Consider the following 53,807-nt stretch of genomic DNA (forward strand, 5'->3'; position numbering starts at 1 on the left):
AAGGTCTGCGCTTCGCGATCCGCGAAGGTGGCCGTACCGTCGGCGCCGGCGTCGTCGCCAAGGTCCTGGAGTAATCGACATGGTTGCCCCCAAGATCCGTATCAAACTGCGTGGCTTCGACCACAAGGCGCTGGACCAGTCCGCCAGCAAGATCGTGGACACCGTGCGCCGCACCGGCGCCGACGTGAGCGGCCCCGTGCCCCTCCCCACCCGCATCCGCCGCTTCTGCGTCCTGCGTTCCCCCTTCGTGAACAAGGACAGCCGCGAGCACTTCGAGATCCGCACCCACAACCGTCTGGTGGACATCATGAACCCCACCAAGAAGACGATTGACAGCCTCATGACCCTCGACCTGCCCACCGGTGTGGACATCGAGATCAAGACGGTGGGAGGCCGCGCATGAAGGGCATCCTCGGCACCAAGATCGGCATGACCCAGATCTGGAAGGGCGACCGCGCCATTCCCGTGACCGTCGTGCTGGCCGGCCCCTGCCCCGTCGTGCAGCGCAAGACCGCGCAGACCGACGGCTACGAGGCCGTGCAGATCGGCTACGCGCCCAAGCGCGAGAAGAGCGTCAACAAGCCCGAAGCCGGTCACTTCAAGAAGGCCGGGGTCAGCCCCGTGCGCTTCCTGCGTGAATTCCGCGACTTCAACCCCGAAGGCGACACCGTCAGCATCGACATCTTCGCCGAAGGCGAGAAGATCGACGCGACCGGCACCAGCAAGGGTAAAGGCTTCCAGGGCGTCATGAAGCGCTGGAACTTCAAGGGCGGCCCCGCCAGCCACGGTTCCAAGAAGTGGCACCGCCGCCCCGGCTCGATCGGCCAGCGCAAGACGCCCGGCCGCGTGTACAAAGGCAAGCGCATGGCCGGCCACATGGGCATGGACCGCATCACCGTCCAGAACCTGGAAGTGGTCGAAATCCGCGCTGACGAGAACATCATCCTGGTCAAGGGTGCAATCCCCGGCGCCAACGGTGGCCTCGTCGTCCTGCGTCAGGCCGCCAAGGGAGGCAAGTAAGACATGGCGCAGATCAACGTCATCGGCAAGAACGGGGGCCGCACCATCGACCTCGACCTGCCGGAAGTGAACAGCGGCGTCCTGCACGACGTCGTCACCTGGCAGCTCGCCAGCCGCCGCCGCGGCACGGCCAGCACCAAGACCCGTGCCGAAGTCAGCAAGACCGGCAAGAAGATGTACGGCCAGAAAGGCACCGGTAACGCCCGTCACGGCGACCGCAGCGTCCCCAACTTCGTGGGCGGCGGCGTGGCCTTCGGTCCCAAACCCCGCAACTACGGGTACACCCTGCCCCGCAAGGTCCGCCAGCTGGGCCTCGCCATGGCCCTGGCCGCCCGCCAGGAGACCGGCAAGCTGATCGCCGTCGACGGTTACGACCAGGACGGCAAAACCAAGAACTTCGTCGCCTGGGCCAAAGAGAACGGCATGGACGGCAGCGAGCGCGTGCTCATCGTCACCGATGACGCCGCGACCCGCCAGGCCGCCCGCAACGTCGCCTGGGCCACCGTGCTGCCCGTCGCCGGCCTGAACGCCTACGACATCCTGCGCCACGAGCGCCTGGTGATCGACGCGGTCGTGCTCGAGCCCGCGCAGGAAGGGGAAGAGGCATGAGCCACTACGACATCATCCAGGCCCCCGTGATCAGCGAGAAAGCCTACGCTGGTATGGAACGCGGCGTGTACTCCTTCTGGGTCAGCCCCAAGGCCACCAAGACCGAGATCAAGGGCGCCATCCAGAAAGCCTTCGGCGTGACCGTGATCGGCATCAGCACCATGAACGTCCCCGGCAAGCGCAAGCGCGTCGGCCGCTTCATGGGCCACCGCGCCGACCGCAAGAAGGCCATCGTGCGCCTCGCCGACGGTCAGACCATCGCCGCCCTTGAAGGCCAGGCCTAAGGAGAGATTGAACATGGCCGTCAAGAAATACCGTCCCTACACCCCCAGCCGTCGCCACATGACGACTGCGGACTTCAGCGGACTGACCAAAAAGCGCCCCGAAAAGGCGCTCACCGAGGCGCTCCCCAAGACCGGTGGCCGTAACAACCGCGGCCGCATCACCAGCCGCTTCATCGGCGGCGGTCACAAGCGCCTGTACCGCATCATCGACTTCAAGCGCCGCGACAAGGCCGGCGTGCCCGCCAAGGTCGCCGCGATCGAGTACGATCCCAACCGCAGCGCCCGCATCGCCCTGCTGAACTACGTCGACGGCGAGAAGCGCTACGTGCTCGCACCCGAAGGACTGCAGGTCGGCGCCATGGTGAACTCCGGCCCCGAAGCCGAACCCAAGCTCGGCAACGCGCTGCCCCTGCGTTTCGTGCCCGTCGGTGCCGTCGTGCACAGCGTGGAACTGATCCCCGGCAAGGGCGCCCAGCTCGCCCGCAGCGCCGGGACCAGCATCCAGGTGCAGGGCAAGGAAGGCGACTACGTCATCCTGCGGCTGCCCAGCGGCGAACTCCGCCGCGTGCACAGCGAGTGCTACGCCACCATCGGTGCCGTCGGCAACGCCGAGCACAAGAACATCAACATCGGTAAGGCCGGTCGCAGCCGCTGGCTCGGGCGCAAGCCCCACCAGCGTGGTAGCGCCATGAACCCCGTGGATCACCCCCACGGCGGTGGTGAAGGCCGTACCGGCGCGGGCCGCGTGCCCGTCAGCCCCTGGGGCCAGCCCGCCAAGGGCCTCAAGACCCGCAAGAAGCGCAAGAACAGCGACCGCTTCATCATCACCCGCCGCGGCGGGAAGTAAGGGAGGGTAGGACATGCCCCGTAGCCTCAAGAAAGGCCCGTTCGTGGATGACCACCTCCTGAAGAAGGTCGACGTCCAGAACGAAAAGAAGGACAAGCGCGTCATCAAGACCTGGAGCCGCCGCTCCACCATCGTTCCCGAAATGATCGGTCACACCATTGCCGTGCACAACGGCAAGCAGCACGTGCCCGTCTTCGTGAACGAGCAGATGATCGGCCACAAGCTCGGCGAGTTCAGCCCCACCCGCAGCTACCGCGGCCACGGCGCTGACAAGAACGCCAAGGGGAGCAAGAAGAAATGACCGCTCCTGAATTCCGCAACAAGAAGCAGCGCAAGCAGCAGCAGAAGCTGCGCACGCCCGGTAAGGCCATCGCCAAGTACGTCCGCATCAGCCCCCGCAAGGTGCGCCTGGTCGTCGACGTGATCCGTGGCAAGAGCGTCCGTGACGCCGAAGACCTGCTGCGCTTCATCCCCCGCGCCGCCAGCGAACCCGTCGCGAAAGTCCTGAACAGCGCCAAGCACAACGCGCTGCACAACGACAACATGCTCGAGGACCGTCTGGTCATCACCGCCGCGTACGTGGACGCCGGCCCGACCCTCAAGCGCCTGATCCCCCGCGCCCGTGGCAGCGCGAACATCATCAAGAAGCGCACCAGCCACATCACCATCGTCGTGGGCGAGAAGGGGAACAAGTAATGGGTAACAAGATCAACCCGAACGGCTTCCGCCTGGGCATCACCCGCACGTGGAACAGCCGCTGGTACGCCGGTAAGAAGCAGTACGCCGGTCTGCTGAAAGAAGACGAGAAGATCCGCAAGCTCGTCGGCAAGAAGCTGAACGCCGCCGGCATCGCGCGCATCGAGATCGAGCGCGCCGGCCAGCAGGTCAACGTGATTATCAGCGCCGCGAAACCCGGCATCGTGATCGGCAAGGGTGGGGAGTCCATCAAGGAACTCCGCCAGGACATCGAGCGCCTCGTGTCCGCCGGGACCGTGGCCGTGAACGTCGCCGAGATCCCCAACCCCAACATCAGCGCGCCCCTGGTCGCCCTGCGCATCGCCGAGCAGATCGAACGCCGCTTCGCGTTCCGCCGCGCCATGAAGCAGGCCGCCCAGCGCGTGATGGAGAGCGGCGCCCGCGGCGTCAAGATCATCCTGTCCGGCCGCCTCGGTGGCGCCGAGCAGGCCCGCACCGAGATGGTCCGCGAAGGCCGCGTGCCCCTGCACACCCTGCGCGCCGACATCGACTACGGCACCGCCCGCGCCGAGACCACCTACGGCTCGCTGGGCATCAAGGTCATGGTCTTCACCGGTGAAGTCATCGGCGGCAAGACCGAAAGCTACGCCCGCCCCCAGCGCCGCAACGACGAGCGCCGCCGTGAAGACGGTGACCGCCCCAACCGCCGCCGCCCCGCTGCGCGGCGCCGCCCCGGAGGTGAGTGATGCTTCTTCCCAAGCGCACCAAGTTCCGTAAACAGCACCGCGGCCGGATGACCGGTGACGCCAAGGGCGGCGACTACGTCGCGTTCGGCGACTTCGGCCTGATCGCCCTGGAACCCGCGTGGATCAAGAGCAACCAGATCGAGGCGTGCCGCATCGTGATGAGCCGCCACTTCCGCCGCGGCGGTAAGATCTACATCCGCATCTTCCCCGACAAGCCCGTGACCAAGAAGCCTGCCGAAACCCGAATGGGTAAAGGTAAAGGCGCCGTGGAGTACTGGGTCAGTGTCGTCAAGCCCGGCCGCGTGATGTTCGAAGTGTCCGGCGTGACCGAAGAGCAGGCCAAGGAAGCCTTCCGCCTGGCCGGTCACAAGCTGCCCATCCAGACCAAGATGGTGAAGCGCGAGGTCTACGATGAAGCTCAGTGATATGCGTAACCTGCAGGCCGCCGATTTCGCCAAGGAAATCGACAGCCGCAAGAAGGAACTGATGGAGCTGCGCTTCCAGGCGGCCGTGGGCAACCTCGCCCAGCCCCACCGCGTCAAGCAGCTCCGCCGTGAAGTGGCTCAGCTCAACACCATCCTGAGCGAGCGCAGCAAAGGGGAGCAGGCATGAAGAAGACCTTTACCGGCGTCGTCGTCAGCGACAAGGCCGACAAGACCGTCAGCGTGAAGGTCGAACGCAAGTTCGCCCACCCCCTGTACGGCAAGGTCGTCACCCGCAGCCACAAGTACGCTGCGCACGACGAGAACAACGAGTACAAGATCGGTGACCGCGTCGAGATCATCGCCGTGCGTCCCATCAGCAAGACCAAGACCTGGAAGGTCACCAAGCTGATCGAGCGCCCCCGCGGCATCGAGACCACCGCCGTGGAAACCGAGGGGGGTAAAGCATGATCATGCCCCAGTCCCGCCTCGACGTGGCGGACAACAGCGGCGCCCGCGAGATCATGTGCATCCGCGTGCTCAACAGCGGCATCGGCGGCAAGGGCCTCACCACCGGCGGCGGCGGCAACAAGCGCTACGCCCACGTGGGTGACATCATCGTCGCCTCCGTCAAGGACGCCGCCCCCCGCGGCACCGTCAAAGCCGGCGACGTCGTCAAGGCCGTGGTCGTGCGTACGTCACACGCCATCAAGCGTGCCGACGGCAGCACCATCCGCTTCGACAAGAACGCCGCCGTCATCATCAACAACCAGGGCGAGCCTCGCGGCACCCGCGTCTTCGGGCCGGTCGCCCGTGAACTCCGCGACCGCCGCTTCATGAAGATCGTGTCCCTGGCCCCGGAGGTGCTGTAATGCCCCGTCCCAGCGCTGGTAGCCACCACAACGACAAGCTGCACATCAAGAAGGGTGACACCGTCATCGTCCTGAGCGGCAAGCACAAGGGCAAGACCGGCAAGGTCCTCCTCGCCCTGCCCCGCGACCAGAAGGTCGTCGTGGAAGGCGTGAACCTCGTCACCAAGAACGTCAAGCCCAGCCCCGCCAACCCCCAGGGCGGCCAGGAACAGCGCGAGCTGGCCCTGCACGCCAGCAAGGTGTCCATCGTGGACCCCGAAACCGGCAAGGCGACCCGCATCCGCAAGACCATCGTGGACGGCAAGAAAGTTCGCGTGGCCGTCGCGAGCGGCAAGAACATCGACTGACCACTCCGGGCCGCCGCCCACACACGTGACATTGCGGCGGCCTGAGCGGCGCTCTCTGAAAAACTGGGAGACCGCTCGAAGGAACCCACCATGCAGCAACTGAAAACCAAGTACAACGAGCAGGTCCGCCCTGCCATGATGCAGCAGTTCGGCTACTCCAGCGTGATGGCCGTGCCCCGCATCGAGAAGATCGTCGTCAACGAAGGCCTCGGCAGCGCCAAGGAAGACAGCAAGGCGATCGACAAGGCCGCCAAGGAACTGGCGCTGATCACCCTGCAGAAGCCCATCGTCACCAAGGCGAAAAAGAGCATCAGCAACTTCAAGCTGCGCCAGGGCATGCCCGTGGGCATCAAGGTCACGCTGCGCGGCGAGCGCATGTTCGTGTTCCTCGAAAAGCTGATCAACATCGGCCTGCCCCGCATCCGTGACTTCAAGGGCGTGAACCCTAACGCCTTCGACGGCCGCGGCAACTACAACCTGGGCATCAAAGAACAGCTGATCTTCCCCGAAATCACCTACGACATGGTCGACAAGGTGCGCGGCATGGACATCACCATCGTGACCACCGCGAAGACGGACGAAGAAGCCCGCGCGCTCCTGCAAGCCATGGGCCTGCCCTTCCGCAAATAAGGACGGATGAACAATGGCTAACACTTCCAAAGTCGTCAAAGCTGCGCGCGGCCACAAGTTCGCCGTGCAGAACTACAACCGCTGCAGCCGCTGCGGTCGCGCCCGCGGGTACTACCGCTTCTTCGGCCTGTGCCGCATCTGCATCCGCGAGATGGCGCACAAGGGCGAACTGCCCGGCGTGAAGAAAGCCAGCTGGTAATCAGCTGACACCCCTCAAGGCCTCCCCACCCGGGAGGTCTTTTGCCTTGGTCCGCATGACTGCCCAGAAGTGTACGCCCCGACGTGTGAACCTCGACTTGTGGAGGCCGCGCAGAACTGATACACTCCCAAGTTGCCGTGCCTTGAAAGAGGAACGGACGCAGTGCCCCCCGGATACGAACCTGTCGCCTTGAGAGGTCATCGTCCGGTGGTGGTGAAGACCCAACAGAAGAGACGCGCCACCTTGTGGCCCCCGCTTCCACTTGGGGAGAATCGCGCCCGACCGCCAGCTTGCCTGGGGCCGGGCCACCTGCCGGGAGCAGGCCCCCACGCGGGGAACCAGCCCGGATCAACACCAGCCCATGGAGGCTACATGTTGAGTGATCCCATCGCCGATATGCTCACGCGCATCCGCAACGCGACGCGCACCCACAAGGAGACCGTGGACGTCCCGGCCTCCAAGTTCAAGGAGCAACTCGCCAAGCTGCTCGTGGCCGAAGGCTACGTTGCCAGCTACGAGCGCCTGCTGCCCGAAGGCCAGAAGTTCGACGTGCTGCGCCTGACCCTGAAGTACGGCGCCAAGCGCGAGCAGGTCATCAAGCACATCGAGCGCATCAGCCGCCCCGGCCGCCGCGCGTACGTGAGCGCCGAGAACCTGCCCCGCGTCCAGCGCGGCCTGGGCCTCGCCGTGGTGTCCACGAGCAAGGGCCTGCTGGCCGACCGCGACGCGCGCAAGCAGGGCGTCGGCGGCGAAGTCATCTGCGTCCTCTGGTAATCCCCACAGGGATTCCCGGCGCGCGAGCATCTCACCTGACCCCTCGGCCCCCACAGCGGGCAGGCCGAATTTAAGGAAGAAGGAGGACAGACCATGTCCCGAATTGGCAAACAGCCCATCGCCGTCCCGAACGGCGTGACCACCAGCACCCAGGACGGCGTGTTCAAGGTCAAGGGCCCCAAAGGCGAACTGACCGTTCCCTACAACACCGAACTGACCATCAAGCAGGACGGCGACCAGCTGCTCGTCGAGCGTCCCAGCGACGCGCAGCGCCACCGCGCCCTGCACGGCCTGACCCGCACCCTCGTGGCGAACGCCGTCAAGGGCGTCAGCGACGGCTACACCATCAACCTGGAGCTCAAGGGCGTCGGTTTCCGCGCCAAGCTCGCCGGGAAGGCCCTGGAACTGACCATCGGTTACAGCCACCCCGTCGTGATCGAGCCCCCGGCCGGTGTCAGCTTCGCCGTGCCCGAACCCACCAAGATCGACGTGAGCGGCATCGACAAGCAGCTCGTCGGTCAGGTGGCCGCGAACGTCCGTAAAGTCCGCAAACCCGACGCCTACCACGGCAAGGGTGTTCGCTTCGCTGGTGAGAAGATCAGCCTCAAGGCCGGTAAGGCTGGCGCCACCGGCGGGAAAGGGAAGAAATAATGGCTGCCCAGACGACCGTGCGCCGCAAGCTCCGCGCCCGCCGCAAAGTGCGGCAGGCCGCCGGAGATCGCCTGCGCCTCAGCGTGTACCGCTCCAGCAAGCACATCTACGCCCAGATCATCGACGACAGCAAAGGCGTCACCGTGGCTGCCGCCAGCAGCGCCGCTGTCAAGACGGGCACCAAGACCGACACCGCCACCGCTGTGGGCAAGGCCCTCGCGGAAGCCGCTCTGGCCAAGGGCGTCAAGAAGGTTGTCTTTGACCGTGGTCAGTACCGCTACCACGGACGCGTGAAAGCGCTCGCCGACGCGGCGCGGGAGGGTGGCCTTGACTTCTAACCGACGTAACGACCGTATGGACCGCGAAAGCAGCGAATTCGAAGAGAAGATGCTGTTCGTCAACCGTACGAGCAAGACCTACCAGGGCGGCCGCCGCTTCCGCTTCGCTGCACTCGTGATCCTCGGCGACCGTAACGGCCGCGTGGGCATGGGCATCGGCAAGGCGAAAGAAGTGCCCGTGGCCATCGAGAAGGCCAAGAGCATCGCCCGCAAGAACATGATCATGGTGCCCGTCGAGAACGGCACCATCCCCCACGACATCGTGGGTGTGAACAGCACCAGCCGCGTGCTGCTCAAGCCCGCAGGCCCCGGTACCGGCGTGATCGCGGGCACCGTGCCCCGCAGCATCGCCGAACTGGCCGGCATCACCAACCTGCTGTCCAAGGAACTCGGCAGCCGCAACAAGGTCAACGTGGCGTACGCCGTGTTCGACGGCCTGAAGAACCTCCGCACCGCCAAGCAGGTCCGTGCCCTGCGCGGCGAGGTGCAGCCCACCGGAGGCGCCCAGTGAAAATCACCCTGAAGCGCAGCGTCATCGGTCGCCCTGGCTACCAGGTGAAGACCGTTCACGCGCTCGGCCTGAAGAAGATCGGCCAGACCCGCGAGGTCAGTGACACCCCCGCCGTCCGCGGTATGGTGAACACCGTCAAGCACCTGCTGGAGGTGCAAGAATGAAACTCCACGAACTCAAGCCCAACGCCGGCAGCCGCAAGAACCGCAAGCGCGTCGGTCGCGGCCCCGGTGGCACCGACAAGACCGCCGGTCGCGGTCACAAGGGCCAGAAGAGCCGCAGCGGCGCTGGCAAGGGTAGCTTCTTCGAAGGTGGCCGCAGCCGCCTGATCGCCCGCCTGCCCAAGCGCGGCTTCAACAACGTCGGCGTGACGTTCGAAGTCGTGAACCTGGCGCAGCTGGCGAACATCGAGGACGCCACCATCGACCGCAACGTGCTGGAACTCGCGGGCCTCGTGCGCCGCAAGAACCGCCCCGTGAAACTGCTCGGCAGCGGCGAGATCGCCCGCGCCGTGACCATTCACGTGGACGCCGCCAGCGAAGGCGCCGTGAAGGCCGTGGAAGCGGCCGGCGGCAAAGTCATCCTGCCCGAAGCGAACGAAGCCGAGAAGGCGGAGTAAATGCTTCGCGCCTTCCGCGACGCATTCCGGATTCCGGATCTTCAGCGGAAGATTGTCTTCACCCTGCTGCTCCTCGCCGTGTACCGGCTGGGGAGCAGCATTCCCACACCAGGGGTCAACAGCGCCGCGCTGAGCAACGCGACCAGCGGCGGTCTGTTCGGCCTGATCAGCATGATCTCGGGAGGCAATCTTTCGCAGTTCTCGATCTTCGCGCTCGGCGTGCTGCCGTACATCACGGCCAGTATCGTCATCCAGCTGCTGACCACCACCCTGCCGCCTTTGGAGAAACTTTCCAAGGAAGGCGAGGAAGGTCGCAAGAAGATCAACCAGTACACCCGTTACGCCGCCGTGGCGCTGGGCACCTTCCAGGCCGGGTTCTTCGCGGCGTTCATCAACAGCAACCCCAGTTACCTGGCGGTCGGCTGGGAGCCGGGCCTGTTCACCATTCTGGTGATGGTCCTGACCCAGGTGGCGGGCATCGCCTTCACCATGTGGATCGGCGAGCGCATCACGGAAGTAGGCGTCGGCAACGGCATCAGCCTGATCATCACCAGTGGCATCATCGCCATGTACCCCCGCGAGATCGGTCTCACGGCGCAGCTGATCAGAAGTGATCCCGACGCGCCCTGGCTGCTGCGTCTCGTGGCGTTCGTGGCCGTGATTCTCGTGACCATCGCCGGGATCGTGTACGTGTACCAGGCCGAGCGCCGCGTCCCCGTCACGTACGCCCGCGCGCGTGGCGGCGCGGCCGGTCAGGCCCGCAGCGCCGGTCAGGCCACCTGGCTGCCCATCAAGGTGAACCAGGCGGGCGTGATCCCCGTGATCTTCGCGTCGGCCATGCTGATCATTCCCAACCTGATCCAGCAGGGTACCGCGACCCGCGCGCCGGGCGTGAGCAGCTGGATCGCCACGTACCTGACGTTCGGGCAGCCGCTGTACATCGCGCTGGAAGCCCTGCTGATCTTCGGCTTCACGTACCTGTACAACAGCGTGCAGTTCGATCCGAAGCGCATCGCGGAGCAGCTGCGCGAGGCCGGGGGCTTCATTCCCGGCGTTCGCCCCGGCACGCCCACCGCGGAGTTCCTGGGCACCATTAGCAGCCGCCTGAGCCTGTGGGGCGCGATCTTCCTGGTGATCCTGACCGTCATGCCGCAGCTGGTGCAGCGCTGGACCGGCATCACGACCTTCCAGTTCAGTGGCACCGGCCTGCTGATCATCGTGGGCGTGGCGCTCGAAACCCTCAAGCAGCTTGAAGCGCAGCTGACGGTCCGCCGCTACGACGGATTCATCAGCAAGGGCCGCATCCGCGGCCGCATGAACCGCGACAGCTGAACCCAGCCTTGACGCGCGCCGCCCTCCCAGCCGGGGGCGGCGCGTTTCCTGTTCCCAGGGTGGGGACAGCCGTGTTCTGATCAGGACCGCGCGAATCTGACCTTCAGCCACTATGCTGAGGGGTGAACGGAGGACAACAGTGACTCAACCCAAACACAACGTCGTCATCTTCCTCGGGCCTCCCGGCGCGGGCAAAGGCACCCAGGCGGAACGACTGGCGCAGGACAAGGACCTCGTCAAGATCAGCACCGGCGATATCCTGCGCGACCACGTGGCGCGCGGCACCGAACTGGGCCAGCAGGTCAAGCCCATCCTGGACGCCGGGCAGCTCGTGCCGGACGACATCCTGATCGCGCTGATCCGCGACAAGCTGGCCAGCATGGACGCCGTGCGCGTCATCTTCGACGGCTTCCCCCGCACCACCGCGCAGGCGAAGGAACTGGACGTGCTGCTGGAGGAACTCGGCGCGCCCGTCAGTGCCGTGCCTCTGCTGGAGGTGCCGGATCAGGTGCTGATCGACCGGATCGTGGACCGGGGCCGTCAGGCCGCCGCGCGCGGCGAGGCGGTGCGCAGCGACGACACCGAGGAGGTCGCCCGCAAGCGTCAGGAGATCTACCGCGAGCAGACTCAGCCGTTGATCGACTACTACAGCGCGCGCGGTCAGCTGACCCGCGTGGACGGCGTGGGCAGCATGGATGACGTGTACGGCCGCATCTTGGGCAGCATGAAGTAAACGCGGGTTCGAGGGGGGCGGGTGGTTCTGGCTGAGGCTGGAATCACCCGCCCCTTCGTATGCCCGGCAATGCTCTTTGATCGGCGCGCTTGAGTCAGCCCGCTTGAGTCGGATGGGGGAATGCACTACATTACGCTGGCAGCGTAACGGCTGGAAGGATGCCCGATGACCCCACCCACCGACCCCATCCTGACCCTGGCCCCCGACACGGGCAGCGCCGCCAGCGCCCTCAAGCTCGCCACGCCCACCCGCTGGCCCGACCTGCACGCCGGACCCACCCACCTGTGGGGCCACTGCCAGGGCAGCGGCACCCAGCCGTACCTGACCGGGGTGGACCGCAGCGGCCCGGGCGCACCTGCCTTCAAGTGCTCCTGCCCCAGCCGCAAGTTTCCCTGCAAGCACGCCCTGGCGCTGCTCCTGCTGCACGAATCGCATCCGCAGCACTTCGGCACGGATCCCGCCCCGGACCCCATCCGGAAGTGGCTGGACGGCCGCGCTGAGAAACACGCTCCACCCGAATCCGACGCCGACCCGGCAGGGGAGACCCGCAGCGGGCCCGACCCCGCCGCGCAGGCCAAACGCCGCGCCGCGCGCGAGAAGAAGGTCAGCCTGGGCCTGGACGCCCTGCAGACCTTCCTGAAAGACCTCGTCCGCGACGGACTGGCGCAGGCTGCCGCGCGACCCTACAGCGACTGGGACACCCAGGCCGCCCGCCTCGTGGACGCCCAGGCGCCCGGCGCCGCGCGACTGGTCCGCATGATTCCCGAATTGCTGCCGCACCCGGACCGGCTGCTGGCGCACCTGGCCCGCCTGTACCTGCTGACCGAGGCGTGGCCGCGCCGCGACACCCTGACCGCCCCGCAGCAGGCCGACCTGCGCGCCGCGCTGGGCTTCCCGCTCGACAAGGCCGCCACCGTCGCCGCCGGGGGCACCGACACCCGCTGGCTGATCCTGGGCCACACCGTCAGCGACGAGGAGCAGGTCCGCACCCGCCGCACCTGGCTGCACGAAGGCGGCACCACCGCGCTGCTGTTGGACTTCGCCGCGCCCGGCTGGCCCCTGCCGCCCACCCTGCCCGCCGGGGGCAGCGTCCGCGCCCGCCTGAGCCCTGCCCCCGGCACGGTCCCCCAGCGGCACGTCCTGGACGGCGAGGCCACCCGAACCGCTCCCGCCCCCCTGCCCGCACCCGTCACCCTGGACAGCCTGCTCGACGCGCATGGGGCTGCCCTGGCCCTGAATCCCTGGCTGGAGCGCACCGCGCACCACCTCGGTCCCGTCACCGTCCACCCGCCCACGCGCGACGGCGACCCCTGGCGGGCCGGGGACGCACGCGGCAGCCTCCCGCTCGGCGGCAGCGACACCGCCCGCCTCACCCTGCTGGCCCTGGGCGGCGGGCACCCGCAGACGTTCACCGCCGAATGGGACGGGCAGAGCCTCACCCCCCTGTGCGCCGGGCAGGACGGCACCCTGCACCCCCTGGACGCCCCGGAGAACGACGATGGGTTCTGACCTCCCGGCCCTGCTGAGCGCCGCGCTGATCGGCACCGAACGCGCCCCGCTGCCCACCCCCGGCCCCGACGCTGCCGGACAGGCCGCCGCGCGCATCACGCGGGGCGACCCGGCAGGCACCCTGCTCGCCCGCGCCGCGCTGCTGACCCTCGCCGCGACCGCCGGACGGCAACCCGACCCACCCGCCCCGGCCCCCACGCCCGCCCCCAGCGACCCGCGCCCGGAAGCCCCGGCCCGCGCCGCGCGGCATCTCCCGCACCTGGGCGGTCCCCTGCTGCACGAGTGGCTGAGCCTGTGCCACGCGCACGGCTCCCGCGTCCCGGCGCTGCATCTGCCGCGCCTGCTGAGCCTCGCCACGCAGGACCGCAGCCTGCGCGTCCCCCTGGCCCGCGTGCTGGACGAGCGGGGGCGCTGGCTCGCACAGCACGCGAACAGCCCCGCCCTGGCCCACGCCGAAGCACCCGACGAGCCCACCTGGGCCGCGCTGAGCGACACCGACCGCGACACCCTGCACCGCGTCCTGCGAGCCCTCAACCCCGACACCGCCCGAGCCCTGCTGAGCGCGCAGTTCGACACCGAACGTGCCGCCAGCCGCAAACGCCTCCTGAGCGCCGTGCTGGACACCCTGAATGACGACGACCACACCCTGGAACCCCTGCTGGAGGGTGCTCTGGACGACCGCAGTCCCGACGTGCAGACCCTCGCCCGGCAGATCCTCCAGCGGCTCCCGCGCAGCGCGCTGAACGCCCGAATCGCCGAGGCGCTGCACGACCCCGGCACGCCCCCCAGCCCCCGCGACGGCCTGAGCGGCGGCCCCCAGGCCCGACTCAGCCACGTCCTGCGGCACGCCCACCCCGACGCGCTGCTGCGCGCCACGCCCGGCGACCTCCCCGGCCTGATCACCCTGGCGCGCGATCACCACCTGCTCGACGACCTCATCGCAGGCACCCTCACGCACCGGCACCAGCCCCTCGCGCAGGCCCTTCTCCCGCACGCGCCCACCCCCGCCCTGCGCGCCCTCAGCGACCCGGCCCGTACTCTCCGCGACGGCCTGCACGACCGCGACCCCGACCTCATCCTCGCCGCCCTGGCGCACCACCCCACCCCCTGGACGCCCGACGACAGCCACGCCATCCTCAGCCTCCTCCAGGACACCCTCCGGCACACCGAACACCCGTACCAGTGGCCGCAACGCTGGCGCACCCTGCACGACCACGCCCATCACCTCCACCCCGACACCACGCCCCCCGCACCCCTGCCACCCGACGCCCCCCACCACGCCCAGAGCGTCTGGCACGACCTGATGGGCACCCTCGACACCCGCAGGCAGATCCGGCACGACTTCAAGGAGCACCCATGACCCGCGACTGGCGAGCACAGCGACGCGAGATCCGGGCGCAACGTGCAAGTCCTGAACGGCTGCTCACCCTGGCGCAACTGGACGTCACCCTGGCCCGCCTCATCGCGCAGCAGAGCCGCACGCCCATTCCCGTGCTAGAGGATCTCGCCCGGCACCCCGACGTCTTCACCCGCCGGAAGGTCGCCGGGAATGTCCGGACTCCCGCAGACACACTCCGGACACTGGCCGCACAGAGACGGTTCCACATCCTAAAAGCTGTTGCTGGCAATCCCAATACACCCGCCGACGTCATCGACGACCTCGCACGGCACCCCCACCACACCGTCCGGATCGCCTGTCTGGAGAACCGCACGCTGAGCTTCAACCGGTACTACGAACTGGCCCACGATCCACACCCCGCCGTTCAGACCGCATGGCTGGCGCACGAACTCGAACTGATTCGGGCCAAGGTCACGCCACTCCCCACGCCCGGCGAACTGTCGGAATGGCTCGACTCCGCCCACCTGACCTTCCGACGCGTCCTCGCCCGCTCCCTGCACCTCCTGCCCCCTGACCAGCAGACCGATGCCGCCGACGCCCTCCTTGACGACAATGATCCGGTCATCCGCGAGCACGTCATCCTGTACGCCTCAGAAGACCAGCAGAACCCGCACGCGCGTGATCCGTCCCCCTGGGTTCGCGGCGTCATCGCGGCCCGCACCACCGACCCAGACCTCTACCACGTCCTCCTGCACGATCCCGACCAACACGTCCGCCGCGCCGCCGCACGCAACCCACAGCACACCGCCCACCCCGGAGCCCACCCATGACCACTCCTGACGCCACCGTCCTGCGCCAGCACGCCGAGCAGCAGTACGCGCACGAACTCGAAGCCCTCGCCGCGCACGACACCCGCCCCCGCCCGCCCCGCTGGAACCTCAGCCCGCACGCCGTCCTCACGTACCTGCTCGGCGGCACCCTCCCCGACGGGACCGAGATCACCGCCAAATACGTCGGGGACCGCCGCCTCATGGAGATCGCTGTCGCCACGCTCGCCACCGACCGCGCCCTCCTCCTGCTGGGCGTGCCCGGCACTGCCAAAAGCTGGGTCAGCGAACACCTCGCCGCCGCCATCAGCGGCGACAGCACCCTCCTCATCCAGGGCACCGCGGGCACCGCCGAGGACACCCTCCGCTACGGCTGGAACTACGCCCGCCTCCTCGCCGAAGGCCCCAGCCCCGCCGCACTCGTCCAGAGCCCCATCCTCCGCGCCATGCAGAGCGGGAAGATCGCCCGCCTGGAAGAACTCACCCGCGTGCAGAGCGACGTGCAGGACACCCTCATCACCATCCTGTCCGAAAAGACCCTCCCCGTCCCGGAACTGAACACCGAAATCCAGGCCGTCCACGGCTTCAACCTCATCGCCACCGCTAACACCCGCGACCGCGGCGTCAACGACCTCTCCAGCGCCCTCAAACGCCGCTTCAACACCGTCATCCTCCCCGTCCCCGACACCCTCGACGACGAAGTCCGCATCGTCACCGCCCGAGCCCAGGCCCTCAGCGCCGCCCTCCAGATCCCCGCCCAGCCCCCCGCCCTCGAAGAAGTCCGCCGAATCGTCACCGTCTTCCGCGAACTCCGCTCCGGCACCACCGAAGACGGCAAAACCCGCCTCAAAACCCCCAGCGGCAGCCTCAGCACCGCCGAAGCCATCAGCGTCGTAGGCCAGAGCCTCAGCCTCGCCGCGCACTTCGGCACCGGCACCCTCACCCCCCACGACATCGCCGCCAGCCTCATCGGCGCCATCATCAAAGACCCCACCCAGGACGCCCTCATCTGGCGCGAATACCTCGAAACCGTCACCAAAAAACGCGACGACTGGAAAGACTTCTACAAAGCCTGCCGGGCAGTGAGCTGAACATGGATGCTGTTTTCCCCGTTGAACAGTTACGACCCCTGCACGCCGAGCTGTTCCCCGGCCCACAAGTGGAAGGACGCCACACCGCGAGCTGCGAGGTGCACTTCGCGCCGTTCGAACTGCCCAACCCCAACGACGACGTGACCTCAGAAGACTACGAACCGCTGACCTTCGAATCGCCCCTGCGACTGGACTTCATTGACCTGCCCAGCCTGAACCTGAATGTACTGGCGGGGCAGACCTTCACCTTCCCCGCCAACCCGGAACCCGGCTACATCGACGGTTCGATCTATTTCGTCGGGGCTCACAACCCAGTGGACATCACCCGCATCACCTTCGGGATGCTGACCGAACATGGCCTGCCGGTGACCTTCGAGGGAACGTGGCAGATGGAATTCGAAGCGTCCGGCTTCCAGGCCTTCGAAACGACGATCCGCACGACACTTCAACGCCGCACTGAGCCAACGTGAAGCGACTGGTGAATCACGATCCAGATTGGCTGGCAGGACAGCATGCTCCCAGTTCGGCCTGCTTGTTGGTGCTGACGCGCGATCTGTTGTTCTGCAGTGGGGTGAATTGAGGGGTGGGTGATCCGCGTGCCAATTACCTGCTGGTCGAGGACGGCGAACTGCGCGTCCATTCGGATCGGGAGGGTGGGAGTTCGTTGCCAGAATTGATCCTTGAGGGTGAGGCGGGGGTGCTGCCGTGGTTGCGGTCGTGCGCGGAGCGGGGTGGGTTCCTGCATGACGCGGGGTACGCGGCGGGGGCGCTGCTGGTGCAGGCGGAGGCGCGCGTGCTGGTGGTCGGTATGACGCGCTGGGAGGCGTGGCATCTGGACCCCGATCCGTTCGAGGCGTTCCCGGCGTTGCGGGAGGTGCTGGAGGTGGGGCGGATGCGGCGCGTGTTCGTGGAACTGGTGGGGGGGCAGTGGCCGGGGTGGCGGGTGGTCGTGGCGAGCCCGGCGGCGTTTGGTGTGCAGGAGTGCGTGCAGACCGATGTGTCGCGTATCCCCGTTCTGCCGGTCCGGGTGGAGACGTTGAAGGGCTTGACGGACGAGTCCGTGCGGGCCGGGTTGCGTGCGGTCCTGGCACAGGTAATGCCCGTTGCGGCATTCCGGCGGGTGAAGTGGTGACGGTATCCGTAGTCTGAGGCCAGTGGGAACGCTTGGAATTCAGATAGTGACATCCGCCGTGAGGCTGCTAAGGAGAAGTGGAAGATGAAACGGAACGTGTGGCTACTGAGCGTCATCTTGGGAATTGCTGGGTCGTGTGTGCACGCGCAGGAGGTGCGTCCTGCGACGGTGGTGAGTGCGCCGCAGGACCGGGGAAGTGCTGAGCTGATCGAGAAGGCCCGTGCAGGGGATGTCAATACGCAGATTGAACTGGCGCTTGCATACAAGGACGGGATGGGGGTCGAACAGAACAACGGCTTGGCTTTCGAGTGGATGATGAAGGCCGCGCTGAGTGGCGATCCGAATGCGCAGAAGTTCCTGGGGTTCTTCTACATGCAGGGCGTCGGTGTGGCGAGCAGCATGTCTGATGCGGCGGTGTGGTTGCGCAAGTCGGCGTTGCAGGGGGATCACGAGGCGCAGCACAACTACGCGAGCATGTTCTCGCTGGGTCAGGGTGTGCAGCGGGATCTCGCGGAGGCGTTCAGGTGGTACAGGCTGGCTGCTGATGGTGGGCATGCGGCATCGCAGAACAATCTGGGAATCGCGTACATGGAGGGATTGGGTACGGCGGTTAACCTGGCAGAAAGTGTCCGGTGGTTCACGCGGGCTGCCGAGCAGGGGTTACCCGAGGCGCAGCACACCCTGGGTGCTCTCTATACCGAGGGTCGGTTCGTTACCAGGGATCCGGTAAAGGCCGTTTTCTGGTTCCGGAAGGCGGCGTCTCAGGGAGATGCAAATTCTCAGAACAATCTCGGGGTGGCTTACCTTCACGGCGAAGGACTTCCACGTGATATCGCCAGTTGCGTCTACTGGATCACCCTTGCCGCTCAGAATGGCGACGTGGACGCGTTTTTTAACATGGGCATCCTTTACCTGGATGGCATCGGTGTGACTGCTGACCGGACCAGAGCCATCAGTTGGTTCGAGAAGGCTCTGGCGGGCGGACACCCTCGTGCGGCCCGGGTGCTACAGGATCTCCGGAAATGACCGGTGCCTGACGTCTCCATTTTCCCTATCCGTCATCACGGCCCTGGCTCGGCGCGTAGCCTTGAGCACGCGTTGTCGCAGCTCAATCCGGATGTGGTGCTGGTTGAGGGGCCGTCCGATGCGGGTTCCGTGCTGCCGTTCCTGGCGCAGGCGGACATGACGCCGCCCGTGGCACTCCTCGGCTACGTGAACGACGATCCGTCTCGTGCGGCGTTCTGGCCGTTCGCGGTGTTCAGTCCGGAGTTCGTGGCGTTGCGGTGGGCGGCGCGGGCGGGGGTGGCGGCGCGGTTCGTGGATCTTCCGGCGGGGGTGGTGCTGGCCGGGGAGCGGGACGGGCCGGAGGATGAGTTGCGGGATGATCCGTTGGGGGTGCTGGCGCAGGCGGCTGGTTTCGCGGATTTCGAGCGGTGGTGGGAGTCGCTGGTGGAGGCTCGTCTTTCTCCCTCCCCCCTGGTGGGGGAGGGTGGGGTGGGGGGGCCGCCGGGTGAGGCGGCGTTCGATGTGTTCGCGGCGGTGAATGAGGCGATGCGGGCGGTGCGGGCGGACGCGCTGGGGCCGGTGGGTCGGGAGGCGCAGCGGGAGGCGTTCATGCGGCAGGGGATCCGCGCGGCGCTGAAGGAGGGCTTCGCGCGGGTGGCGGTGGTGTGTGGGGCGTGGCATGCGCCCGCGCTGGACGTCTCCCAGTTCCCGGTGAAGGCGGACGCGGCGCTGCTCAGGGGCCTGCCGAAGGCGAAGGTGACGCTGACGTGGGTGCCGTGGACGCATGGTCGCCTGAGCGTGGCGAGCGGGTACGGGGCGGGCGTGCGCTCGCCCGGGTACTACGAGCATCTGTTCACGTCGCACGGCGCGGTGGCCGAGCGGTGGTTCGCGCGGGTGGCGCGGCTGCTGCGCGCCGAGCGGCTGGAGGCGAGCAGCGCGTCGGTGATCGAGGCGACGCGGCTGGCGAACGCGCTGGCGGCGTTGAGGGGCCGGGCGCTGCCGGGCCTGGAGGAGTTGAACGAGGCGGCGCTGAGCGTGTTCGGCTGGGACGGGGACCTGCCCCTGCGGCTGATCGAGGAGCGGCTGGTGGTGGGGGAGGCGCTGGGCGCGGTGCCGGACGGGGTGCCGACGGTGCCGTTGGCGCGGGACGTGGCGCGGCAGCAGAAGAGTTTGCGCTTGAAGGTGCTGCCGGAGAAGCTGGACCTGGATCTGGACCTGCGGTCGGACAACGACCTGGCGCGCAGCGTGCTGTTTCACCGCCTGAACCTGCTGGGCGTGCCGTGGGCGAAACCGCGTGGGTCGGGTGGCCTCGGCACGTTCCGGGAGGGGTGGCAGTTGCGGTGGCGGCCGGAGTTCAGCGTGCGGCTGGTCGAGGCGAGTCGGCTGGGGCAGACGGTGCGGGACGCGGCGACGGCGTCCGCGCTGGAGTCCGCGCGGGGTGCGGGGACGCTGGCGGAACTGACGGGTCTGTTGGAGGTGCTGCGCCTCGCGGACCTGCCGGGGGCGCTGCCGGTGACGCTCGCGGCGCTGGATGAGCGGTCGGCGCTGGGTGCGGACGTGCCGGACGTGCTGCGGGCCCTGCCGCCTCTGGCGCGACTGGCGCGCTACGGGGACGTGCGTGGGCGCGGCGCGGCGGTCGCGGGTGGGGGAGAGGTGGCCCCGCTGGAGACGTTCCGGGCACTGCTGACCCGCGCGGCGGTGGGGCTGCCGCTGGCCGGGGTGGGCCTGGGGGACGACGCGGCGGCAGAGGTGCGGGACGCGGTGCGGGGGGCGGACGCGGCGGTGCGCCTGCTGGACGACCCGGACGTGACCGGGGACTGGCGCGCGGCCCTGCGCCGGGCGGCGGACCGGGTGGACGCGCATCCGCTGCTGTTGGGGGACGCGCTGCGCCGCCTGCGGGACGCGGGCGTGCTGGACGCCGCTCAGGTCGAGGCGCGGCTGGGACTGGCCCTGAGTGATCCGTCGCCGCTGGCGGTCACGGCGTGGCTGGACGGGTTCCTGGGGGACACCGGGGCGCTGCTGGTGCACGACGCGGGCCTGCTGGCGTTGGTGGACGGCTGGCTGTCGGCCCTGGACGCCGAGGTGTTCCAGAGTGTGCTGCCGCTGCTGCGCCGGGTGTTCGCGCGCTTCGAGGCCCCGGAACGCCGCGCGATCGGCGAGGCGGTGCGCGGGGGGACGCCCGCGTCGCGTCTCGCGCCGGTTGCGGTGGATGACGCGCGGGCGGCGCGGGTCGTTCCGGTCGTGCTGAGCCTGCTGGGTGTATCCCCCGAATGATAAGAAAATGAGATTCAGCGCCGGCTATCTTTATCGGGTCTTATGCTGACGTCCCGCCTGCGCGCGCTGCTGCTTCCCCTGGCCCTGATCTCCGGCGCGGCGTGCCCCCACGCCCAGGCCCGTCCCCTGGTGCTCGTGTACCACCAGGTCGGGGCGGGCAGCGGGGCGTCGCTGGGCATCGCGCCGCACGCCCTGCGGCAGCGGGTCGAAACCCTGCGCCGCCTCGGGTACCGCTTCGTGACCTCCAGCGAGGCCGCGCGCGCCGCCCCGCAGGAGAAGGTGGCCGTCATCCAGTTCGACGACGGATTCGAGAGCGTGTACCGGCTGGCCTTCCCGGTGCTGCGTGACCTGGGGGTGCCCGGCACGGCGTACGTGATCTGGTCGCGGCTGGATCAGCCGGGCAGCCTGAGCCGCGCGCAGGTGCGTGAACTGCGCGCCGCCGGGTGGGAGATCGGCACGCACTCGCACCGGCACGCGGCGCTGGCTGACCTCGCCCCGGCGGGCCTGCGCCGCGAGCTGAGCGTTCCGGACGGCGAGGCGGCCCGCTGCGTCGCGTACCCGCTGAACCGGCACGACGCGCGGGTACGCCGCGCCGCGAGCGAGCAGGGGCTCTCGTGCGGGGTGGCTGGGGGGCCGCCCGCGCTGGGCCGCCCGGATCCGCTGGCCCTGCCCGCCCCGGCGATCACGCCCTGGGACGGGACGTTGCTGCCCATGCGCGCCCGCTGGGGTCTGGACGCCCGCGTGCCGCTGCTCATGGCAGGCCTGAGCGAACCGCTGCTGGACGCCCTGGTGGATCCGGCAGGCGTGGCGGTCACGCCGCCGCGCAGCTGGAACCCGGCGCATTACGAGTTGCTGGGCAACGGTCTGATCAGCGTCGCGTGGCGCGGCGAGCGTGAGACTCGGCTGGCGTGGCGCGAGGGCCGCTGGAGCGCGAATGCTGCCGCGCGCCGTGGCGTGGGTGTGGGGGGGGCCTACACGGGCGGCAGCGTGGCGTTCAACGTCGCGCCGGTCACGCTGGCGGCCGGGTGGGACGGCAGCGGGCCGCTGCTGGGCGGCGCGCTGGCGTTGGGCGGGCACGGGGAGGTCTGGGCGCGGACCAGTCGCCTGAACGGCGCGTGGACCTGGGCGGCGGGTCTGACCGTCATTCCGGTGGATTACGTGCAGGTCAGTGCCGCGCGGGACGTGACCGGCACGCAGCTGGGCCTGCGGGCGGCGCTGCCCTGGCAGGACGGCGAGGGCCGCCCGCTGCGGGTGGGGGGCGGGTACCGCTGGGGCGAGGGGGCCGGGCCGTTCGCGGAACTGGAGTACCGGGTGGGCAGTTACAGCCTCACCGCCGAGGTGAGCGGCGCGGGCCGGTTCGGCGTGAAGTTCACGTCCGTCTGGTAAGCAGGCGGGCAGAGGGAGGGCCATGATGACCACAGAGGAACGCACGCGCCGCTGGCGGCTGGTGCTGGGTGGCGGGGATGCCGACGGGCTGGCCGCGCAGGAGGGGACCGAGGTGCCCCTCACGCTGGAGGACCGCCGCATGGACGCCGCGCTGGCCGGACTGTACGACCCGCCCGACGGTGAGCGGCGGGGTGGGCTGGGGGGGAGTGCGCCGCGCGTGGCGCGCTGGCTGGCGGACCTGCGCGAGTTCTTCCCGTCGGACGTGGTGCGCGTGATGCAGGCGGATGCCATCGAGAGGCTGAACCTGCAGCAGCTGCTGTTCGAGCCGGAGATGCTGGATGGCGTGGAGCCGGACGTGCATCTCGTGGCGACGCTGGTGTCCCTGAAGGGCGTGATGCCGCCGTCGGCGCGGGACGCGGCCCGTTCGGTGGTGCGGCGCGTGGTGGACGACCTGACGCGCCGCCTGGAGGAACCGACCCGCGCGGCGGTCACCGGGAGCCTCAGCCGCGCGCAGCGCACGCACCGCCCGAAGGCCGCCGAGATCGACTGGCCGGGCACGATCCGCGCGAACCTGCGCACGTACCGCCCGGAACTGGGCACCCTCGTCCCCGAGCGGCTGGTCGGGCATGGGCGGCGGCGGCGGAGCCTGCGGGACGTGGTGCTGTGCGTGGACCAGTCGGGCAGCATGGCGGGCAGCGTCGTGTACGCCGGGGTGTTCGGCACGGTCCTGGCGAGCCTCCCGGCGCTGAGCACGCGCGTCGTGGCGTTCGACACGGCGGTCGCGGACCTGACCGAGCACCTCAGCGACCCGGTGGAGTTGCTGTACGGGCTGCAACTGGGCGGCGGGACGGACATCAACCGGGCGCTGGCGTACTGCCAGGGTGTGATCGAGCGGCCCGAGCAGACGGTCCTCGTGCTGCTCAGTGACCTGTTCGAGGGCGGCAACGAACGCGAGATGCTCGCCCGTGCCCGCGCGCTGCGCGAGAGTGGCGTGCTGGTCGTGGCGCTGCTGGCCCTGTCGGACGACGGCGCGCCCAGCTTCGATCATGGCGTGGCGCGCGCCCTGGCGAGCCTGGACATCCCGGCGTTCGCGTGCACGCCCGATCACTTCCCGGGGCTGCTGGCCGCCGCGCTGCGCGGGGACGATCCGGGCGCGTGGGCGGGCGATCAGGGACTTGTGGTCCGGGGGAGCGGCGTAGGGTAAGCGTATGACGCAGCGTCTGGTGGTCGCGGGTGGCAGCGGGTTCCTGGGTCGGGCGGTGGCGCGGCACTTCACGGCGCTCGGGTGGGAGGTCGTGATCCTGTCGCGGTCCCGCCCGGCCGTGCCCACGCCGGGACGCTGGGTGGCGTGGGACGCGCTGCGGCCGGGCGAGTGGGTGCGGGAACTGGACGGCGCCGCAGCCCTGCTGAACCTGGCGGGGCGCACCGTGAACTGCCGGTACAGCGCGGCGAACATGCTGGAGATCTACACGTCCCGCCTGGACAGCACCCGCGCGCTGGGCCGCGCCCTGAGCAGCGTGGACCACCCGCCGCGCGTCTGGCTGAACAGTTCCACCGCGACCATCTACCGGGACGCCCGCGACCGCCCGCAGGACGAGCTGGGCGGGGAACTGGGCGCGGGCTTCAGCGTGGACGTCGCCCGCCGCTGGGAGGCCGCCCTGATGGAGGAAGCCCTGCCGCACACGCGGCGCGTGGCGCTGCGCACCGCGATGGTGTACGGCGTGGGCGCCGGGGGCGTCATGGAGACGACCGACCGCGTGGTGCGCTTGGGCGCGGCGGGCGCCATGGCCGGTGGGGGGCAGATGGTGTCGTGGATTCACGAGCGGGACTTCTGCCGCGCCGCGCAGTTCCTGATCGAGGGTTCTCTCTCCGGTCCGGTGAACGTCACCGCGCCGCAGCCCCTCCCGAACGCCGAATTCCTCCGCGCGTACCGCGACGCGTGGGGCGTGCCCTTCGGCGTGCCGTCCACCGCCGCGCTGATCGGCCTGGGCGCCGCCGTGATGGACTCCGAGGCGGAACTGCTCCTCAAGAGCCGCTGGGTGGTGCCCACGCGCCTGCTGGACGCGGGCTTCACGTTCGAGCACCCCGCGTGGCCCGCCGCGATCCGGGATCTGGTGGCGCAGGCCCGGTGGTCGGGGCACGCCTCGCGCTGAACTGACCGGACGGCGGACCTTCACGTCCGGGGTGGGCGGGGCGGCGTTCAGAACTCTGTCAGCGGCAGGCCGGTATCGTGTGGGGCACGGTACAAAGGAGGCCATGCGCGAGTGGAGCAGCCCCAATCCCCCCGGCCGGTCAGGTCCTGGCTGGACGTTGATCGCCTGAACGACGAGGCCGACGCGGTCCTCATGACGTCCATGCAGCAGTCTCGTGAACTGGCGTGGTCGGCCCTGGCGCTGGCCACCGACCTCGGGTACGAGGCGGGCGAGGCGCGGGCGCGCATGCTGTGCGGATACGGTCATTTCTTCCTGGCGGAGTACCCCGAGGCGCTGCGGCTGTTCGGGGCCAGCGAGGCGCAGGCCGCGCGGATCGGCGCGTCGGCCACGCAGACCCGCGCCGTGAACGGACAGGCGATCACCTTCGTGAAGCAGGGGCAGTACGGCGCGGCCATGGACCGGCACCTGCGCTGCCTGCAGCTGGGGCAGGCGACCGGGGACCGGCTGGCGCAGGCGCGGTCCCTGAACAACATCGGGAACCTGTACCTGGACCTGCGGGAGTTCGACACGGCCCTCACGTACCACCAGGAGGCGCTGGACCTGGCGCGTGAGATCGGGCACGATCTGATCCGGTCGAGTGCGTCCATCAACGCGGCGCTGGACTTCCATTACCTGGACCGGTTCGAGGAGGCGCTGGCCCTGAACCGCGAGACGCTGGTCCGCGCGCAGGAACGTGGGTACCGGCAGCACGAGTTCCTGCTGCACGCGAACATCGCCGCGAACCTGCTGGGCCTGCGCCGCCCGGGCGAGGCGCTCGGGGACGTGGAACTCGCCCTGCAGGGCAGCGGGGAACTGGGGGACCGTGAGAATCTGTGCGACGCGCTGGTGTTGCAGGGGCGGGCGCTGCTGGCGCTGGGCGCCCCGTCGGCCCGCGCGACCCTGGAGCGGGCGGCGGCGCTGGCGGACGAACTGGGTGTCACGTTCCGGCAGATCGACGCGCATCAGGAACTCTCGCTGCTGCTGGAGACCCAGGGGGACGCGCCGGGCGCGCTGCACCACTCGCGGCGCGCGGCGGACCTGGAACGGCAGGCGCTGACGGACGTGCTGCAGCGGCGCACGCAGGTGGCGGCCACGCAGATGAAGCTGGAGCAGCTGGCGCACCGCGCCGAGCAGGAGCGGCTGCGCAGCGCGGAACTCACGACCGCGAACGCGGCCCTGCAGCAGGCGCAGGCGCAACTGGCCCATCAGGCGCGGCACGACGCGCTGACCGGGCTGGTGAACCGCGCGGGGTTCGAGGCGGAACTGCATCACGCCGTGACGACCAGCCGCACGCTGGGCGTGCTGTTTATCGACCTCGATCATTTCAAGCAGGTGAACGACACCATGGGGCACGACATGGGGGACCTGCTGCTGATCGAGGTGGCCGAGCGCCTGCGCCGCGCGGTGCGCGAGGGGGATCTGGTGGCGCGGCAGGGTGGGGACGAGTTCACGGTCCTGCTGCGCGGCGTGCGGTCCCACGAGGAGGCGGAACTGGCCGCGCAGCGTCTCCTGGGGGCGCTGTGCGCGCCGGTGTGGCTGGGTGGGCGCGAGTGGGCGGTCACGGCGTCCATCGGGGTGGCCGTGGCGCCCGATGACGGCGAGGACGTCCGCACGCTGCAGAAGAACGCGGACCTGGCGATGTATCACGCCAAGCAGGACCGGCACGCGGTCCGGCGGTTCCACGCGGATCTCAGTGCGTCGGCGCTGGAACGCATGGAGCTGGAACAGGCGCTGCGGGTCGCGCTGGACCGCGAGGAGTTCTGCCTGCACTACCAGCCGATCGTGGACGCCGCGACGGGCGAGGTGCGGGCGCTGGAGGCGCTGGTGCGCTGGCAGCACCCGCAGCTGGGGCTGGTGCCGCCGGGCCGGTTCATTCCGCTGATGGAGGGCACGGACCTGATCGTGCCGCTGGGCGCGTGGGTGCTGCGCGAGGCGGCGCGTCAATTGCAGGTGTGGCGCCGCAACCGGCCCGAGCTGCGCGTGTCGGTGAACGTCGCGCCGCGTCAGCTGGCGCAGCCGGAATTCGCGGAGGTGGTGCGCGGGGTGCTGGCGGAGTTCGGTTTGGACCCGCAGGCGCTGATGCTGGAGGTCACGGAGGGAGCGGTGTTCGGCGGGACCGGCGGTGACGACAACGCCGAGCGGGTGGCGGGCCTGGGGTTGCCGCTGGCGCTGGATGATTTCGGCAGCGGGTACTCCAGCATCAGCCGCCTGCACCGCCTGCCGGCGCAGTGGTTGAAGATCGACCGGTCCCTCATCGAGGATCAGGACGCGCCGCCGCCGGCGCGGTCGTCGCGGCCGATCGTGCGGGCGCTGATCACGTTCGCGCACGAGGCGGGCGTGCAGGTCGTCGCCGAGGGCGTCGAGCGGCCCGAGCAGTGGCGGGACCTGCGCGAGTGGGGCTGCGACCTGATCCAGGGGTTCTACGTCTCTCGTCCGGCGGCGCCGGATGATCTGGTGTGGGGACCGTTCGGGCCTGGAACGTCAGGGCAGGCGGACTGACCACCCGTCCGGCGTGACCTGCACGGCGTCCGCGGGCAGGTCGATCGTCAGGGTGGGTGTGTGGACCAGCCAGCGTCCGTCCTCACGGTGCGGGGTGGGGAGGTCCCTCAGGGTGACCTCCTGCACGCTGAACAGGTCCGGGCCGCGTGTCAGGGCGGGGTGGCCCACCGTGAGCACCTGGGCGCCGGGGCCGCGCACCTGAACGTGCCGGGCGTGCAGGAAGGTGCCCGGTTCTACGGGGTGCAGGTTCATGGGGTCGAAGCCACCCAACCGCAGGCCACCCGCGCTGCTCAGGTGCAGGGTGGGGCCGGGCTGCGCGTGAAAGGCCTCCAGCCGGGCGCGCTGGTCCGCGTGGTGCGCGTCGGCGGCGGCCTGCGCGGCCCGCTGTCGCTGCGGGTGGGGCGCGGCGGGCAGGGGAGACCCGACCTGTCCGGTCAGCAGGTCGGCCAGCGGGCGCCCGGCGAGGACCTCGGCAGGCCAGGGCGTGCCGGTGCGGTCCAGCAGGTGCGCCAGCGCCGCGCCGCTGCGGTAACTCCAGAAGCGCGGGGTCTGCTGAGGCGCCGCGTCCGGGTCGAGGTCGGGGTGGTCTCCCAGGAAGCGCGTCTCGACGTACTGGGCGAGGCCCTCGGTGGTCTCCATGCGGGTCTCGAACGTGCGGTGATCCGCGTTCAGCCGCGCGTGCCGCTGCGTGCGCCAGTGCAGGGCGTGCCGCGCCGGGGTGATCCAGTCCCCGTCCCCCGCGTGCAGGGCCAGTCGCAGCCAGTGGGTCTCCTCGGCGCGGGCGTGGCGGATGTCCGCGTCGGCCGGGTAGGTGAGTGCGGCGAGTTCCAGGGCGGGCCACGCGGGGGACGGCGTGGCGCCCTGGTACACGTGGAAGGCCTCGTGAATCAGTGTGGCGGCCAGCGTCCGCGCCGCCTGCGCGGGTTCGGTCGGCAGCGGCAGGTCAGGCAGCAGCACGCCCGCCGCAATCAGCCCGCCGGGCAGGGTGACGGCGGTGTGCGCGCTCAGTGCCGGGTGGCGGCCCGGCCACACCCACGCGCCGTCCACCTGCGTCCAGCCGTCGCTGCCCGGATCGGCGTGGTGCAGCCACGTGTGCGTGCCGTCGAAGGTCAGCAGCGGCGTCCGCTCTGGCGTGAAGCCGGGCCACAGGTGGGGGCGCTGTGCGATCAGGGGCAGGGCGTCACGCAGGATGGCGGTGGGGTGCATGGATGCAGCCTGACACGCGTGTGGACCCTGGGGGCGCTCAGGTGGCCTGTGCGTTCAGTCGGCCCTGGGCGCTCTGGCGCCGGCCGGTGGCGGGGGTCAGGGTTCCGGCGCGGCCCAGGCCGAAGGGGGGCATGTCCACGTACACGGTCTCGTAGGCGCCGGGCTGGATCAGGTACGTCTCGTGCCAGATGCCGACGGCGCCGGGGTGGCGGCGGGCGGTCTGGTTGAAGGCCCGCCACGCGGGAAGGTGGGCGTGGTCGCGGGCGTGTGCGTAGGCGTGGAGGTGTTCGGCGCTGCGCCAGTACTGGATCAGGGTGCCGCCGTGGGTCTGGCCGCCCAGCAGGCCCAGTTCGGGACGGGTCTGGAGTTCGCGCAGCATGCGGGGCATGGCGCGGAAGATCGGGAGCCACGCGGGGACGTTCCAGGGTTGGTTGATGCGGGCGCCGATCAGGAACACGGCGAAGGGACCGTCCAGTTCGGCGGTCAGGCGGGTGGGGCGGTGGTCGGGGGTGGATGTGCGGGTCATGGAGCCTCCGGTGCGACCGTCATCATCCAGGGTGAATGGTCTAATCTGGACGGTCTACTCTGATGGTACGCTGCGACCATGCCGGACGCAACCCTGGGCCCCTCCGCCTTCATCGTGTTGGGCTTCCTGAACCACGCGGGACCCGCCACCGCCTACGACCTCAAGCGCTGGGTGGACGACTCGGTCGGTTTTTTCTGGTCCTTCCCGCGCTCGCAGCTGTACGCCGAACCGCAGCGCCTCGTCACGCTGGGCCTGCTGGCCGAGACCCAGGAGGAATCGGGCCGCCGCCGCCGCCTGTACTCCGTCACCGATGCGGGCCGCGCCGCACTGGCCGACTGGCGCCGCAGCCCGGCCGGGATGCCCGAACTGCGCGACCCGGGCCTGCTGCGCATGTTCTTCACGCCCGAGGAGGACCACGCGGCCCTGCGCGCCCTGGCCGCCGGGCAGCTCCGGCAGCATCAGGAACGTCTCGCGACCTACCGCGACATGCTCGGCGGTGAGCCCTGCCCGTGGCCGGAGCGGCCGCCCTTCACCCGCACGCTGCGGATGGGTGAACTGTACGAGCAGGCCTGCCTCACCTTCTGGCAGGAAGTCCTCGACGGACTGCGTCCCGAATAACCGAACGCACGGTGGATCGGGTGAGGTCACCCGCCGACCATCCACCCCCCGGTCTTGCCGTTCCGTGAAGGGCCATGATACCTTTACGTTTGGCTTGTATCAGGCCTGGAGGTTGCGTGGCGAGACGAAAGATGCCGGAACAGCGGGAAAAGCGTAAGAAGGAAGAGTCCGATACCGTGCGGGCCGAGGGCGTGGTCGAAGAGGCGCTGCCGAACACCACGTTCCGCGTGAAGCTCGATACCGGGCACGACATCCTGGCTTACATCAGCGGCAAGATGCGTATTCACTACATCCGCATCCTGCCCGGGGACCGTGTGGTTCTGGAAATCAGTCCCTACGACACGACGCGCGGACGCATCGTCTACCGCAAATAACCCCAGCCGAAGTACCCAACAGATTCCCCACCCGCAGAGGTGGGCGGGGGGTCGAGCGCTGCCAGTCACGCACCCATGATGGGGCGCGCGGCGCGGCGGCGCGAGGAGGAAGCAATGAAAGTTCGTAGCAGTGTCAAAAAGATGTGCGACAACTGCAAAGTGATCCGCCGCCACGGGCGCGTGCTGGTCATTTGCTCCAACGTCAAGCACAAGCAGAGGCAGGGTTAATCATGGCGCGTATTGCTGGCGTTGACCTGCCCCGCGAAAAGCGCGTCGAAATCGCGCTCACCTACATCTACGGCATCGGCCTGACCCGCAGCAAGGAAGTTCTGGAGCGCACCGGCATCAGCCCGGACACCCGCGTCAAGAACCTCAGTGAAGGCGAGCAGAGTACCCTGCGTGAAGCCATCGAGAAGACCTACAAGGTCGAAGGTGACCTCCGCAGCGAAGTCGGCCAGAACATCAAGCGCCTGATGGACATCGGCGCCTACCGCGGCCTGCGTCACCGGCGCGGTCTGCCCGTGCGCGGCCAGCGCACCAAGACGAACGCGCGCACCCGCAAGGGCCCCCGCAAGACCGTCGCCGGCAAGAAAAAGGCCACGAGGAAGTAAGCCATGGCGAAGAGCACCAAAGGCAAGACCCCGCGCCGCGCCCGGCGCAACATCAGCGCTGGCCGCGCATACGTGCACGCCAGCTACAACAACACCATCGTCACCATCACCGACCTCGACGGCAACAGCGTTGCCTGGAGCAGCGGCGGGACGATCGGCTACAAGGGCAGCAAGAAGGGCACCCCCTACGCCGCCCAGCTGGCCGCCGCTGACGCCGTCAAGAAGGCCCAGCAGACCTTCGGCATGAACATTGTCGACGTGATCGTGCGCGGGTCGGGCTCCGGCCGCGAGCAGGCCATCCGCGCCATCCAGGCGTCGGGCATCGAAGTGAAGTCCATCATGGACGACACCCCCGTGCCCCACAACGGCTGCCGCCCCAAGAAGAAGTTCCGCGCCTAACGCGCACGCGCGCGCCCACCTGCCCCGCCTCCACCGCTCACCACACGGTGACGTAAGCCTCACCACAGGCAACGGAGGCGGGCAACAGAGGGCCGCAGACCCGGCCTTCCCCAAGGGGAAGCGCCGCAAGGAGAGTAAGACATGGGTCGTTTCCGTGGTTCCATTACCAAACTCAGCCGCCGCGAAGGCATCAACCTCGCGGAGACCGAAAAAGTCCAGAAGTACCTGGACAAGCGCCCCTACGCGCCCGGCCAGCACGGCCAGCGCCGTGGCCGCGGCCGCCCCAGCGACTACAGCGTGCGTCTGCGTGAAAAGCAGAAACTCGCCCGCCTGTACGGCATTGGCGAGAAGCAGTTCCGTAACCTCTTCGAGGAAGCGGCCAACGTCCCCGGCGTGACCGGCACCGTGTTCCTGCAGCTGCTCGAACGCCGCCTGGACAACGTCGTCTTCCGCATGGGCTTCGCCAGCACCCGCCGCCAGGCCCGTCAGTTCGTCGGCCACGGCCACATCATGGTCAACGGCAAGAAGGTCGACATCGCCAGCTACCGCGTCAAGATCGGCGACGAGATCACCGTCACCGACCTGGGCCGCAAGATCGGCTTCATCCAGGAGAACATGGAAGCGCAGAAGCGCCGCCGCGTGAGCCCCTGGGTCGAACTGGACGCCGAGAACTTCAAGGGCACCTTCTCCCGCCTCCCCGCGCGTGAAGACCTCGCCCTGCCCATCAACGAGAACTTCATCATCGAGTACTACTCGCGCTAAATCAGGAGGCCCCAGTGGATCAAAAGCGCCCTCAACTCAAGGCCCGCGTGGACGGCGATTACGGCGAGTTCGTCCTGGAACCGCTCACGCGCGGTTACGGCGTCACCATCGGGAACCCCATCCGGCGCATCCTGATGTCCTCGATCCCCGGTACCGCGGTCACCAGCGTGTACATCGAGGACGTCCTGCATGAGTTCTCCACCATCCCCGGCGTCAAGGAAGACGTCATCCAGATCATCCTGAACCTCAAGGAACTCGTGGTGAAATTCCACGCGACCGGTCCCAAGACCCTCACCCTGCGCGCGCAGGGCGAAGGCGTCGTCAAGGCCAGCGCCTTCGAGGTCCCCAGCGACGCCGAGATCGTCAACCCTGACCTGGTCATCGCCAACCTCGCCGAGGACGGCAAACTGGTCATGGAAGTGCGCGTCGAGGAAGGCGAAGGCTACGTCCCCGCGGACAAGCACGCCACCAAAGACCGCATCAACTCGATCCCCGTCGACGCCGTGTTCTCCCCCGTGCGCCGCGTGGCGTACCACGTCGAGAACACCCGCGTGGGTCAGCAGACCGACCTGGACCGACTCATCCTGCGCGTCTGGACCGACGGCAGCACCGGCCCCCAGGACGCCCTGGACAAGGCCGTTGAGATCCTGCGTGAGGAACTCACGGTGTTCGGCAACGTGGAAACCCTCCCCGCCGCCGTGCCCGAGTACCAGCAGCCCGTCTACACCCCCGCGCCCACCGCGCCGAACGTGTACGACCTGCCGCCCAGCACCGCCAGCCTGAACCTGAACCCCGGCGACTACCCCGCCGAGATGGACTCCCCCCGCGTGACCCTCGAAGGTCTGGGCCTCACCACCCGCGTGCTGCACTCCCTCAAGGAAGAAGGCATCGACAGCGTGGACGCCCTGTGCGCCCTGTCCGACCGCGACCTGAAAAAGGTTCCCGGCATCGGCGAGCGCAGCCTCGACGAGATCAAGCAGCAACTCGCCCAGTTCGGCCTCGCCCTGCGCGACTGAGCCGACTGACCCCCAAGGAGATACACCATGCGTCACGGTAAAGCCGGTCGCAAGCTCAACCGCAACAGCAGCGCCCGCACCGCCCTGGCCCGCGCCCAGGCGACGGCCCTGCTGCGCGAGGGCCGCATCCAGACGACCCTCACGAAGGCCAAAGAGCTTCGCCCCTTCGTTGAGAAACTGATCACCACCGCCAAGGGCGGCGACCTGCACGCCCGCCGCCTCGTCGCCCAGGACATCCACGACAACGCCGTGCTGCGCAAAGTCATGGACGAAGTGGCCCCCAAGTACGCCGAGCGTCCCGGTGGCTACACCCGCATCCTGCGCGTCGGCACCCGCCGCGGTGACGGCGTCACCATGGCCCTCATCGAACTGGTCTGAACCCCAGACCCCCTGCGCCCGCCCCCACCCACCGGTGAGGGCGGGCCCCTGCTATCCCACGCCGCCGGTCCGGGTCGGGGTCACGGCAGAGGCCCGGCACTTCCCCCACACGGGAGGAGGCACCGGGCCTCACTGCGGAATCAGCGGCGTGGACGGCATCCCTTCCACGCCGCTGACCGCTGCGGTCAGGGCCCGTCGGTGTACACGCGACTGGGGTAGTAGTACCGCTGCAGCATCAGCTTGCCCAGCGCGACCAGCGGCACAGCCAGCAGCGCCCCGGCGAAGCCCAGCAGCGACGCGCCGATCAGAATGGCGACCAGCACCGTGATCGGGTGCAGGTCCGTCGTTCGGCTCAGGATGTACGGACTGAGGAAGTTCCCCTCGATCTGGTTGGCGGCCACGAACACCACGATCACCGCCACGATCTTCAGCCACGCGCCCGGCAGCGTCAGGGCCAGCAGGATCGCCGGGGTGGCGCCGATGATCGGCCCCAGGTACGGCACAATGTTGAACGCGCCCGCCAGGAAGCCGATGGCGGCGGCACTGGGAATCCCCACGATGGTCAGGCCCAGCCACACAAACACCCCGATGAACGACGCGATCAGCAGCTGCCCGCGCACGTACCCGCCGACCGCCGTGCCCACCAGATCAGTGAACTCCAGCACTCGCGGCTGCCAGGGGCGCGGAAAGACGCTCAGCATGGCGGCGTTCACGCGGCTGTAATCGATCATCAGGTAGATGCTCATCAGCAGGATCAGCAGCACCTGCCCCACCACCCCGCCGATGGACACCAGACTGTTCAGCAGCGTCCCGGTGGAGGACAGCGCGTTCTGCAGGATCGGCACGATGTTCTTCCCGAAGTTCTGCACGTAGTCCTGCGCCGCCGTGATCAGCTGCTCGCGGGAGTTCGTCAGGCCCGGCACGCCCCGGTCCGACAGCCACGACGTCACGCGGTCCAGCACGTCGCCCAGCGAACCGATCTGCTCGGGCAGCTTCTGGATCAGCGTGACCAGCTGACCGGACACGGTCGCCAGCAGCAGGCCCGCCAGACTCAGCAGACCCGCGAAGATCAGCACCACGAAGAACACGCCCAGCCCGCGCCGGACCCGGCCGCGTTCCAGCCAGTTCAGCAGCGGATTGGCCAGGTACGCGATCAGGAACGCCACGCCGAAATCGATCAGCACCGTGCGGATCTGACCGATGAACCGCCACAGCACGTAGAAGGCCACGAGAAACACCAGCGCCCGCACCCACGGACTGCGCCAGACGTACTGGAACGCATTCATGGACGGTGGCGGCGCGGAGAACGGAGGGGGAGTGGACCGGGAGGAACGCGACACGCCCCCACTCTACCGGGCGGCACCCCGCCTGCCCCGCCGGAAGTCCGCCGCGCGGACTGTTCAAACCGATTCCGTCTGTTGCGACCCCAGGTCGGCCCGTCACCGGTCGGCCCACTCCGGGCGCGGAACTCGTTTCGGTCGCACTCGCCCGACCGCGTACACCTGCGAGTCTGGATCAAGCGGAGCGAATCTCTGACAGCGGGTTTCAGCTTCATTGAAGGGCCAACAGCACGCCCTTCAATTCCACTTACAACCGCTGTCCTTCTCAGGTGCTCGCTCTGCTCGACTCAGAGGTATTGAGGGATACCCTCAATACCTCTGAACTCTGCTGTGAAAACGCAGCGGTGTCCAGTGCGATGGAGGGGCCAATCGATCCCCCCGTCATGACACTGGACGCCGCGGTCAGAACGTGCGGGTCACGACCTGACCGGCCTGCCCCAGCGGACTTTCCGGCCCGCCATTGACGCTGACCTGCACGGCCGCCGCGTTGCCGGTGCGGATCGTCACGCCCTTCGCGAACGACTTCACCGTCCCCGCCGGTGGGGTCCCCTCGAACAGAATCCGGCCGGCGGTGTCCGTGACTCGCGTCCACGACGGGCCGCTGTACGTGATCTTCACGCTGGGCTTCGCCGCAGGCTGGGCCGCGCCGCTGGCCGGGGTGGTGGGGGCGCCGGGTGCGGGCTTCGAGGCCTGGCGGACCGGGGTGGGCTGCGCCGCGTCGCTCAGGACACTGACCTTGCCGGGGGCGTTCAGCGTCACGCGCAGGTCCCGGCTGCGACTGACATCCACCGCCTGCCGCAGCGGCGCGCGGCCCGCGAGTTCCACGCGCAGTTCCGCCTGCGTGCGGGCGTCCACCGGGAACGCCAGGATCGGCGCGCGGCCCAGGTCACGGTTATCCAGGAACACGCGCGCGCCCGGCGGCGTGACCTTCACAGTCAGGCGCACCGTGGTCGAGGCCTTCACGACCGGTTCCGGTGCCACCGCCGTCGTGCCCGGCGGGGTGCCGGCCTGGATGGCCGGCGCAGTCAGGCGTGACTGCACCAGGAAGGCGGCCGCGCCGAGCAGCACGGCCCCCCCCACCCACAGCGCCAGCCGACGCGGAGGCGCCGACCGCCGGGCGGGGGTCACGCGGGGCGTGTATGACGATCCGGCCGGAGCGGGCAGCACGCGATCGAAGTCTGCCAGGAGTGGCTGCGGATCCAGGCCCAGTTCACGGGCGTAGCGGGTCAGGTATGAGCGGGCGAACGTGCGTTCCGGCAGGGCCGTGAGGTTGCCTTCTTCCAGCGCCCGCAGGTAATCGCCGCGGATCTTGGTGCGCAGGGCGACGTCCTGCGTGCTGAGCCCCATGCCCTCGCGGGCCTGTCGTAGTGCTGCTCCGAAACTCGTCACGGTGCCGTCCAGAGTATCCCATTCCCCTGGCGGGGCGCTGTGAGGGACCGGGCATGACCGCCGCCGCGAAAGACCGGGCGCCCTGCGGTAGCAGAGGCGCCCGGTCCGGGGAGAAAGCAGGACTCAGCCGTCGTAGGGGCGGCCCAGCGCCTTGGGTGCACGGCTGCGACCCGTGAAGATCAGCGCGAGGATCGTGATCAGGTACGGCAGCGCCTGCACCAGCGTGCTGGGCAGCAGGTTCTGCCCGCCCAGCGCGATACTCAGGGCCTGCAGCAGCCCGAACAGCAGCGTGGCGCCCAGCACGCCCAGCGGTTTCCACTGCCCGAAGATCAGCGCGGCCAGCGCGATGAAGCCCGCCCCGGCGCTGATGTTCCGCACGTACGAATCGAGGTTCCCGATGCTCAGGAACGCCCCGGCCGTCCCGGCCAGCACGCCGGACAGGATCACGGCGCTGTAGCGCATGCGGCGCACGTTGACGCCCATGCTGGCCGCCGCGCCGGGCTGCTCGCCGGTGGCGCGCAGGCGCAGGCCGTACGGCGTGCGGTACATGACGTACCACGTGACCGCCACCGCCAGGAACGCGAAGAACACGGGCGGCGAGAAACGCAGTTCGCCCGCGCCCCACAGCGGCAGCGCGTACTCGACCTTGGGGCTCTCGTTCGACACGCCGTACAGCGCGGTCAGCACCACGGCGGGCACGCCGGTGGCGAGCAGGTTGATGGCCGTGCCGCTGATGACCTGATCGGCGCGGTACTTGATGCTCAGGAGCGCGTGTATCCACGCGATCAGCCCGCCGACCAGCATCCCGGCCAGCCAGCCCACCCAGGGGGCCGCAGTGCCCAGGCTGGGCGTCAGCAGATGGGTGCTGACCGCTGCGGCCAGCGCGCCGAAGATGATCAGGCCTTCCAGGGCGATGTTCACGACGCCGCTGCGCTCGCTGAACAGGCCGCCCAGCGCAGTCAGCAGCAGCGGCACGACGCTACGGATGAAGGTGGCGAGGAACGCCGTGGTGAAGATCTGTGCGATGAGGCCGTCCATTATTTGTTGCCTTCCCGGGTGATGTCCTCGCTGGCCTGGGCCACGTTCGGCTGCGGGGTGAGGGGCCTGTTGACTTCAACGGCGGCGGGCGTGGCGTGGCGGTCCGCCGCGGCGGCCAGGGCCGGCGGTGGGGGAGAGGTGACGCGGCGACTCAGGAAGCCCCCGGCGGCGATGAACAGCACGATCAACGCCTTGAGGACCGTCACGATGTCGCTGTTCACCTTGGCGAGCTTGGTGGTGACGCTGACCGCGCCGGTGTCGATGGTGCCGAACAGTACGCTGGACGCCACGACGCCTGCCGGGGTGCTCTGACCCATCAGGGCCACGGCGATCCCGTCGAAGCCGACGTTCACGGGCATGTTCTGCTTCAGGCGGTACTCGTCGAGCGCGCCGCCGTTCACGTAGTGCGTGCCGGCCAGACCCGCGAACATGCCCGCGATGGTCATGGCCAGGATGGTGTTCTTCGCGACGCTGATCCCGCCGTACTCGGCGGCTTTGGGGGACAGGCCCACGGCGCGCAGGGCGTACCCGGCGGCGGTGCGCCACATCAGCATGCCGAAGCCCGCGGCGCACAGCAGCGCGATCAGGAACGCGCCGTTCAGCTGACTGCCGGTGACGCTGACCGGAATCCCGATGCGCCACGTGGCGGCGCCCAGCACGGCGGCGGCCACCAGGGCGATCAGGGTGCGGTTCTTGCGTACGAGGAGGCGCACGATCACGAACGCGGCCAGCGCGACCAGCAGCCCGACGCTCAGGGCCACCTGGCCGTTCTGTCCGACATTCAGGACTTCCAGCAGGGGGCGCAGCTGCGCTTCGTTCTGCAGCAGTTCGCTCTGCGGGTTCGAGCCCTCCGCCTTCAGCGGCTGGTTGTACTCACGGCCCAGGAACGGGAAGGAATCACTGCCGATCAGGAACACCAGCACCGACGACGCGATGTAGTTCAGCATGATCGTGTTGATGACCTCGCTGGACCCGAAGCGGGCTTTCAGGAGGCCCGGAATGGCGCCCCACAGGGCGCCGCCGGCGCCGGCCGCCAGGACGCTCAGGGCCAGCAGGCCGTAGCCCAGGCTGGGTGGGCCGTACACGCCGACCAGCATCGCGGCGATGGCGCCCATGGTCAGCTGGCCCGGCGCGCCGATGTTGAACAGGCCGGTGCGGAACGCGAACGCGACGCTCAGGCCGGTGAAGATCAGCGGCGTGGCGATCTTCAGGCTGTCCAGCAGCGGGTTCAGGGCCGTGACCGGCGCGAACAGCGTGGAGTACACGAAGTACACCAGGTCCGATTTCGCCAGCCAGGTGCCCCACAATCCCAGCGGCGTGGCGCTCTGGTTGATGCTGGGCTGCACGATCAGCACGACGACCGCGCCGACCAGGATGGCCAGGCCGATCGCGGCGACCGGCACCAGCAGGCTGCGCATGCGGTTGAAGGTCTGCCACCACCAGTCCCGGGCGGTGAGTCCGGCCCCGGCGGCGATCAGACCGGCCAGGGCCGGCAGGAACAGGCCGAGGTTCATCCCGCCGCTGGCGTAGAAGTTCCCCAGCTGCCGCTTGGCGCCGGGCCGCAGGGTGGTGTCAGCCAGGACACGCTGGCTCTGGTCATCCAGCGCGCCGCCCAGCACGACCACGGCGGCCGTGGCGAGCCCGAAGGTGAGGAGGCCCGTCATCCAGTACCAGCGCTGACGCTGCCAGGCGCCCAGCAGGGTCACGATCAGCGTGCCCAGCGTGGCCCAGGCCAGGGCCAGGACCGTGCCGGTGGGGGGCAGCGGCGCCTGCTGGTTGGAGGTGAGGTTCATGACGCTGCCCGTGACGTGCAGCAGGACGGCGTCGGCACTGAAGCCCCGGCCCAGGGTGGCCAGGGGGAAAAGGAGCATGCCCAGGGCGGCAACCGCGCAGGCGATCAGCGCAATCCGGGCCGCGTCGCCAGATGGGCGAGGGGGAGAATCGTGGGTCACTTTCCTATTGTACGGGGTTTCACCTAAGTCTGGACAGGTGCGCGCGCCCTCCGCGCCGGGGGGGGCGGCACCTGCCGGGCGCTCCCGTCCGACGGGCTCGTCACGGGGCGGGATGACACGCGTCACGTGCCGGACTGCTATCCTCGGGAACGCTATGGAACGCACCTTTGCCATGATCAAACCCGACGGCGTCCGCCGCGGCCTGACCCCCGAAATTCTCGCCCGCATCCAGCGCAAGGGCTACCGCGTCGTCGGCCTGAAGCAGATGGTCATCGCCCGCGAGACCGCCGAAGCGCACTACGGTGAGCACAAGGAGCGCCCCTTCTTCGGCGAACTGGTGGACTTCATCACCGGCGGACCCGTCGTCGCCATCGCCCTGGAAGGCGAGAACGCCATTGCCGGCTGGCGCGCCATGATGGGCGCCACCAACCCCGCCAACGCCGCCCCCGGCAGCATCCGCGCCGACTTCGCCACCACCACCGGCGAGAACGTCACGCACGGCAGCGACAGCACCGAGAGCGCCGCGCGTGAACTGGCCCTGTTCTTCAAGGACGGCGAACTGCTCGCCTGACCGCTCAACCCGGACGTGCCCCGCACCTGCCCGTCAGCTGCGGGGCACGTCTCTCTGTGAGCCTGCGGCCCACCTCGTCCGGGTGTTCCCCCAGCAAGTGGAGTCGACGCCTCCCGGGGGACGTGACAGAATCCAGGGCAGTTCATGTCCAAGCGCCCCCCCACCCCAGGAGTGAAGCCCGTTTGAACGCGCTGCCACTTCCTCAGCTGCTGCAGCGCAGCCGGGTCATGGTGGTGTGCAGCGCCAGTCTCGCCTACCTGCTGTACGCCGGACTGACCGCGCTGGTCGACCCGCCCCGCGAGGGGCTGATGGCCCTCACCAACCCGAAGAACATCGCGGCCATCGTGGCCCTGCTGACCGCCGTGACCACCCTGCTGCGCCCACAGGCGGTGCAGGGCGTGTACGCCGTCACCAGCGTCGGGTACCTGCTGGTCGCCATCCTGGAAATTCCGCGCGCGGCCGCCTGGGGCGACATGCCCTTCCACCTGACGCTGTGGCTCACGATGAACGTCCTGGTGTCGTACCTGGTGTTCGGCTGGCGCCTCGGCACCGCCGTGAACGTCGTCAGTCTGCTGTGCATAGGCGTCAGCCTGGCCCTGAACCGCCCGCCGGACCCCAGCAACCTCGCGGACTGGCTGACTGCCGCGATCGTGATGGGCGGCACCGGACTGATCGCCTTCTCGTTCATGACGTTCATCGAGCAGAACCTCAGCGCGCACGTGCAGACCGACGCGCGCCTGCAGGCGGCCCGCAAGGACGGCCTGACCGAGGTGCTGGGCCGCAGCGCCACCGAGGAGGAACTGCAGCGCAGCATCCAGCAGGCGCTGAACAACCGCGTGCCGCTGAGCATCATCGTGACCGACATCGACCACTTCAAACGCGTGAACGACGTGCACGGGCACGGCACGGGCGACGACGTGCTGCGGTCGTTCGGCAAGCGGCTGCGCCGCAGCGTGGGCGGCTCGGGCGGGCAGGTGGGCCGCTGGGGCGGCGAGGAATTCCTGCTGATCCTGCCGGGACTGGCCCGCACCGACGCCCTGGTGGTCGCCGAACGCCTGCGCGCCGAGGTGGCCGACGAACCCATCGCGGGCCTGGACATCACCGCCAGTTTCGGCGTCAGTTCCCTGCGCGGCGCCGAGGACAACGCCGAGGACCTGTTCGCCCGGGCGGACAGCGCCATGTACAACGCCAAACGGTCCGGCCGCAACGCCGTCCGCTGAGCCTCTGGGGCTTCAGCGGCGGAAGGCGGGCAGCAGCGCGGCGTCCTCCTGCGTGGCGTACCCGCGCGTGACCACCCGCAGGCCCTGCGCGGTCGTCAGGATCAGCGTGTCGCCCAGCCGCGAGCCGGTCGCCGGGTGCAGCGCCTCGCCCTGCGGGGTCGTGACCGCCTGCGCGTCCGGACCGGCCAGCTCCTGAGCGGTAAACCGGGGCGACTGGATGTCCAGCATCCAGCTCAGCGGGCGCGCATCACTGTCGTACTGCACCACCACGCCCTGCGCGTCCAGCGGTGGGCGGGTGGTCCACGTGGCGCGGCGCAGCCCACCCCCGATCCGCTCGCGGGAGTCCGCCTGCGCGTCGAACGATCCGGTCGCCGTGAACAGGGTCCTGGCGACCAGATCCTCACCCTCCGTCCCGTCCCTGGCCGCACCGCCGGGCTTGCAGGCAGTCAGGAGCAGCAGGGGCAGCAGCAGGTGAACGGGGCGCATGCCCCCGAACGTACACCCACCCCGGCAGGGCATCTGTCATGCGACGCGCCAATCCGGGCCGTGCCAGCATGAGGCGTGAGCCCCCACCACCTCGCCCTGCTGGTCACCGCCGCGCTGCTGAGCGCGCTGCTGGCGCTGGGCCTGAGCCTGCAACTCGGCTGGCGGCGGGACGCGGCCCGCTGGCCGCACCACGCGCTGTTCTTCCTGACCTGCGCCGGGACGCTGCTCAGCGTGGGACTGGCGTGGCGGGCCGGGGCCGCCGCGTGGGCGCTGCTGCCCGCGCTGGCGCTGCTGCTGAGCATGCCCCGCACCCGCCCGGGCCGCGCCGACCACTGGCAGCGCGCCCTGCTGGGTGCCGCCGCGTTTACCGCCGGAGCCCTGACCTCCTGGGGCACCTGAGCGGCCCGCGTGGCCAGTCTGCCCACACTGCTAGCCTGCCCGCATGGACCTGATCGACGGCATGCTCGCGCGGCGCACCACCAACGGCCCCTTCCGCCCGGACCCGGTCAGCCGCGACCACCAGCACCTCCTGATGCGCGTCGCGCAGGCCGCGCCCAGCCACTTCAACAGCCAGCCGTGGCGTTTCGTCTTGATCGAGAACCCGGGCACCATTGCGCAGGTCGCCGCCATCGCCGGGCAGAGCATGACCGAACTCATCGAGGGCGGCGTGTTCTTCGAACGCTACCGCCGCTACTTCCGCTTCACGCAGCAGGAAATGGAGGACCGGCGCGACGGCATCCACATTGACCACCTGCCCGGCCCGCTGAAACCCTTCACGCGGCAGGTGTTCAGCGACGCCGGACTGAAACTCATGCGGCAACTCGGTGTCCCGAAAAAACTCGGGGAGGACAACCGCAAACTCGTCGCGGGCAGCCCCCTGCTGCTCGCCGCCCTGCTCGACAAGGGCGAGTACCGCCCCGGCGAACTGTCCGGCTTCTACTCCGTGTTCGGCCTGGGCGCCGCCATGGAGAACATCTGGAACGCCGTCGGCGCGCTCGGCATGGGCATCCAGTTCGTCAGCACGCCCATGGAGATCCCCCGCCACTGGCAGGCCATCCAGGACCTGCTGCGCGTCCCGGACGACCTGGAACTCATGGCCGTGTACCGCCTGGGGTACCTGCCGCACGAGCAGGCGCGGCCCAGCATCGACTGGAGCAGCCGCCACCGCAAACGCCTCGATCAGTTCGTCGGCCGCGACACCTGCGACCAGCCGGAACGCGATCCCGGGGCAGAGGGGTTCTGAAGGAACCCAGGGACGATAGGGGGAGCTGGGAGCGAAGAGGAAGCCCCACATTTCTGCTTGCGCCAAACTGGTTTGTGTCGCAAACTTCATGCATGTCCCATCCCCACCCACCGTCTGGCATGCCCACCTCCTGGCAGATCACCGCGCCGGAGGGACGCCGCGCCCTGATCCCGCTGCTGACCCTGGCGACCCTGGGCACCGTCCACCAGACCGGATTCGGGGTCACGACCTGGGCGTGGGTGATCACGGTTGCCGGAGTCCTGATCGCCGCGGCGTGCCGCTCCCGTCCCGCCGGTGTCCTGCTGGGCCTGGGCGCCCTGCTCTTCGCACTGGGCCTGCTGACCACCCAGACCCCGCTGCTCCTGAGCGGCCTGCTCGTCGCCCTCTGCGCTCCGGGTGCCGCGCGCACCCGGCGTGGGGGAGGGCACGCGTGACCGCCCATCACCCCGACCCTGCCGACTACGCCCGCCTTCAGGACCTGACAGCCCGGTACAGCCGCTACTCGGCCAGCGCGCTGGGGCTGGGGCACCTGTACGGCGCGGTGACCATCCCCCTGACCTACCTGCTGGCCCGCGCCGACCTGAACGCCCCCGCACTGATGCTGTGGGCCGCCGCCGTCAGCGCCGGCTTCGTGACCCTCGTGCGCCTGACGCGGCGGCAGTACCAGACCCTCGGGGCCGTGACCGAACAGACCCGCTCACAGCGCGGCTTCGCGTGGGGCCTGCTGGCTGGCGCGGCAGCGGGCACGCTGCTTGCGCTGCTGGCGGAACGCACCGGGCTGATCGGGTCAGCCTTCCCGGCGCTGGCGCCCCTGACCGTTCCGTCCGGACTGGCGCTGCTGCTCGCCCTGACCGGAACCGTCCGCCTGACAGGCCGATCCGACACCCGCACCGTGGGTCTTGGCCTGCTGCTGCTGTGCGGGGCACTCGTTGCCGGACACACCGACTTCACGGAGGGCTGGCGGGTCACCGCGCAGTGGTTTGTTATCACTGCGCTGTCCCTGGGTCTGATCCGGCTCGGGTGGACGCAGCACACGCAGGCCCGGCGAGTGGCCACCGACCTGCGTGACCTGCGCGCCCGCCTGAACCTGAGTCCCCTCCAGTGAGCACCGCGCCGCCCGAATCCCAGACTCTCAACGCGCTGCTGGGCCTGAACCGCGTGATTCACGAACCCGTTCGCCTGGCCATCATGAGCGTCCTGGCGGGCGCGCAGGACGTGGAATTCAAGTACCTGGAAGCTGCGCTGGGCCTCAGCCGCGGCAACCTCAGCAGTCACGCCGCCAAACTGGAAGACGCCGGGTATCTGGAAGTGCACAAGGCCTTCCGGGGCAAGCTGCCCGTCACCAGTTACCGCATCACGCCGCTGGGACAGCAGACGTTGGACACCTACTGGGCCGCCCTGCGCGGCGCCGCGCCCCCACCTGCCTGACGTCCCGCACCGCGCACGGCCGGGCTTCACCCTCCCTTGAGGAAACTGCCACGCGCCCAGGCAGGTGGGCGGCGCAGAATGCCTCCCTGGAGGGCACCACCATGACCGACACCACCCCCAGCACCCCCAGTGCCGCCCCGAGCGGCACCTTCGACATCGGCGGGGACCTGACCGTCACCCGCCTGGGCTTCGGCGCGATGCGCATCACCGGCGACGGCGTGTGGGGCGACCCCACTGACCGCGAGGGCGCCCTGACCACCCTGCGCCGCCTGCCGGAACTCGGCGTGAATCTCATCGACACCGCCGACAGCTACGGCCCGGCCGTCAGCGAGGAACTCATCCGCGAGGCGCTGCACCCCTACGACCGCGTCATGATCGCCACGAAAGGCGGCCTGGCCCGCACCGGCCCGAACGTGTGGATTCCCGTGGGCCGCCCCGAGTACCTCAAGCAGCAGGCGCACCTCTCGCGCCGCCGCCTGGGCGTGGACCGCATCGACCTGTGGCAGCTGCACCGCATCGACCCGAACGTGCCGCGCGACGAGCAGTTCGGCGCGATCAGGGAACTCATGGACGAGGGCGTCATCCGCCACGCGGGCCTCTCCGAGGTGAGCGTCGAGGAGATCGAGGCCGCCCGCGCCGTCTTCCCGGTCGCGACCGTGCAGAACCTCTACAACCTCGCCAACCGCAAGAGCGAGGACGTGCTGGACTACTGCCAGCGCGAACACATCGGCTTCATCCCCTGGTTCCCGCTCGCCGCCGGGAACCTCGCCAGGGAAGGCAGTGTCCTGACCGATATCGCCATGCGCCTAGGTGCCACGCCGTCCCAGGTGGCACTGGCCTGGGTACTGCGTCGCAGCCCCGTCATGCTGCCCATCCCCGGCACCGGCAAGGTCAGACACCTCGAGGAGAACGTCGCCGCCGCCCGCCTCACCCTGACCGACGAGGACTTCCGCGCGCTGGACGAGGTCGGCCGTCAGGAATGGGAGAAACAGCAGAACTGACCGCATAGACTCCCCGCCTCACCGCGCCCCCGTTCCCTGACGGTGAGGCGCGGTGAGTCGTGCATGGACGTTTGCTGAACCTCCAACCGTGGCGCGTGTTCCCCCTGCACCCGGCCAAAGGCGCGCAGAATGCGGCGCATGCCCCTGACCCCCCACCTGCGCGCCCTCGTGACGGGCACGCCCCCGCACCTGACGCCGCAGACGCAGGTGCAGGAGGCTGCCCGCACCCTCTTCCCGCGCATGGCTGCCCGCCCGCAATTGCTGGACGTCTTCACGAACGCGATGATCGACACGCGCGCCCTGGCCCGCCCACTCGACTGGTACCTCACCCCACGCGGTTTCGGCGAGAAGAACGCCGTCTTCGTGCAGGAAGCCCGCGCCCTGACCCGCCGACTGGCGAAAGAGGCGCTGGACGCCGCGCACATCACGCCCGCCGACGTGGACGCCGTCGTCGTCGTGAACACCAGCGGCATCAGCGCCCCCAGCCTCGATGCCGACCTGATCGAGCACCTGGGGATCAACCGGCACGCCGCGCGACTGCCCGTGTGGGGCCTCGGCTGCGCCGGGGGTGCCAGCGGACTGGCCCGCGCCGCCGACCTCGTCCGCGCCGGGTACCGCCGCGTGCTGTACGTCGCCGTGGAACTGTGCAGCCTGACCCTCGTGCACGGTGACGAGACCAAGAGCAACTTCGTCGGCACCGCCCTCTTCTCCGACGGAGGCGCCGCCGCCGTCCTCGCCCATCCCGACGAACCCGGCCCTGCCCCCCTGGCTGAACTGTGCGGTGCGTACTCCACCCTGATCGAGGACAGCGAGGACATCATGGGCTGGGACGTCGTGGACGAGGGCCTGAAGGTCCGCTTCAGCCGCGACATCCCCACCCTGGTGCGCGGCATGATGCACGAGAACGTGCAGGCCGCCTTGAGCGCACACGGCTGGAGCCAGGACACCGTGGACACCTACGTCGTCCACCCCGGCGGCGTGAAAGTCCTCAGCGCCTACGAGGAGGCCCTGAACATCCCCGCCGGAGCGCTCGACGCCAGCCGCCACGTCCTGCGCCACTACGGCAACATGAGCAGCGTCACCGTCCTGTTCGTCCTGCAGGAAACCCTGCGCGCCCACCCCCAGGGCCGCGCCCTCCTGAGTGCCATGGGACCCGGCTTCAGCGCCGAACACGTCCTCCTGAACTTCCCCGGCTGACTGTTACAGCCGGTTCAACTCCCGCCTCGCCTCCGCGTAGCCGGGGCGCAGGCGGAGTGCTTCGCGGTACGCGGCCTGCGCTTCGGCGGTGCGGCCCAGGCCAGTCAGGGCGCGGGCGCGCCAGTAGTGCGCTTCCTCGTGCGTGGGCACCGAGCGCAATACCGCGCCCGTCAGGGTCAGGACCCGCGCGTACTGGCCGGTGCGGGTGTACGCCTCCAGCGGCCCGAACGAGTACCACAGGGCGCGCCACGGTAGGCCGCCCTGAACCCATGCGGGCCGGGTGGGGTCCAGGGTGCGGTCGGGCGCGGCCGCGAACGCCCGGTCGAAGGTGCGGGCGGCGGCGCGGGCGTCCCCGGCGTCCAGTTGCGCCTGCCCCAGGGTCAGGAAGCCCACGGCGTCGTTGCGCCGTTCCGCCTCGCGCCCGGCGACTCGCAGTGTCTCGGCTTTCTCCTGCGCGCGGTCGGCCCGCCAACCGAGCACGCCCGCCAGGACCGCCCGTTTCGAGGGTGGCGTGACGATCAGGTACGTGCGCCCGAACGACCGCCACTGCTCGTCGAACTTCGCGTAGTCCATCCGCAGTGGCCCCAGGTACGAGTCCAGCGCGCTGAACTGCCCGCTGGCGTCGTCGTAGCCGGTCAGCAGGCGGTAGTGCCCCATCCCGCCCGAGTCCGGCGTGACGAACCACGTTTCCACGATCACCGGGATGCCCGACGCGAGCAGGGAGCGCAGCAGCGTCCGGTCCCCGCCGCGTGCGAGGTGCACGTCCATGCCCTGCGCCTGCGCGAACGCCGCGAGCTCCTCCGGCGAGACGTTCACGTCCCCCTTCGACGGCTTGAGTTTCGGGGCGATGTCGTACTGGTTCAGCGTGCCCCCCCAGCGGCTCAGGGCCATGCCGATCGTGACCGGCCCGCAGTTGTTCAGCCGCTGGTACTCGTGCCGGATGCCCGTGACGCTAGCCCGCACAGGCAGGACCCGGGCAGGCGCGGCTGGAGGAGGCGCGGGCGTGACCTCCGGCGTGGGCGGCGGCACCTGGAGCGGAGTGGGCGTGACGGGTTCGGGTTCAGGGGCGGGTTCTGGGATGGGCTCCGGCTCGCCCGGTGCGGGGGTGACGGGCGCGGGCTCCGCAGCGGGCGGCAGCGCAGGCACCGTGACCTGCCCAGGGGCGGCGGTCTGTGCCTCCGCACCCGACTGGAAGCGCGTGACACCGAACGCAGCCGCCCCGACGAGCAGGGCAGCAGTCAGCAGCAGGGCAGGGGAAGGCATTCCATCCATCGTCCCCGCCCTTCATGATCCACCCCTGAGGCGAGAAGGTCGCGCAGGTCACGCTGTCGGCACGAGTGCGCCGCGACACCCGCGAGAAGCCCGCCACAGCTGAAGCCCAAAAAGTAGAACCTTCCGACACGCACCAAGACACAGAGCCACGTGACCGTCGTGGCAACCGAGCCCGTCGCCATTGGCCCTGACCGCTCGGGGGCGGCCCCTCGCTCATCTTGATTCGTTGGCGTAGGCGCACTCGCTCATAGGCGCGCAGCGCGCGGGGCGCAAGCGGCGAACCCGGAGGCATGCAGCCCCATCAGTGGCCGTCCCCGCCAGTCACCCACCCGACAAGCCAGAGAAATACCTGCCCAGTGCAACGTAAGCTCCCCCTGCCCCTCTGGGGTAGGGGGCTGGGGGGTGGGGCAGCCCGCCGCAGGCGCACCCCTTACGCGCGCACTTGTCGGGTCAGTAGTCCATGACCTGCCGGATCGCCTTCGCGACGCGCAGCGGGTTGGGTCGGTATACGTCCTCAACGGCGGTGAAGGGCGGGTAGGGCGCGTCGTAGCCGGTGACGCGGACGATAGGGGCGCGGAGGTGTTCGATGGCTTCCTCGGCGATGACGGCGGCGATTTCGCTGTGGAATCCGGCGGTGCGGGGTGCTTCGGTGACGATGATGGCGCGGCCGGTCTTGGCGACGCTGGTGATGATGGTGTCGGTGTCCATGGGGACGAGGGTGCGCAGGTCGATGACTTCCACGCCGATTCCGGCGGCCTGGGCGGCGGCGGCGGCTTTCTGGGCGACTTCGACCATGCCGCCGTAGCAGATGACGGTGACGTCGTCGCCTTGGGTGACAATGCGGGCTTTGCCGATGGGGACGCGGTAGTCGCCGACTGGGACGTCTTCTTTGACGCTGCGGTAGAGCTTGATGGCTTCGAAGAAGAAGACGGGGTCGGGGTCGTTGATGGCGCTGAGGAGGAGGCCTTTGGCGTCGGCGGGGGTGCTGGGGATGACGACTTTGACGCCGGGGGTGTGGGCGAGGATCGCTTCGGGGCTGTCGGCGTGTTGTTCGGGGGTGTGGACGCCGCCGCCGTAGGGGGCGCGGATGACCATGGGGAGGTGGTAGCGGCTGCGGGTGCGGTGGCGGTAGCGGCCGAGGTGGGAGAGGATCTGGTCGAGGGCGGGGTAGAGGAAGCCTGCGAACTGGATTTCCGCGATGGGTTTGAGGCCCGCGAGGCCCATGCCGATGCCCATGCCGACGATGGCGGCTTCGGCGAGGGGCGTGTCGAACACGCGCCCTTCTCCGTGTTTGGCCTGGAGGCCGTCGGTGGCGCGGAACACGCCGCCCATGACGCCGACGTCCTCGCCGAAGATGTGGACGGTGTCGTCGGCGGCGAGGGCGATGTCGAGGGCGTCGTTGATGGCGGCGACCATGGTCATGTTCTTGGTGCCGGTGGGGGGGGTGGCGGTGGCGGTCATGCCTGCTCCTTCTGGTCCTGCGCGTGCTCGGCGAGGATCTCCGCGCGCTGTTTTTTCAGCTGGGGGGTGGGTTCCGCGAAGACGTGGTCGAGGATCTCGGCGGGGGTGGGTTCGGGGTAGCTGTCGGCCTCGGCGAGGGCGGCTTCGAACTCGGCGGCGATCTCGGCGAGCAGTGCGGCCTCGCTGGCCTCGGTCATGAGGCCCGCGTTCAGGAGGTGGGTGCGCAGGCGCGTGACGGGGTCCTTGGCGTCCCAGCCGGCGGTGTCGGCCTCGCTGCGGTAGCGGCTGGGGTCGTCGGCGACGGTGTGCGGCTTGACGCGGTACGTGACGGTTTCGATCAGGGTGGGGCCGCCGCCGTTGCGGGCGCGGTCAACAGCTTCACGGGTGACGTGGTACGTGGCGAGCGCGTCGTTGCCGTCCACGCGCACGCCGGGGATGCCGTACCCGTCGGCGCGGCGGCTGAGATCCGTGGCGCGCGTCTGGGTGCGGGTGGGAACGCTGATCGCCCAGCCGTTGTTCTGGAGGATGAACACGCACGGGGCGTTCAGGGCCCCGGCGAAGTTCAGCGCCTCGTGGAAGTCACCTTCGCTGCTGCCGCCGTCGCCGATGAAGGCCATGGCGACGTTGCGGGTGCCCTGGCGCCGCTCGGCGAGGGCCGCGCCGACCGCCTGCGGGTACTGCGTGGCGATCGGGATGTAGAACGGCAGGACCTTCAGGTCGGCGGGCATGTGCCACCCGTGCGGGCTCGTGCGCCAGTAGGCGAGCGTCCGCGCGATGGGCAGGCCGAGGGTCAGGGCGGCGCCGGTGTCGCGGTAGGTGGGGAACAGCCAGTCGTCCTTGGTCAGCGCGGCGGCCGTGCCGACCTGACTGGCCTCCATGCCGCCGAAGGGCGGGAAGACGCCCAGGCGGCCCTGGCGGTACAGCACCCAGCCGCGCTCGTCGAAGTGCCGGGCGCGGCGCATCTGCCGGTACAGGTCCAGGCGGATCTCGGGTTCGGGCAGGAGGTCCTCGCGGACGACCGAGCCGTCCGGGGCGAGGCACTGCACCATGCTGGTGTCCTGCTGCGCGGCGTCGTACGCGGCCTGCGCGGCCGCGTAGCCGGGGGCGGTGTCCTGCGACTCTGCTGGGGCGTGGGGCTGCGGGGCAGCCAGGTTGGCGTCTGGGGTCATGAAGTCTCCTGTCTGGGGGCGTGCGCGGAATCTGAGGCGGCGGGTGCGGGCGCGTCAGTGCTTGCTTCAGGGCGCGCGGCGCTGGTTCAGCAGCCGGTCACTGCGACGGGGCAGGCCGGAGGAGGGACAGGGCAGAACGTCAGGCATGGCAGGGCAGGTGGGGGCCGCGCGGCCCCGTCGGGATGAGAAGTGCCTCCCAGCGTAGCAGCCGGGAGGCACAGGAACCAAACGAGCGTTTGGAAGGCGGGGACGGGCGCTCACAGCGGTTTCCAGTTCCGCCCTGGGGCGAACGGCATGCCCTTCAACTCCACCTCCAACCGCTTCGTTGACGACTTCTCGCCCTGCTCGTTTGTCAGCGGGCCAGCAGCACCGCCAGGATCGCCAGCGTGGCGGGTACCGTCTGGATGAACAGGATGCGGCGGTTCGCGGTGGCCGCGCCGTACAGGCCCGCGACCGCCACGCACGCCAGGAAGAACAGCTGAATCGCCGCCGAGCCCGTGATCAGGCCCCAGATCAGGCCCGCCGCCAGGAAACCGTTGTACAGGCCCTGGTTGCCCGCCATGACGCGGGTCTGCGCCGCGAGTTCCGGCGTGGTCCCGAAGGCCTTCATGGCGCGCGGGGTGGTCCACAGGAACATTTCCAGCACCATGATGTACACGTGCAGCAGGGCGATCAGGCCCACCAGGACCGCGGCGATCAGGGTCATGCGCCCAGCTTCCCGATCCGGGCGACCACCCGGTCACGGCCCAGCGTGGCGAGCAGGTCCGGCAGGTCCGGGCTCTCCATCGTCCCGGCGACCGCCGCGCGCACGGGGGGCATGACCTTCCCGAGCTTCAGGCCCCGCTCCTCGGCGAACGCCGCGAAGGCCGCCTTGATGGACGCCGCGTCGAAGGTCGGCAGGTTCTTCAGCGTGGCGGCCAGCTCGGGCAGCAGCTCCCGCGCGCCGTCGATCGCCGCCTGCGCCTTCTCGGTCACCGGGTACTCCTCCGACCAGAAGTAAGGGGTCTTGTCCATGAACTCGCTGAAGACCTCGATACGGGGCGTCATCAGGCGCACCACCGACCGGAAGTAGTCGTCCATGGGGAGGTCCACCTTCTGGCCAGCCAGGAACGCGTGCAGCCTCCGGGCGACCTCGTCCCCTGGCAGCACCTCGCGCAGGTACTTGCCGTTGTACCAGCGCAGCTTCTCCTGACTGAACACCGGGCCGCCCAGCGTCACGTCCTCCAGCCGGAACACCCGCGCGAATTCCTCCAGGTCGAACACCTCCAGGCCGTCCGGGTGCGTCCAGCCCATCGTCGCCAGGAAGTTCAGCATCGCCTCCGGCAGGAACCCCTGCTGCTGGTACCACTCGACGCTCGTGGGGTTCTTGCGCTTGCTGATCTTGGATTTGTCCGAGTTGCGCAGCAGCGGCATGTGCGCGAACACCGGCTCAGGCCACCCGAACGCGCGGTACAGCAGCACGTGAATCGGCGTGCTCGTGATCCACTCCTCGGCGCGGACCACGTGCGTCACGCCCATCAGGCGGTCATCCACCACGTTCGCCAGGTGGTACGTGGGGAACCCGTCCGCCTTCAGCAGCACCTTGTCGTCGATCTCGCGGTTCTGGAAGTGAATCGGGTCACGCAGGCGGTCATTCACGACCGTCTCGCCCTCACGCGGGACCTTCAGGCGGATCACGGCCGCCTCGCCCGCCTCCACCCGCGCCTGCGCCGCCGCCGGGTCCAGCTCACGGCTGGGCACCGCGATCACGCGGCCCTCCGCCTGCGCCGCCTCCCGCAGCGCCGACAGCTCCTCCGCCGTCTCGAACGCGTAGTACGCGTGCCCGCTCGCCACCAGCTGCCGCGCGTACTCACCGTACAGATCAAACCTCTCGGACTGACGGTACGGACCGTTCGGACCGCCCTGCAGCGGCGACTCGTCCGGCGTCAGGCCCAGCCACTGCATCATCTGGAAGATGCGCTTCTCACTGTCCGGCACGTAGCGGTTCCGGTCGGTGTCCTCGATGCGCAGGATGAACTTCCCCCCACCCTGACGGGCCAGCGTGAAATTGAACAGCCCGATGTACGCGGTCCCCACATGAGGATCACCGGTCGGGCTCGGAGCAATACGGGTCACAACAGACATAACGCACAGCATACGAAAGGGGGGAGTGGGAAGTGGGTTGTGGGAAAAGCGAACCCCCTCCGGCCCACGCGGGGTGGGGGAGGGGGTCCCTCAGAGCTCAGAGCTCACGGCCCTGTTCAGTTCCAGCGGCCGCCGCGCTGCTGGCGCGTTTCGGGTTCCGGCGCGGCGTACAGTTCCTCCGCGCGGGACAGCTTCTTGCGGCCGTACAGGCCCTCCAGGATGAACTCGGCGGCGGAGACGCGCACGGCGTCCACGCTGCTCGCGGCGACCTCGGCGGCCAGGTCGCTCAGGCCCGGCACCTCCGCCGCGGCTTTCAGGGAGGCGGCGCTGTCCCCCCCCTGCGGGAAGCGGAAGACGTTCCCGGCCTCGAACCATTTTTCCAGTTCGCGGGTGTTCGCGCTGCCGTAGCGGCGGGCGTATACGGCCCCGGCGGCCTTGCGGATCACGTCCCGGGCGACGTTGTCCGCGCCCTTGAGTTCACCCTCGTACTCCAGTTCCATCTTCCCGGTGATCGCCGGGAGGCCCGCGTACACGTCACTGACCCGCACGACCGCGTCGTCGCCCTGCACGAGGCTGCGGCGTTCGGCGTTCGCGGCGGCGACCTCCATCAGCGAGATCGGCAGGCGCTGCGACACGCCGCTCAGCTTGTCCACCCGGCCGTCCTCGCGCGCCTGGAAGGCAATTTCTTCGACGAGTTCCGCGATGAACTCCGGCACCGTCACGTCGCCGCTGCGCACGGCCTCCTGCGCGGTGATGTCCATGCCCAGGCGCACGTCGGTCGGGTAGTGCGTGCGGATCTCGCTGCCGATGCGGTCCTTGAGCGGCGTGACGATCTTCCCGCGCGCCGTGTAATCCTCGGGGTTCGCGCTGAAGACCAGCATGACGTCCAGTTCCAGGCGGATGGGGTAGCCCTTGATCTGCACGTCCCCCTCCTGAAGGATGTTGAACAGCGCCACCTGCACCTTCGGCGCGAGGTCCGCCAGTTCGTTCACGGCGAAGATCCCACGGTTCGCACGGGGCAGCAGCCCGAAGTGCATGCTGCGCACGTCACCCAGGCTGGTACCCAGGCGCGCCGCCTTGATCGGGTCCACGTCCCCGATCAGGTCCGCGACCGTCACGTCCGGCGTCGCCAGTTTCTCCACGTACCGCTCCGCGCGCGGCAGCCAGCGGACCGGCAGGTCCAGCCCGTGCGCCTCCAGCAGCGCGCGGCCCTCGGCACCCACCGGGTTCAGCACGTCGTCCGGCATGTCCACGCCCGCGATGACCGGCACCTCCGGGTCCAGCAGTTCCGTGATGGCGCGCAGGATGCGGCTCTTCGCCTGTCCGCGCAGGCCCAGCAGGATGAAGTTCTGCCGCGCCAGCAGCGCGTTCACCAGCTGCGGAATCACCGTGTCGTCGTACCCCACCACACCGGGGAACAGCTCCTCGCCGCTGCGCAGCTTGCGGGTCAGGTTGTCCCGCACCTCGTCCTGCACCAGCCGGATCTTCCCGTCGAACGGCGCGCGCCCGGCGTACCCTTCGGTCTGAAGCAGTTCTCCCAACGTCCTCGCCTTCGCAGTCACGGTCATGATGCGCGGAACGTACCACGCACCCAGATGCGGGAATGTGCGACCTGCTGGGAATGAAGGGGGAAGTGGGCTGTGGTAAGGGCTGGGCACCTGATATGCACTCCGGTTGAAAGGTTTGCAACGCCTTTCAACCCGAGCAGAGCGAGCAGGAGAGAAACGGGTTCCGGAAGTGGAGTTGGCAACCCGGTGTCCTTCCGGGTTGTGAACGAAACAGACGGAACCCGTATGAGGCAACCCGGCGGCTCTCCCGACCGTACTGTGGGTCAGATGCAACCCACGGCCGCCGCCCGCCCCGCCCTGCTGCCCATCCTGCTGCTGATCCCAGCCGCTGCCCTGACCCTGTGGATCGCCGGAGCCACCTTCGACGCGGGGACCACGAGCGCCCTGGGCCGCACGCTCCGTTACGTGGCCCTGACGCCCCTGTTGCTGATCACGGTCAACCGCCTGCCCTGGACGACGTTCGCGCTGCTGTCCTGCGGGTGGATCAGTGGCGTCCTGACCGTCACCGCCGCGCTGGCGGGCACCGTGAACTGGCTGTTCGGCGCGCCCGCGCTGCTGCTGGCGCTGGCCTGCG

The 53,807-nt window shown here is 69.3% G+C and carries 67 protein-coding genes (1 of these 67 running past the window's edge); 54 read left to right on the forward strand and 13 right to left on the reverse strand.

The features are described from left to right. The 36 genes from IEY69_RS06640 to IEY69_RS06815 all read left to right on the forward strand — a co-directional run. The coding region (locus IEY69_RS06640; RefSeq protein ID WP_229783786.1) for an EF-Tu C-terminal domain-related protein at window positions 1–74 on the forward strand (74 nt) is incomplete at its 5' end. A gap of 5 nt (window positions 75–79) precedes the next feature. Next, a complete protein-coding gene (gene rpsJ, locus IEY69_RS06645) occupies window positions 80–403 on the forward strand; it encodes a 30S ribosomal protein S10 (protein ID WP_014685998.1) in 324 nt (107 codons plus the stop codon). Further along, on the forward strand, window positions 400–1,020 hold the full coding sequence (rplC, locus tag IEY69_RS06650; RefSeq protein ID WP_189072408.1) for a 50S ribosomal protein L3: 621 nt from the start codon (window positions 400–402) through the stop codon (window positions 1,018–1,020). The genes rpsJ and rplC overlap by 4 nt, the downstream gene beginning before the upstream one ends. A gap of 3 nt (window positions 1,021–1,023) precedes the next feature. Continuing rightward, window positions 1,024–1,629 carry a 50S ribosomal protein L4 gene (gene rplD / locus IEY69_RS06655; protein ID WP_189072409.1) on the forward strand — a complete coding sequence of 202 codons (606 nt, stop codon included), beginning with the start codon at window positions 1,024–1,026 and terminating at the stop codon, window positions 1,627–1,629. Beyond that, a complete protein-coding gene (locus IEY69_RS06660; protein ID WP_046843212.1) occupies window positions 1,626–1,913 on the forward strand; it encodes a 50S ribosomal protein L23 in 288 nt (95 codons plus the stop codon). Before rplD ends, IEY69_RS06660 begins: the two co-directional genes overlap by 4 nt. Window positions 1,914–1,926: 13 nt before the next feature. After that, complete coding sequence (gene rplB / locus IEY69_RS06665; RefSeq protein ID WP_058975342.1) at window positions 1,927–2,760, forward strand: 50S ribosomal protein L2; 834 nt, start codon at window positions 1,927–1,929, stop codon at window positions 2,758–2,760. 13 nt (window positions 2,761–2,773) lie between these two features. Continuing rightward, the gene (rpsS, locus tag IEY69_RS06670) at window positions 2,774–3,061 is read left to right on the forward strand and encodes a 30S ribosomal protein S19 (RefSeq protein ID WP_055362774.1); all 288 of its coding nucleotides are present in this window, start codon (window positions 2,774–2,776) and stop codon (window positions 3,059–3,061) included. Then, window positions 3,058–3,456 carry a 50S ribosomal protein L22 gene (gene rplV, locus IEY69_RS06675; RefSeq protein ID WP_160981680.1) on the forward strand — a complete coding sequence of 133 codons (399 nt, stop codon included), beginning with the start codon at window positions 3,058–3,060 and terminating at the stop codon, window positions 3,454–3,456. The genes rpsS and rplV overlap by 4 nt, the downstream gene beginning before the upstream one ends. After that, window positions 3,456–4,202: a 30S ribosomal protein S3 gene (gene rpsC, locus IEY69_RS06680; RefSeq protein ID WP_189072410.1), complete on the forward strand. Its 747-nt coding sequence runs from the start codon at window positions 3,456–3,458 to the stop codon at window positions 4,200–4,202. The genes rplV and rpsC overlap by 1 nt, the downstream gene beginning before the upstream one ends. Then, a complete protein-coding gene (gene rplP, locus IEY69_RS06685; protein WP_046843208.1) occupies window positions 4,202–4,627 on the forward strand; it encodes a 50S ribosomal protein L16 in 426 nt (141 codons plus the stop codon). Before rpsC ends, rplP begins: the two co-directional genes overlap by 1 nt. Continuing rightward, window positions 4,614–4,814 carry a 50S ribosomal protein L29 gene (gene rpmC, locus IEY69_RS06690; protein WP_046843207.1) on the forward strand — a complete coding sequence of 67 codons (201 nt, stop codon included), beginning with the start codon at window positions 4,614–4,616 and terminating at the stop codon, window positions 4,812–4,814. Before rplP ends, rpmC begins: the two co-directional genes overlap by 14 nt. Further along, window positions 4,811–5,095, forward strand: a complete 285-nt coding sequence (gene rpsQ / locus IEY69_RS06695; RefSeq protein ID WP_046843206.1) for a 30S ribosomal protein S17 — start codon at window positions 4,811–4,813, stop codon at window positions 5,093–5,095. Before rpmC ends, rpsQ begins: the two co-directional genes overlap by 4 nt. Continuing rightward, window positions 5,092–5,496 carry a 50S ribosomal protein L14 gene (gene rplN, locus IEY69_RS06700; RefSeq protein ID WP_022800312.1) on the forward strand — a complete coding sequence of 135 codons (405 nt, stop codon included), beginning with the start codon at window positions 5,092–5,094 and terminating at the stop codon, window positions 5,494–5,496. Before rpsQ ends, rplN begins: the two co-directional genes overlap by 4 nt. Further along, window positions 5,496–5,843, forward strand: a complete 348-nt coding sequence (rplX, locus tag IEY69_RS06705; protein ID WP_046843205.1) for a 50S ribosomal protein L24 — start codon at window positions 5,496–5,498, stop codon at window positions 5,841–5,843. The genes rplN and rplX overlap by 1 nt, the downstream gene beginning before the upstream one ends. A gap of 90 nt (window positions 5,844–5,933) precedes the next feature. Then, complete coding sequence (gene rplE, locus IEY69_RS06710; protein ID WP_046843204.1) at window positions 5,934–6,473, forward strand: 50S ribosomal protein L5; 540 nt, start codon at window positions 5,934–5,936, stop codon at window positions 6,471–6,473. Between the two features lie 13 nt (window positions 6,474–6,486). Further along, window positions 6,487–6,672, forward strand: coding sequence for a type Z 30S ribosomal protein S14 (locus IEY69_RS06715; protein WP_046843203.1), 186 nt, complete (start codon window positions 6,487–6,489; stop codon window positions 6,670–6,672). 372 nt (window positions 6,673–7,044) lie between these two features. Next, complete coding sequence (rpsH, locus tag IEY69_RS06720) at window positions 7,045–7,446, forward strand: 30S ribosomal protein S8 (RefSeq protein WP_046843202.1); 402 nt, start codon at window positions 7,045–7,047, stop codon at window positions 7,444–7,446. A gap of 93 nt (window positions 7,447–7,539) precedes the next feature. Continuing rightward, a complete protein-coding gene (rplF, locus tag IEY69_RS06725; protein WP_174366908.1) occupies window positions 7,540–8,097 on the forward strand; it encodes a 50S ribosomal protein L6 in 558 nt (185 codons plus the stop codon). Then, window positions 8,097–8,435 carry a 50S ribosomal protein L18 gene (gene rplR, locus IEY69_RS06730; RefSeq protein WP_046843200.1) on the forward strand — a complete coding sequence of 113 codons (339 nt, stop codon included), beginning with the start codon at window positions 8,097–8,099 and terminating at the stop codon, window positions 8,433–8,435. Before rplF ends, rplR begins: the two co-directional genes overlap by 1 nt. Further along, window positions 8,425–8,946: a 30S ribosomal protein S5 gene (rpsE, locus tag IEY69_RS06735; protein ID WP_081424520.1), complete on the forward strand. Its 522-nt coding sequence runs from the start codon at window positions 8,425–8,427 to the stop codon at window positions 8,944–8,946. Before rplR ends, rpsE begins: the two co-directional genes overlap by 11 nt. Continuing rightward, window positions 8,943–9,110 carry a 50S ribosomal protein L30 gene (rpmD, locus tag IEY69_RS06740; protein ID WP_174366907.1) on the forward strand — a complete coding sequence of 56 codons (168 nt, stop codon included), beginning with the start codon at window positions 8,943–8,945 and terminating at the stop codon, window positions 9,108–9,110. Before rpsE ends, rpmD begins: the two co-directional genes overlap by 4 nt. Then, entirely contained in the window at window positions 9,107–9,565 is a 459-nt protein-coding gene (gene rplO / locus IEY69_RS06745; RefSeq protein WP_058975352.1) for a 50S ribosomal protein L15, read from the forward strand. The genes rpmD and rplO overlap by 4 nt, the downstream gene beginning before the upstream one ends. Further along, window positions 9,566–10,897, forward strand: coding sequence for a preprotein translocase subunit SecY (gene secY / locus IEY69_RS06750; RefSeq protein ID WP_189072411.1), 1,332 nt, complete (start codon window positions 9,566–9,568; stop codon window positions 10,895–10,897). A gap of 139 nt (window positions 10,898–11,036) precedes the next feature. Next, on the forward strand, window positions 11,037–11,630 hold the full coding sequence (locus IEY69_RS06755) for an adenylate kinase (RefSeq protein ID WP_189072412.1): 594 nt from the start codon (window positions 11,037–11,039) through the stop codon (window positions 11,628–11,630). Between the two features lie 165 nt (window positions 11,631–11,795). Next, window positions 11,796–13,139, forward strand: a complete 1,344-nt coding sequence (locus IEY69_RS06760; protein WP_189072413.1) for an SWIM zinc finger family protein — start codon at window positions 11,796–11,798, stop codon at window positions 13,137–13,139. Continuing rightward, on the forward strand, window positions 13,129–14,499 hold the full coding sequence (locus IEY69_RS06765) for a DUF5691 domain-containing protein (protein ID WP_189072414.1): 1,371 nt from the start codon (window positions 13,129–13,131) through the stop codon (window positions 14,497–14,499). Before IEY69_RS06760 ends, IEY69_RS06765 begins: the two co-directional genes overlap by 11 nt. Further along, on the forward strand, window positions 14,496–15,308 hold the full coding sequence (locus IEY69_RS06770; protein ID WP_189072415.1) for a hypothetical protein: 813 nt from the start codon (window positions 14,496–14,498) through the stop codon (window positions 15,306–15,308). The genes IEY69_RS06765 and IEY69_RS06770 overlap by 4 nt, the downstream gene beginning before the upstream one ends. Beyond that, on the forward strand, window positions 15,305–16,396 hold the full coding sequence (locus IEY69_RS06775; protein ID WP_189072416.1) for an ATP-binding protein: 1,092 nt from the start codon (window positions 15,305–15,307) through the stop codon (window positions 16,394–16,396). The genes IEY69_RS06770 and IEY69_RS06775 overlap by 4 nt, the downstream gene beginning before the upstream one ends. Before the next feature lie 2 nt (window positions 16,397–16,398). Continuing rightward, a complete protein-coding gene (locus IEY69_RS06780) occupies window positions 16,399–16,866 on the forward strand; it encodes a hypothetical protein (RefSeq protein WP_189072417.1) in 468 nt (155 codons plus the stop codon). Between the two features lie 113 nt (window positions 16,867–16,979). Next, window positions 16,980–17,528 carry a hypothetical protein gene (locus IEY69_RS06785; RefSeq protein ID WP_189072418.1) on the forward strand — a complete coding sequence of 183 codons (549 nt, stop codon included), beginning with the start codon at window positions 16,980–16,982 and terminating at the stop codon, window positions 17,526–17,528. 84 nt (window positions 17,529–17,612) lie between these two features. Beyond that, a complete protein-coding gene (locus tag IEY69_RS06790; RefSeq protein WP_189072419.1) occupies window positions 17,613–18,554 on the forward strand; it encodes a tetratricopeptide repeat protein in 942 nt (313 codons plus the stop codon). A gap of 3 nt (window positions 18,555–18,557) precedes the next feature. Next, window positions 18,558–20,807: a DUF5682 family protein gene (locus IEY69_RS06795; protein WP_268243855.1), complete on the forward strand. Its 2,250-nt coding sequence runs from the start codon at window positions 18,558–18,560 to the stop codon at window positions 20,805–20,807. Between the two features lie 42 nt (window positions 20,808–20,849). Continuing rightward, entirely contained in the window at window positions 20,850–22,193 is a 1,344-nt protein-coding gene (locus tag IEY69_RS06800) for a polysaccharide deacetylase family protein (RefSeq protein ID WP_189072421.1), read from the forward strand. A 22-nt stretch (window positions 22,194–22,215) separates the two neighbouring features. Further along, complete coding sequence (locus tag IEY69_RS06805; RefSeq protein ID WP_189072422.1) at window positions 22,216–23,397, forward strand: VWA domain-containing protein; 1,182 nt, start codon at window positions 22,216–22,218, stop codon at window positions 23,395–23,397. Between the two features lie 4 nt (window positions 23,398–23,401). After that, entirely contained in the window at window positions 23,402–24,346 is a 945-nt protein-coding gene (locus tag IEY69_RS06810) for an epimerase (protein ID WP_189072423.1), read from the forward strand. A gap of 111 nt (window positions 24,347–24,457) precedes the next feature. Beyond that, a complete protein-coding gene (locus IEY69_RS06815) occupies window positions 24,458–26,884 on the forward strand; it encodes a putative bifunctional diguanylate cyclase/phosphodiesterase (RefSeq protein WP_229783707.1) in 2,427 nt (808 codons plus the stop codon). Here IEY69_RS06815 and IEY69_RS06820 read toward each other — a convergent pair. Further along, on the reverse strand, window positions 26,867–28,090 hold the full coding sequence (locus tag IEY69_RS06820; protein WP_189072424.1) for a hypothetical protein: 1,224 nt from the start codon (window positions 28,088–28,090) through the stop codon (window positions 26,867–26,869). The genes IEY69_RS06815 and IEY69_RS06820 overlap by 18 nt on opposite strands. Window positions 28,091–28,127: 37 nt before the next feature. Then, window positions 28,128–28,616, reverse strand: a complete 489-nt coding sequence (locus IEY69_RS06825) for a DUF4188 domain-containing protein (RefSeq protein ID WP_189072425.1) — start codon at window positions 28,614–28,616, stop codon at window positions 28,128–28,130. Between the two features lie 78 nt (window positions 28,617–28,694). On the opposite strand from IEY69_RS06825, the gene IEY69_RS06830 reads away from it, so the two are divergent. The 8 genes from IEY69_RS06830 to rplQ all read left to right on the forward strand — a co-directional run bounded on the left by IEY69_RS06830 (window position 28,695) and on the right by rplQ (window position 32,774). After that, window positions 28,695–29,234 carry a PadR family transcriptional regulator gene (locus IEY69_RS06830; protein ID WP_189072426.1) on the forward strand — a complete coding sequence of 180 codons (540 nt, stop codon included), beginning with the start codon at window positions 28,695–28,697 and terminating at the stop codon, window positions 29,232–29,234. A 131-nt stretch (window positions 29,235–29,365) separates the two neighbouring features. Further along, window positions 29,366–29,608, forward strand: coding sequence for a translation initiation factor IF-1 (gene infA / locus IEY69_RS06835; RefSeq protein ID WP_012693978.1), 243 nt, complete (start codon window positions 29,366–29,368; stop codon window positions 29,606–29,608). Between the two features lie 114 nt (window positions 29,609–29,722). After that, a complete protein-coding gene (rpmJ, locus tag IEY69_RS06840; RefSeq protein WP_012693977.1) occupies window positions 29,723–29,836 on the forward strand; it encodes a 50S ribosomal protein L36 in 114 nt (37 codons plus the stop codon). 2 nt (window positions 29,837–29,838) lie between these two features. Next, window positions 29,839–30,219 (forward strand): 30S ribosomal protein S13, encoded by a 381-nt coding sequence (rpsM, locus tag IEY69_RS06845; protein WP_189072427.1) that lies wholly within the window; start codon window positions 29,839–29,841, stop codon window positions 30,217–30,219. Between the two features lie 3 nt (window positions 30,220–30,222). Continuing rightward, a complete protein-coding gene (gene rpsK, locus IEY69_RS06850; RefSeq protein ID WP_046843186.1) occupies window positions 30,223–30,618 on the forward strand; it encodes a 30S ribosomal protein S11 in 396 nt (131 codons plus the stop codon). 141 nt (window positions 30,619–30,759) lie between these two features. Continuing rightward, complete coding sequence (gene rpsD, locus IEY69_RS06855; protein WP_189072428.1) at window positions 30,760–31,380, forward strand: 30S ribosomal protein S4; 621 nt, start codon at window positions 30,760–30,762, stop codon at window positions 31,378–31,380. A gap of 14 nt (window positions 31,381–31,394) precedes the next feature. Further along, on the forward strand, window positions 31,395–32,396 hold the full coding sequence (locus IEY69_RS06860) for a DNA-directed RNA polymerase subunit alpha (protein ID WP_189072429.1): 1,002 nt from the start codon (window positions 31,395–31,397) through the stop codon (window positions 32,394–32,396). A gap of 27 nt (window positions 32,397–32,423) precedes the next feature. Continuing rightward, complete coding sequence (rplQ, locus tag IEY69_RS06865; RefSeq protein WP_046843183.1) at window positions 32,424–32,774, forward strand: 50S ribosomal protein L17; 351 nt, start codon at window positions 32,424–32,426, stop codon at window positions 32,772–32,774. Window positions 32,775–32,959: 185 nt separating this feature from the next. On the opposite strand, the gene IEY69_RS06870 is transcribed toward rplQ, so the two are convergent. The 4 genes from IEY69_RS06870 to IEY69_RS06885 all read right to left on the reverse strand — a co-directional run bounded on the left by IEY69_RS06870 (window position 32,960) and on the right by IEY69_RS06885 (window position 38,493). Continuing rightward, the gene (locus IEY69_RS06870) at window positions 32,960–34,060 is read right to left on the reverse strand and encodes an AI-2E family transporter (RefSeq protein ID WP_189072820.1); all 1,101 of its coding nucleotides are present in this window, start codon (window positions 34,058–34,060) and stop codon (window positions 32,960–32,962) included. Window positions 34,061–34,516: 456 nt separating this feature from the next. Continuing rightward, window positions 34,517–35,503 carry a helix-turn-helix domain-containing protein gene (locus IEY69_RS06875; protein ID WP_229783709.1) on the reverse strand — a complete coding sequence of 329 codons (987 nt, stop codon included), beginning with the start codon at window positions 35,501–35,503 and terminating at the stop codon, window positions 34,517–34,519. Window positions 35,504–35,626: 123 nt separating this feature from the next. After that, entirely contained in the window at window positions 35,627–36,541 is a 915-nt protein-coding gene (locus IEY69_RS06880) for an ABC transporter permease (protein WP_189072430.1), read from the reverse strand. Continuing rightward, complete coding sequence (locus tag IEY69_RS06885) at window positions 36,541–38,493, reverse strand: ABC transporter permease (RefSeq protein WP_373291004.1); 1,953 nt, start codon at window positions 38,491–38,493, stop codon at window positions 36,541–36,543. Before IEY69_RS06885 ends, IEY69_RS06880 begins: the two co-directional genes overlap by 1 nt. 154 nt (window positions 38,494–38,647) lie before the next feature. Between IEY69_RS06885 and ndk the strand changes: the two genes are divergently transcribed. Further along, the gene (ndk, locus tag IEY69_RS06890) at window positions 38,648–39,064 is read left to right on the forward strand and encodes a nucleoside-diphosphate kinase (protein WP_058975395.1); all 417 of its coding nucleotides are present in this window, start codon (window positions 38,648–38,650) and stop codon (window positions 39,062–39,064) included. 182 nt (window positions 39,065–39,246) lie between these two features. Next, complete coding sequence (locus tag IEY69_RS06895) at window positions 39,247–40,284, forward strand: GGDEF domain-containing protein (RefSeq protein WP_229783711.1); 1,038 nt, start codon at window positions 39,247–39,249, stop codon at window positions 40,282–40,284. Window positions 40,285–40,296: 12 nt separating this feature from the next. Here the strand turns inward: IEY69_RS06895 and IEY69_RS06900 are convergent, their stop codons facing one another. Beyond that, window positions 40,297–40,770 carry a hypothetical protein gene (locus IEY69_RS06900; protein ID WP_189072431.1) on the reverse strand — a complete coding sequence of 158 codons (474 nt, stop codon included), beginning with the start codon at window positions 40,768–40,770 and terminating at the stop codon, window positions 40,297–40,299. A gap of 75 nt (window positions 40,771–40,845) precedes the next feature. Between IEY69_RS06900 and IEY69_RS06905 the strand changes: the two genes are divergently transcribed. The 7 genes from IEY69_RS06905 to IEY69_RS06935 all read left to right on the forward strand — a co-directional run bounded on the left by IEY69_RS06905 (window position 40,846) and on the right by IEY69_RS06935 (window position 45,639). Beyond that, entirely contained in the window at window positions 40,846–41,169 is a 324-nt protein-coding gene (locus IEY69_RS06905) for a hypothetical protein (RefSeq protein ID WP_189072432.1), read from the forward strand. Window positions 41,170–41,212: 43 nt separating this feature from the next. Further along, window positions 41,213–42,013, forward strand: a complete 801-nt coding sequence (locus IEY69_RS06910) for a nitroreductase family protein (protein WP_189072433.1) — start codon at window positions 41,213–41,215, stop codon at window positions 42,011–42,013. 119 nt (window positions 42,014–42,132) lie between these two features. Next, the gene (locus IEY69_RS06915) at window positions 42,133–42,447 is read left to right on the forward strand and encodes a hypothetical protein (RefSeq protein WP_189072434.1); all 315 of its coding nucleotides are present in this window, start codon (window positions 42,133–42,135) and stop codon (window positions 42,445–42,447) included. Continuing rightward, a complete protein-coding gene (locus IEY69_RS06920) occupies window positions 42,444–43,118 on the forward strand; it encodes a hypothetical protein (protein ID WP_189072435.1) in 675 nt (224 codons plus the stop codon). Before IEY69_RS06915 ends, IEY69_RS06920 begins: the two co-directional genes overlap by 4 nt. Continuing rightward, on the forward strand, window positions 43,115–43,441 hold the full coding sequence (locus IEY69_RS06925; protein WP_229783713.1) for a winged helix-turn-helix domain-containing protein: 327 nt from the start codon (window positions 43,115–43,117) through the stop codon (window positions 43,439–43,441). The genes IEY69_RS06920 and IEY69_RS06925 overlap by 4 nt, the downstream gene beginning before the upstream one ends. 101 nt (window positions 43,442–43,542) lie before the next feature. Then, window positions 43,543–44,442 (forward strand): aldo/keto reductase, encoded by a 900-nt coding sequence (locus IEY69_RS06930; RefSeq protein ID WP_189072436.1) that lies wholly within the window; start codon window positions 43,543–43,545, stop codon window positions 44,440–44,442. Between the two features lie 129 nt (window positions 44,443–44,571). Then, entirely contained in the window at window positions 44,572–45,639 is a 1,068-nt protein-coding gene (locus IEY69_RS06935; RefSeq protein ID WP_189072437.1) for a type III polyketide synthase, read from the forward strand. 3 nt (window positions 45,640–45,642) lie between these two features. Here the strand turns inward: IEY69_RS06935 and IEY69_RS06940 are convergent, their stop codons facing one another. The 6 genes from IEY69_RS06940 to IEY69_RS06965 all read right to left on the reverse strand — a co-directional run bounded on the left by IEY69_RS06940 (window position 45,643) and on the right by IEY69_RS06965 (window position 53,233). After that, a complete protein-coding gene (locus tag IEY69_RS06940) occupies window positions 45,643–46,902 on the reverse strand; it encodes a C39 family peptidase (protein WP_229783714.1) in 1,260 nt (419 codons plus the stop codon). A gap of 459 nt (window positions 46,903–47,361) precedes the next feature. Next, window positions 47,362–48,372 carry an alpha-ketoacid dehydrogenase subunit beta gene (locus tag IEY69_RS06945; protein WP_189072439.1) on the reverse strand — a complete coding sequence of 337 codons (1,011 nt, stop codon included), beginning with the start codon at window positions 48,370–48,372 and terminating at the stop codon, window positions 47,362–47,364. Continuing rightward, window positions 48,369–49,421, reverse strand: coding sequence for a pyruvate dehydrogenase (acetyl-transferring) E1 component subunit alpha (pdhA, locus tag IEY69_RS06950; protein ID WP_229783791.1), 1,053 nt, complete (start codon window positions 49,419–49,421; stop codon window positions 48,369–48,371). Before pdhA ends, IEY69_RS06945 begins: the two co-directional genes overlap by 4 nt. A gap of 472 nt (window positions 49,422–49,893) precedes the next feature. Next, window positions 49,894–50,247: a DUF1304 domain-containing protein gene (locus IEY69_RS06955; protein WP_189072441.1), complete on the reverse strand. Its 354-nt coding sequence runs from the start codon at window positions 50,245–50,247 to the stop codon at window positions 49,894–49,896. Next, window positions 50,244–51,665: a glutamate--tRNA ligase gene (gltX, locus tag IEY69_RS06960; RefSeq protein WP_189072442.1), complete on the reverse strand. Its 1,422-nt coding sequence runs from the start codon at window positions 51,663–51,665 to the stop codon at window positions 50,244–50,246. The genes IEY69_RS06955 and gltX overlap by 4 nt, the downstream gene beginning before the upstream one ends. A 116-nt stretch (window positions 51,666–51,781) precedes the next feature. Further along, window positions 51,782–53,233 (reverse strand): sigma 54-interacting transcriptional regulator, encoded by a 1,452-nt coding sequence (locus IEY69_RS06965; RefSeq protein ID WP_189072443.1) that lies wholly within the window; start codon window positions 53,231–53,233, stop codon window positions 51,782–51,784. 267 nt (window positions 53,234–53,500) lie between these two features. Here IEY69_RS06965 and IEY69_RS06970 point away from each other — a divergent pair, with 267 nt between their 5' ends. Beyond that, a protein-coding gene (locus IEY69_RS06970) for a hypothetical protein (RefSeq protein ID WP_189072444.1) crosses the window boundary here: on the forward strand, window positions 53,501–53,807 show its 5' portion. Its footprint extends 29 nt past the window's final position; 307 of the gene's 336 nt are visible here — the first part of the coding sequence; its start codon is at window positions 53,501–53,503; its stop codon lies off the right edge, out of view.

Origin of the sequence: Deinococcus sedimenti (genome assembly GCF_014648135.1) — a bacterium.
Taxonomy (GTDB): Bacteria; Deinococcota; Deinococci; order Deinococcales; family Deinococcaceae; genus Deinococcus; species Deinococcus sedimenti.

Excerpts from the sequence above, each read along its gene's own strand:
- rpsJ (WP_014685998.1), top strand. The coding sequence starts at position 80 with ATGGTTGCCCCCAAGATCCGTATCAAACTGCGTGGCTTCGACCACAAG.
- rpsQ (WP_046843206.1), top strand. The coding sequence starts at position 4,811 with ATGAAGAAGACCTTTACCGGCGTCGTCGTCAGCGACAAGGCCGACAAG.
- IEY69_RS06880 (WP_189072430.1), bottom strand. The coding sequence starts at position 36,541 with ATGGACGGCCTCATCGCACAGATCTTCACCACGGCGTTCCTCGCCACC.
- IEY69_RS06770 (WP_189072415.1), top strand. The coding sequence starts at position 14,496 with ATGACCCGCGACTGGCGAGCACAGCGACGCGAGATCCGGGCGCAACGT.
- rplC (WP_189072408.1), top strand. The coding sequence starts at position 400 with ATGAAGGGCATCCTCGGCACCAAGATCGGCATGACCCAGATCTGGAAG.
- IEY69_RS06900 (WP_189072431.1), bottom strand. The coding sequence starts at position 40,770 with ATGCGCCCCGTTCACCTGCTGCTGCCCCTGCTGCTCCTGACTGCCTGC.
- rplE (WP_046843204.1), top strand. The coding sequence starts at position 5,934 with ATGCAGCAACTGAAAACCAAGTACAACGAGCAGGTCCGCCCTGCCATG.
- IEY69_RS06935 (WP_189072437.1), top strand. The coding sequence starts at position 44,572 with ATGCGGCGCATGCCCCTGACCCCCCACCTGCGCGCCCTCGTGACGGGC.
- IEY69_RS06775 (WP_189072416.1), top strand. The coding sequence starts at position 15,305 with ATGACCACTCCTGACGCCACCGTCCTGCGCCAGCACGCCGAGCAGCAG.
- pdhA (WP_229783791.1), bottom strand. The coding sequence starts at position 49,421 with ATGGTGCAGTGCCTCGCCCCGGACGGCTCGGTCGTCCGCGAGGACCTC.
- rplN (WP_022800312.1), top strand. The coding sequence starts at position 5,092 with ATGATCATGCCCCAGTCCCGCCTCGACGTGGCGGACAACAGCGGCGCC.
- rplB (WP_058975342.1), top strand. The coding sequence starts at position 1,927 with ATGGCCGTCAAGAAATACCGTCCCTACACCCCCAGCCGTCGCCACATG.
- infA (WP_012693978.1), top strand. The coding sequence starts at position 29,366 with ATGCCGGAACAGCGGGAAAAGCGTAAGAAGGAAGAGTCCGATACCGTG.
- IEY69_RS06800 (WP_189072421.1), top strand. The coding sequence starts at position 20,850 with ATGCTGACGTCCCGCCTGCGCGCGCTGCTGCTTCCCCTGGCCCTGATC.
- rplX (WP_046843205.1), top strand. The coding sequence starts at position 5,496 with ATGCCCCGTCCCAGCGCTGGTAGCCACCACAACGACAAGCTGCACATC.
- rpsK (WP_046843186.1), top strand. The coding sequence starts at position 30,223 with ATGGCGAAGAGCACCAAAGGCAAGACCCCGCGCCGCGCCCGGCGCAAC.
- IEY69_RS06940 (WP_229783714.1), bottom strand. The coding sequence starts at position 46,902 with ATGCCTTCCCCTGCCCTGCTGCTGACTGCTGCCCTGCTCGTCGGGGCG.
- rplO (WP_058975352.1), top strand. The coding sequence starts at position 9,107 with ATGAAACTCCACGAACTCAAGCCCAACGCCGGCAGCCGCAAGAACCGC.
- rplV (WP_160981680.1), top strand. The coding sequence starts at position 3,058 with ATGACCGCTCCTGAATTCCGCAACAAGAAGCAGCGCAAGCAGCAGCAG.
- IEY69_RS06915 (WP_189072434.1), top strand. The coding sequence starts at position 42,133 with ATGCCCACCTCCTGGCAGATCACCGCGCCGGAGGGACGCCGCGCCCTG.
- rpsM (WP_189072427.1), top strand. The coding sequence starts at position 29,839 with ATGGCGCGTATTGCTGGCGTTGACCTGCCCCGCGAAAAGCGCGTCGAA.
- IEY69_RS06805 (WP_189072422.1), top strand. The coding sequence starts at position 22,216 with ATGATGACCACAGAGGAACGCACGCGCCGCTGGCGGCTGGTGCTGGGT.
- gltX (WP_189072442.1), bottom strand. The coding sequence starts at position 51,665 with ATGTCTGTTGTGACCCGTATTGCTCCGAGCCCGACCGGTGATCCTCAT.
- rplD (WP_189072409.1), top strand. The coding sequence starts at position 1,024 with ATGGCGCAGATCAACGTCATCGGCAAGAACGGGGGCCGCACCATCGAC.
- rpsH (WP_046843202.1), top strand. The coding sequence starts at position 7,045 with ATGTTGAGTGATCCCATCGCCGATATGCTCACGCGCATCCGCAACGCG.
- rplF (WP_174366908.1), top strand. The coding sequence starts at position 7,540 with ATGTCCCGAATTGGCAAACAGCCCATCGCCGTCCCGAACGGCGTGACC.
- IEY69_RS06760 (WP_189072413.1), top strand. The coding sequence starts at position 11,796 with ATGACCCCACCCACCGACCCCATCCTGACCCTGGCCCCCGACACGGGC.
- IEY69_RS06715 (WP_046843203.1), top strand. The coding sequence starts at position 6,487 with ATGGCTAACACTTCCAAAGTCGTCAAAGCTGCGCGCGGCCACAAGTTC.
- rplP (WP_046843208.1), top strand. The coding sequence starts at position 4,202 with ATGCTTCTTCCCAAGCGCACCAAGTTCCGTAAACAGCACCGCGGCCGG.
- rpsD (WP_189072428.1), top strand. The coding sequence starts at position 30,760 with ATGGGTCGTTTCCGTGGTTCCATTACCAAACTCAGCCGCCGCGAAGGC.
- IEY69_RS06910 (WP_189072433.1), top strand. The coding sequence starts at position 41,213 with ATGGACCTGATCGACGGCATGCTCGCGCGGCGCACCACCAACGGCCCC.
- IEY69_RS06830 (WP_189072426.1), top strand. The coding sequence starts at position 28,695 with ATGCCGGACGCAACCCTGGGCCCCTCCGCCTTCATCGTGTTGGGCTTC.
- secY (WP_189072411.1), top strand. The coding sequence starts at position 9,566 with ATGCTTCGCGCCTTCCGCGACGCATTCCGGATTCCGGATCTTCAGCGG.
- IEY69_RS06870 (WP_189072820.1), bottom strand. The coding sequence starts at position 34,060 with ATGAATGCGTTCCAGTACGTCTGGCGCAGTCCGTGGGTGCGGGCGCTG.
- rpsS (WP_055362774.1), top strand. The coding sequence starts at position 2,774 with ATGCCCCGTAGCCTCAAGAAAGGCCCGTTCGTGGATGACCACCTCCTG.
- IEY69_RS06945 (WP_189072439.1), bottom strand. The coding sequence starts at position 48,372 with ATGACCGCCACCGCCACCCCCCCCACCGGCACCAAGAACATGACCATG.
- rpsC (WP_189072410.1), top strand. The coding sequence starts at position 3,456 with ATGGGTAACAAGATCAACCCGAACGGCTTCCGCCTGGGCATCACCCGC.
- rpmC (WP_046843207.1), top strand. The coding sequence starts at position 4,614 with ATGAAGCTCAGTGATATGCGTAACCTGCAGGCCGCCGATTTCGCCAAG.
- IEY69_RS06820 (WP_189072424.1), bottom strand. The coding sequence starts at position 28,090 with ATGCACCCCACCGCCATCCTGCGTGACGCCCTGCCCCTGATCGCACAG.
- IEY69_RS06810 (WP_189072423.1), top strand. The coding sequence starts at position 23,402 with ATGACGCAGCGTCTGGTGGTCGCGGGTGGCAGCGGGTTCCTGGGTCGG.
- rplR (WP_046843200.1), top strand. The coding sequence starts at position 8,097 with ATGGCTGCCCAGACGACCGTGCGCCGCAAGCTCCGCGCCCGCCGCAAA.
- ndk (WP_058975395.1), top strand. The coding sequence starts at position 38,648 with ATGGAACGCACCTTTGCCATGATCAAACCCGACGGCGTCCGCCGCGGC.
- rplQ (WP_046843183.1), top strand. The coding sequence starts at position 32,424 with ATGCGTCACGGTAAAGCCGGTCGCAAGCTCAACCGCAACAGCAGCGCC.
- rpmJ (WP_012693977.1), top strand. The coding sequence starts at position 29,723 with ATGAAAGTTCGTAGCAGTGTCAAAAAGATGTGCGACAACTGCAAAGTG.
- IEY69_RS06765 (WP_189072414.1), top strand. The coding sequence starts at position 13,129 with ATGGGTTCTGACCTCCCGGCCCTGCTGAGCGCCGCGCTGATCGGCACC.
- IEY69_RS06955 (WP_189072441.1), bottom strand. The coding sequence starts at position 50,247 with ATGACCCTGATCGCCGCGGTCCTGGTGGGCCTGATCGCCCTGCTGCAC.
- IEY69_RS06930 (WP_189072436.1), top strand. The coding sequence starts at position 43,543 with ATGACCGACACCACCCCCAGCACCCCCAGTGCCGCCCCGAGCGGCACC.
- IEY69_RS06825 (WP_189072425.1), bottom strand. The coding sequence starts at position 28,616 with ATGACCCGCACATCCACCCCCGACCACCGCCCCACCCGCCTGACCGCC.
- IEY69_RS06780 (WP_189072417.1), top strand. The coding sequence starts at position 16,399 with ATGGATGCTGTTTTCCCCGTTGAACAGTTACGACCCCTGCACGCCGAG.
- IEY69_RS06790 (WP_189072419.1), top strand. The coding sequence starts at position 17,613 with ATGAAACGGAACGTGTGGCTACTGAGCGTCATCTTGGGAATTGCTGGG.
- IEY69_RS06660 (WP_046843212.1), top strand. The coding sequence starts at position 1,626 with ATGAGCCACTACGACATCATCCAGGCCCCCGTGATCAGCGAGAAAGCC.
- IEY69_RS06965 (WP_189072443.1), bottom strand. The coding sequence starts at position 53,233 with ATGACCGTGACTGCGAAGGCGAGGACGTTGGGAGAACTGCTTCAGACC.